This is a genomic window from Microbacterium sp. Yaish 1 (assembly GCF_002245215.1).
Taxonomy (GTDB): Bacteria; Actinomycetota; Actinomycetes; order Actinomycetales; family Microbacteriaceae; genus Microbacterium.
On the sequence record NZ_NPMR01000002.1, the window covers coordinates 401,251 to 456,308 of the forward strand.

General features: G+C 69.6%; 60 protein-coding genes and 2 tRNA genes (2 of these 62 only partly in view). 16 read left to right on the forward strand and 46 right to left on the reverse strand.

Annotated elements, in window-relative coordinates:
- On the reverse strand, nt 1-411 hold the 5' portion of the coding sequence (msrA, locus tag CI089_RS10935; RefSeq protein ID WP_094261608.1) for a peptide-methionine (S)-S-oxide reductase MsrA. The gene continues 117 nt to the left of window position 1, outside the view; 411 of the gene's 528 nt are visible here — the first part of the coding sequence; the start codon lies at nt 409-411; its stop codon lies off the left edge, out of view.
- Nucleotides 412-527: 116 nt separating this feature from the next.
- On the opposite strand from msrA, the gene CI089_RS10940 reads away from it, so the two are divergent.
- A complete protein-coding gene (locus tag CI089_RS10940; protein ID WP_094261609.1) occupies nt 528-788 on the forward strand; it encodes a hypothetical protein in 261 nt (86 codons plus the stop codon).
- A 29-nt stretch (nt 789-817) separates the two neighbouring features.
- Here CI089_RS10940 and yczR read toward each other — a convergent pair whose 3' ends face one another.
- A complete protein-coding gene (gene yczR / locus CI089_RS10945; RefSeq protein WP_094261610.1) occupies nt 818-2,227 on the reverse strand; it encodes a MocR-like transcription factor YczR in 1,410 nt (469 codons plus the stop codon).
- A gap of 61 nt (nt 2,228-2,288) precedes the next feature.
- Between yczR and yczE the strand changes: the two genes are divergently transcribed.
- A complete protein-coding gene (gene yczE / locus CI089_RS10950) occupies nt 2,289-2,951 on the forward strand; it encodes a membrane protein YczE (protein WP_094261611.1) in 663 nt (220 codons plus the stop codon).
- On the opposite strand, the gene CI089_RS10955 is transcribed toward yczE, so the two are convergent.
- Complete coding sequence (locus CI089_RS10955) at nt 2,932-3,144, reverse strand: methyltransferase (protein ID WP_233494886.1); 213 nt, start codon at nt 3,142-3,144, stop codon at nt 2,932-2,934. The genes yczE and CI089_RS10955 overlap by 20 nt on opposite strands.
- A gap of 111 nt (nt 3,145-3,255) precedes the next feature.
- Between CI089_RS10955 and CI089_RS10960 the strand changes: the two genes are divergently transcribed.
- Nucleotides 3,256-3,328, forward strand: a tRNA-Arg gene (locus tag CI089_RS10960).
- On the opposite strand, the gene CI089_RS10965 is transcribed toward CI089_RS10960, so the two are convergent.
- The 7 genes from CI089_RS10965 to CI089_RS10995 form a co-directional block, all read right to left on the reverse strand.
- A complete protein-coding gene (locus tag CI089_RS10965; protein ID WP_094261612.1) occupies nt 3,302-4,045 on the reverse strand; it encodes a hypothetical protein in 744 nt (247 codons plus the stop codon). The genes CI089_RS10960 and CI089_RS10965 overlap by 27 nt on opposite strands.
- A gap of 66 nt (nt 4,046-4,111) precedes the next feature.
- On the reverse strand, nt 4,112-5,776 hold the full coding sequence (locus CI089_RS10970) for an ABC transporter substrate-binding protein (RefSeq protein WP_094261613.1): 1,665 nt from the start codon (nt 5,774-5,776) through the stop codon (nt 4,112-4,114).
- A 44-nt stretch (nt 5,777-5,820) separates the two neighbouring features.
- Nucleotides 5,821-6,747: a carbohydrate ABC transporter permease gene (locus CI089_RS10975; RefSeq protein WP_256977827.1), complete on the reverse strand. Its 927-nt coding sequence runs from the start codon at nt 6,745-6,747 to the stop codon at nt 5,821-5,823.
- The gene (locus CI089_RS10980; protein ID WP_094261614.1) at nt 6,744-7,772 is read right to left on the reverse strand and encodes an ABC transporter permease; all 1,029 of its coding nucleotides are present in this window, start codon (nt 7,770-7,772) and stop codon (nt 6,744-6,746) included. Before CI089_RS10980 ends, CI089_RS10975 begins: the two co-directional genes overlap by 4 nt.
- 42 nt (nt 7,773-7,814) lie before the next feature.
- Nucleotides 7,815-8,903 (reverse strand): Gfo/Idh/MocA family protein, encoded by a 1,089-nt coding sequence (locus CI089_RS10985; protein WP_094261615.1) that lies wholly within the window; start codon nt 8,901-8,903, stop codon nt 7,815-7,817.
- On the reverse strand, nt 8,900-9,628 hold the full coding sequence (locus CI089_RS10990; RefSeq protein ID WP_094261616.1) for a cupin domain-containing protein: 729 nt from the start codon (nt 9,626-9,628) through the stop codon (nt 8,900-8,902). Before CI089_RS10990 ends, CI089_RS10985 begins: the two co-directional genes overlap by 4 nt.
- Complete coding sequence (locus tag CI089_RS10995) at nt 9,625-10,755, reverse strand: Gfo/Idh/MocA family protein (protein ID WP_094261617.1); 1,131 nt, start codon at nt 10,753-10,755, stop codon at nt 9,625-9,627. The genes CI089_RS10990 and CI089_RS10995 overlap by 4 nt, the downstream gene beginning before the upstream one ends.
- Before the next feature lie 121 nt (nt 10,756-10,876).
- Here CI089_RS10995 and orn point away from each other — a divergent pair, with 121 nt between their 5' ends.
- From orn to CI089_RS11020, 5 genes are all read left to right on the forward strand, one after another.
- Nucleotides 10,877-11,500 carry an oligoribonuclease gene (gene orn, locus CI089_RS11000; protein WP_094261618.1) on the forward strand — a complete coding sequence of 208 codons (624 nt, stop codon included), beginning with the start codon at nt 10,877-10,879 and terminating at the stop codon, nt 11,498-11,500.
- Nucleotides 11,501-11,538: 38 nt separating this feature from the next.
- Nucleotides 11,539-11,614: transfer RNA gene (locus tag CI089_RS11005), tRNA-His, on the forward strand.
- Nucleotides 11,615-11,641: 27 nt separating this feature from the next.
- Complete coding sequence (locus CI089_RS11010; protein ID WP_094261619.1) at nt 11,642-11,992, forward strand: metallopeptidase family protein; 351 nt, start codon at nt 11,642-11,644, stop codon at nt 11,990-11,992.
- Nucleotides 11,983-12,282 carry an ATP-dependent Clp protease adapter ClpS gene (clpS, locus tag CI089_RS11015; RefSeq protein ID WP_094261620.1) on the forward strand — a complete coding sequence of 100 codons (300 nt, stop codon included), beginning with the start codon at nt 11,983-11,985 and terminating at the stop codon, nt 12,280-12,282. The genes CI089_RS11010 and clpS overlap by 10 nt, the downstream gene beginning before the upstream one ends.
- Nucleotides 12,279-12,749, forward strand: coding sequence for a DUF2017 domain-containing protein (locus CI089_RS11020; protein ID WP_256977829.1), 471 nt, complete (start codon nt 12,279-12,281; stop codon nt 12,747-12,749). The genes clpS and CI089_RS11020 overlap by 4 nt, the downstream gene beginning before the upstream one ends.
- Here the strand turns inward: CI089_RS11020 and CI089_RS11025 are convergent, their stop codons facing one another.
- The 6 genes from CI089_RS11025 to gatC all read right to left on the reverse strand — a co-directional run bounded on the left by CI089_RS11025 (nt 12,750) and on the right by gatC (nt 18,369).
- Nucleotides 12,750-13,328, reverse strand: coding sequence for a hypothetical protein (locus tag CI089_RS11025; protein WP_094261621.1), 579 nt, complete (start codon nt 13,326-13,328; stop codon nt 12,750-12,752).
- Complete coding sequence (locus tag CI089_RS11030; RefSeq protein WP_094261622.1) at nt 13,303-13,623, reverse strand: hypothetical protein; 321 nt, start codon at nt 13,621-13,623, stop codon at nt 13,303-13,305. The genes CI089_RS11025 and CI089_RS11030 overlap by 26 nt, the downstream gene beginning before the upstream one ends.
- A gap of 40 nt (nt 13,624-13,663) precedes the next feature.
- Nucleotides 13,664-14,923 (reverse strand): DNA polymerase IV, encoded by a 1,260-nt coding sequence (gene dinB / locus CI089_RS11035; protein ID WP_094261623.1) that lies wholly within the window; start codon nt 14,921-14,923, stop codon nt 13,664-13,666.
- Between the two features lie 121 nt (nt 14,924-15,044).
- Nucleotides 15,045-16,562 (reverse strand): Asp-tRNA(Asn)/Glu-tRNA(Gln) amidotransferase subunit GatB, encoded by a 1,518-nt coding sequence (gene gatB, locus CI089_RS11040; RefSeq protein WP_094261624.1) that lies wholly within the window; start codon nt 16,560-16,562, stop codon nt 15,045-15,047.
- Nucleotides 16,562-18,064 carry an Asp-tRNA(Asn)/Glu-tRNA(Gln) amidotransferase subunit GatA gene (gene gatA, locus CI089_RS11045; RefSeq protein WP_373441598.1) on the reverse strand — a complete coding sequence of 501 codons (1,503 nt, stop codon included), beginning with the start codon at nt 18,062-18,064 and terminating at the stop codon, nt 16,562-16,564. The genes gatB and gatA overlap by 1 nt, the downstream gene beginning before the upstream one ends.
- 5 nt (nt 18,065-18,069) lie before the next feature.
- Nucleotides 18,070-18,369, reverse strand: coding sequence for an Asp-tRNA(Asn)/Glu-tRNA(Gln) amidotransferase subunit GatC (gatC, locus tag CI089_RS11050; protein ID WP_064956622.1), 300 nt, complete (start codon nt 18,367-18,369; stop codon nt 18,070-18,072).
- Nucleotides 18,370-18,421: 52 nt separating this feature from the next.
- Between gatC and CI089_RS11055 the strand changes: the two genes are divergently transcribed.
- Complete coding sequence (locus tag CI089_RS11055) at nt 18,422-20,119, forward strand: long-chain-fatty-acid--CoA ligase (RefSeq protein ID WP_094261626.1); 1,698 nt, start codon at nt 18,422-18,424, stop codon at nt 20,117-20,119.
- Nucleotides 20,120-20,133: 14 nt separating this feature from the next.
- Here the strand turns inward: CI089_RS11055 and CI089_RS11060 are convergent, their stop codons facing one another.
- The 3 genes from CI089_RS11060 to CI089_RS11070 form a co-directional block, all read right to left on the reverse strand.
- On the reverse strand, nt 20,134-20,625 hold the full coding sequence (locus CI089_RS11060; protein ID WP_094261627.1) for a DUF4262 domain-containing protein: 492 nt from the start codon (nt 20,623-20,625) through the stop codon (nt 20,134-20,136).
- Nucleotides 20,626-20,692: 67 nt separating this feature from the next.
- On the reverse strand, nt 20,693-23,005 hold the full coding sequence (ligA, locus tag CI089_RS11065; RefSeq protein WP_094261628.1) for an NAD-dependent DNA ligase LigA: 2,313 nt from the start codon (nt 23,003-23,005) through the stop codon (nt 20,693-20,695).
- Between the two features lie 9 nt (nt 23,006-23,014).
- A complete protein-coding gene (locus CI089_RS11070; protein WP_256977830.1) occupies nt 23,015-23,689 on the reverse strand; it encodes a DUF4166 domain-containing protein in 675 nt (224 codons plus the stop codon).
- 25 nt (nt 23,690-23,714) lie between these two features.
- Between CI089_RS11070 and CI089_RS11075 the strand changes: the two genes are divergently transcribed.
- Nucleotides 23,715-24,731, forward strand: coding sequence for an epimerase (locus tag CI089_RS11075; RefSeq protein WP_218823038.1), 1,017 nt, complete (start codon nt 23,715-23,717; stop codon nt 24,729-24,731).
- On the opposite strand, the gene mnmA is transcribed toward CI089_RS11075, so the two are convergent.
- Together mnmA and CI089_RS11085 are read right to left on the reverse strand one after the other, a co-directional pair.
- Complete coding sequence (gene mnmA / locus CI089_RS11080; protein ID WP_094261630.1) at nt 24,688-25,785, reverse strand: tRNA 2-thiouridine(34) synthase MnmA; 1,098 nt, start codon at nt 25,783-25,785, stop codon at nt 24,688-24,690. The genes CI089_RS11075 and mnmA overlap by 44 nt on opposite strands.
- 9 nt (nt 25,786-25,794) lie before the next feature.
- Nucleotides 25,795-26,982: a cysteine desulfurase family protein gene (locus tag CI089_RS11085; RefSeq protein WP_094261631.1), complete on the reverse strand. Its 1,188-nt coding sequence runs from the start codon at nt 26,980-26,982 to the stop codon at nt 25,795-25,797.
- Nucleotides 26,983-27,026: 44 nt separating this feature from the next.
- Between CI089_RS11085 and glgX the strand changes: the two genes are divergently transcribed.
- Genes glgX through glgB form a run of 3 tightly spaced genes read left to right on the forward strand, consistent with a single transcriptional unit; the run spans nt 27,027 to nt 33,384 of the window.
- Complete coding sequence (gene glgX / locus CI089_RS11090; protein WP_094261632.1) at nt 27,027-29,096, forward strand: glycogen debranching protein GlgX; 2,070 nt, start codon at nt 27,027-27,029, stop codon at nt 29,094-29,096.
- Nucleotides 29,097-29,143: 47 nt separating this feature from the next.
- The gene (locus CI089_RS11095; RefSeq protein WP_094261633.1) at nt 29,144-31,228 is read left to right on the forward strand and encodes an alpha-1,4-glucan--maltose-1-phosphate maltosyltransferase; all 2,085 of its coding nucleotides are present in this window, start codon (nt 29,144-29,146) and stop codon (nt 31,226-31,228) included.
- Entirely contained in the window at nt 31,225-33,384 is a 2,160-nt protein-coding gene (gene glgB / locus CI089_RS11100; RefSeq protein ID WP_094261634.1) for a 1,4-alpha-glucan branching protein GlgB, read from the forward strand. The genes CI089_RS11095 and glgB overlap by 4 nt, the downstream gene beginning before the upstream one ends.
- Before the next feature lie 66 nt (nt 33,385-33,450).
- Here the strand turns inward: glgB and CI089_RS11105 are convergent, their stop codons facing one another.
- Both CI089_RS11105 and CI089_RS11110 read right to left on the reverse strand, forming a co-directional pair.
- A complete protein-coding gene (locus tag CI089_RS11105) occupies nt 33,451-34,392 on the reverse strand; it encodes a tetratricopeptide repeat protein (RefSeq protein WP_094261635.1) in 942 nt (313 codons plus the stop codon).
- Nucleotides 34,393-36,177 carry a glycosyl transferase gene (locus CI089_RS11110; RefSeq protein ID WP_179223313.1) on the reverse strand — a complete coding sequence of 595 codons (1,785 nt, stop codon included), beginning with the start codon at nt 36,175-36,177 and terminating at the stop codon, nt 34,393-34,395. It abuts the gene before it with no gap.
- A 155-nt stretch (nt 36,178-36,332) separates the two neighbouring features.
- Here CI089_RS11110 and CI089_RS11115 point away from each other — a divergent pair, with 155 nt between their 5' ends.
- Complete coding sequence (locus tag CI089_RS11115; protein WP_023950933.1) at nt 36,333-37,403, forward strand: AI-2E family transporter; 1,071 nt, start codon at nt 36,333-36,335, stop codon at nt 37,401-37,403.
- Nucleotides 37,404-37,406: 3 nt separating this feature from the next.
- Here CI089_RS11115 and CI089_RS11120 read toward each other — a convergent pair whose 3' ends face one another.
- From CI089_RS11120 to rpsB, 9 genes are all read right to left on the reverse strand, one after another.
- The gene (locus CI089_RS11120) at nt 37,407-38,126 is read right to left on the reverse strand and encodes an alpha/beta hydrolase (protein ID WP_094261637.1); all 720 of its coding nucleotides are present in this window, start codon (nt 38,124-38,126) and stop codon (nt 37,407-37,409) included.
- Complete coding sequence (locus CI089_RS11125; protein ID WP_094261638.1) at nt 38,123-38,404, reverse strand: hypothetical protein; 282 nt, start codon at nt 38,402-38,404, stop codon at nt 38,123-38,125. Before CI089_RS11125 ends, CI089_RS11120 begins: the two co-directional genes overlap by 4 nt.
- Nucleotides 38,405-38,414: 10 nt before the next feature.
- Nucleotides 38,415-39,098 (reverse strand): lytic transglycosylase domain-containing protein, encoded by a 684-nt coding sequence (locus CI089_RS11130; protein WP_256977832.1) that lies wholly within the window; start codon nt 39,096-39,098, stop codon nt 38,415-38,417.
- Between the two features lie 45 nt (nt 39,099-39,143).
- On the reverse strand, nt 39,144-39,713 hold the full coding sequence (locus CI089_RS11135; protein WP_094261639.1) for a DivIVA domain-containing protein: 570 nt from the start codon (nt 39,711-39,713) through the stop codon (nt 39,144-39,146).
- Complete coding sequence (locus tag CI089_RS11140) at nt 39,710-40,720, reverse strand: phosphatidate cytidylyltransferase (protein ID WP_094261640.1); 1,011 nt, start codon at nt 40,718-40,720, stop codon at nt 39,710-39,712. Before CI089_RS11140 ends, CI089_RS11135 begins: the two co-directional genes overlap by 4 nt.
- A gap of 5 nt (nt 40,721-40,725) precedes the next feature.
- A complete protein-coding gene (gene frr / locus CI089_RS11145; RefSeq protein ID WP_064956632.1) occupies nt 40,726-41,280 on the reverse strand; it encodes a ribosome recycling factor in 555 nt (184 codons plus the stop codon).
- A 54-nt stretch (nt 41,281-41,334) separates the two neighbouring features.
- Complete coding sequence (gene pyrH / locus CI089_RS11150; protein ID WP_023950947.1) at nt 41,335-42,054, reverse strand: UMP kinase; 720 nt, start codon at nt 42,052-42,054, stop codon at nt 41,335-41,337.
- Between the two features lie 87 nt (nt 42,055-42,141).
- Nucleotides 42,142-42,969: a translation elongation factor Ts gene (gene tsf, locus CI089_RS11155; protein ID WP_023950948.1), complete on the reverse strand. Its 828-nt coding sequence runs from the start codon at nt 42,967-42,969 to the stop codon at nt 42,142-42,144.
- A gap of 105 nt (nt 42,970-43,074) precedes the next feature.
- The gene (gene rpsB, locus CI089_RS11160) at nt 43,075-43,956 is read right to left on the reverse strand and encodes a 30S ribosomal protein S2 (protein WP_071918149.1); all 882 of its coding nucleotides are present in this window, start codon (nt 43,954-43,956) and stop codon (nt 43,075-43,077) included.
- Nucleotides 43,957-44,232: 276 nt separating this feature from the next.
- Here rpsB and CI089_RS11165 point away from each other — a divergent pair, with 276 nt between their 5' ends.
- Nucleotides 44,233-44,751 (forward strand): murein hydrolase activator EnvC family protein, encoded by a 519-nt coding sequence (locus tag CI089_RS11165; RefSeq protein ID WP_256977836.1) that lies wholly within the window; start codon nt 44,233-44,235, stop codon nt 44,749-44,751.
- Nucleotides 44,752-44,754: 3 nt separating this feature from the next.
- Here the strand turns inward: CI089_RS11165 and CI089_RS11170 are convergent, their stop codons facing one another.
- From CI089_RS11170 to CI089_RS11215, 10 genes are all read right to left on the reverse strand, one after another.
- Nucleotides 44,755-45,333 carry a DUF3060 domain-containing protein gene (locus CI089_RS11170; RefSeq protein ID WP_094261641.1) on the reverse strand — a complete coding sequence of 193 codons (579 nt, stop codon included), beginning with the start codon at nt 45,331-45,333 and terminating at the stop codon, nt 44,755-44,757.
- 62 nt (nt 45,334-45,395) lie between these two features.
- Nucleotides 45,396-46,307, reverse strand: coding sequence for a tyrosine recombinase XerC (locus tag CI089_RS11175; RefSeq protein WP_094261642.1), 912 nt, complete (start codon nt 46,305-46,307; stop codon nt 45,396-45,398).
- A 58-nt stretch (nt 46,308-46,365) separates the two neighbouring features.
- Nucleotides 46,366-47,547, reverse strand: coding sequence for a DNA-processing protein DprA (gene dprA, locus CI089_RS11180; RefSeq protein WP_094261643.1), 1,182 nt, complete (start codon nt 47,545-47,547; stop codon nt 46,366-46,368).
- Nucleotides 47,544-49,088, reverse strand: a complete 1,545-nt coding sequence (locus tag CI089_RS11185) for a YifB family Mg chelatase-like AAA ATPase (RefSeq protein WP_094261644.1) — start codon at nt 49,086-49,088, stop codon at nt 47,544-47,546. Before CI089_RS11185 ends, dprA begins: the two co-directional genes overlap by 4 nt.
- Nucleotides 49,085-49,447, reverse strand: coding sequence for a YraN family protein (locus CI089_RS11190; RefSeq protein WP_094261645.1), 363 nt, complete (start codon nt 49,445-49,447; stop codon nt 49,085-49,087). Before CI089_RS11190 ends, CI089_RS11185 begins: the two co-directional genes overlap by 4 nt.
- A 90-nt stretch (nt 49,448-49,537) precedes the next feature.
- Complete coding sequence (locus tag CI089_RS11195) at nt 49,538-49,861, reverse strand: DUF2469 family protein (RefSeq protein WP_094261646.1); 324 nt, start codon at nt 49,859-49,861, stop codon at nt 49,538-49,540.
- Nucleotides 49,862-49,927: 66 nt separating this feature from the next.
- Nucleotides 49,928-50,587, reverse strand: coding sequence for a ribonuclease HII (locus CI089_RS11200; protein WP_094261647.1), 660 nt, complete (start codon nt 50,585-50,587; stop codon nt 49,928-49,930).
- Nucleotides 50,584-51,327: a signal peptidase I gene (gene lepB, locus CI089_RS11205; protein WP_023950967.1), complete on the reverse strand. Its 744-nt coding sequence runs from the start codon at nt 51,325-51,327 to the stop codon at nt 50,584-50,586. Before lepB ends, CI089_RS11200 begins: the two co-directional genes overlap by 4 nt.
- 141 nt (nt 51,328-51,468) lie before the next feature.
- Complete coding sequence (rplS, locus tag CI089_RS11210; RefSeq protein WP_023950969.1) at nt 51,469-51,816, reverse strand: 50S ribosomal protein L19; 348 nt, start codon at nt 51,814-51,816, stop codon at nt 51,469-51,471.
- A gap of 155 nt (nt 51,817-51,971) precedes the next feature.
- Nucleotides 51,972-52,466 carry an MFS transporter permease gene (locus CI089_RS11215; protein ID WP_094261648.1) on the reverse strand — a complete coding sequence of 165 codons (495 nt, stop codon included), beginning with the start codon at nt 52,464-52,466 and terminating at the stop codon, nt 51,972-51,974.
- A 52-nt stretch (nt 52,467-52,518) separates the two neighbouring features.
- Between CI089_RS11215 and map the strand changes: the two genes are divergently transcribed.
- Nucleotides 52,519-53,301 carry a type I methionyl aminopeptidase gene (map, locus tag CI089_RS11220; protein ID WP_094261649.1) on the forward strand — a complete coding sequence of 261 codons (783 nt, stop codon included), beginning with the start codon at nt 52,519-52,521 and terminating at the stop codon, nt 53,299-53,301.
- A 36-nt stretch (nt 53,302-53,337) separates the two neighbouring features.
- On the opposite strand, the gene trmD is transcribed toward map, so the two are convergent.
- The 4 genes in view from trmD to rpsP are tightly spaced (at most 4 nt apart) and all read right to left on the reverse strand, a layout consistent with a single transcriptional unit that may run on beyond the window.
- Nucleotides 53,338-54,039, reverse strand: coding sequence for a tRNA (guanosine(37)-N1)-methyltransferase TrmD (gene trmD, locus CI089_RS11225; protein ID WP_094261650.1), 702 nt, complete (start codon nt 54,037-54,039; stop codon nt 53,338-53,340).
- Nucleotide 54,040: 1 nt separating this feature from the next.
- On the reverse strand, nt 54,041-54,658 hold the full coding sequence (gene rimM, locus CI089_RS11230) for a ribosome maturation factor RimM (protein ID WP_094261651.1): 618 nt from the start codon (nt 54,656-54,658) through the stop codon (nt 54,041-54,043).
- Nucleotide 54,659: 1 nt separating this feature from the next.
- Nucleotides 54,660-54,890: an RNA-binding protein gene (locus CI089_RS11235; protein WP_023950977.1), complete on the reverse strand. Its 231-nt coding sequence runs from the start codon at nt 54,888-54,890 to the stop codon at nt 54,660-54,662.
- 4 nt (nt 54,891-54,894) lie between these two features.
- Nucleotides 54,895-55,058 carry the 3' end of a 30S ribosomal protein S16 gene (gene rpsP / locus CI089_RS11240; protein ID WP_094261652.1) on the reverse strand. The gene runs 259 nt beyond the window's last position, so the window shows 164 of its 423 coding nt (coding positions 260-423); its start codon lies beyond the right edge, outside the window — the gene reads right to left on this strand; the stop codon is at nt 54,895-54,897.

The window sequence follows — 55,058 nt, forward strand, 5'->3', positions numbered from 1 at the left end:
GGCGGGGTAGAACGTGTCGGCGCGCTCCATGGTCGTCACGACGCCACCACCCCACATCTCGTCGGCGCGGTCGCGCGCCGCGGTGAACAGCTCGAGCTGCGCGTCATCGAGCGGGAACATCGCCGAGCGGTACTGGGTGCCCACGTCCGCGCCCTGGCGGTTCAGCTGGCGCGGGTCGTGCATCGTGAAGAAGGCGTCGAGGATGACATCGGCCGGGATGACGTCGGGGTCGAACGTCACCGACACCGCCTCGGCATGACCGGTCGTCCCCGTGCACACCGCCTCGTAGCTCGGGTTCGGAACGTGCCCGCCGATGTACCCCGACACGACCTCGGACACGCCATCGAGCGCGCGATAGGCGGCATCGAGGCACCAGAAGCAACCGCCGGCGAGGATGAATGTGGTGGTCATGGAAAGCTCCGTTCTCCCGCTTGCGCGAGGTCTCACCCTAGCCAACCACCGCTGCCGCCCGCGTGTTCCCGCGGATGTCGGAACCCCTCCCTAGCCTCGATCGCGAGGAGGAAGTGATGTCGTGGATGCAGGCGCAGATCGATCGGCCCCCGGCCGCCCGGGCGCAGCCGCGAAGCAGGCTCGTCGCGGTCGGCGCCGACCGCTGGCGGGTCGTCGCGGCCGACGGCCACGTGCAGGGTCTCGTCGAGCGCGTCGAGACGCCTGCCGGAGACCGGTTCCGAGCCCTCCGGTTCCACGCGCCCTCACGTGCTTTTCGAGCGATCGGCGAGTTCTGGCGCATGAGCGAGGCGTCTGACACCCTCCGCCTTTCCCGCTGACCGCCGCCGGCGGACCAGCTCGGCCTGCGTCACACCAGGGCGTCCACGGGCGCCGGCCCCGCCGTCCGAGCCCCGCTCGCCACGCGGGCCCAGACCGAGGCCAAGACCTCGACGGCACGCTCGAGATCGGCCGGTGACGCCGTGAACGGTATGCGCAAGCGGTTCTCGTGTCCACCGTCGACAGCGAATCGCTGACCGGCGCTGAGATAGACCCCCGCTGCGCGCGCTCCCAGAACCAACGGACCGCTGAGCGGCGCCGGCAGACCGACCCACAGGGCGACGCCGCCGGATACCTCGGGGACGTCCCAGTCGGGCAGCCTGTCGCGCAGGGCAGCTCGCGCTGCGCGGTAGCCGCGCGAGAGCAGTTCGGCGCGCTGGGGCAGGATCTCCGCCATCCGCGGGATCAGCCTCGCCGCGACCTCCTGCTCGAACTCGGGCGTGCCCAGGTCCCGTGCCGGCCTCGCCGCGTGCAGCCGACGGATGACCTCGGGCCGAGCGCGGACCCACCCGACGCGCAGGCCGCCCCATACGGTCTTGCCCAGCGAACCGATCCGAACCACGTCATCACCGCGCAGCGCTGCGGCCGCCTGCGTGCCGAACGACAGCTCGGCGGTCGTCTCGTCCACGACGAGCGTGCAGCCCCGCTGGGCAGCATCCCGCAGCGCATCCTGCTCGGGGACCGTCATCGAGCGACCAGTCGGGTTCTGCAGAGTCGGCATCAGGTACGCCAGCGCCGGTCGTGTCCGTCGCGCAGCTTCGTCCAGGCGATCGAGATCCCAGCCGCGCTCCGTCGTCACGGGCACGGCCACCAGCCGCGCGCCGGCGGCCCGCAGAGCCTCAGCCGCGTGCGGGTAGGTCGGGGTCTCGACGAGCACACGATCGCCGCGAGCCACCAGCACCTCCGCGATGAGGTGGATGGCGCTCTGCGCGCCCGCGGTGACGAGGATCTCCTCACGCGAGGTCGGGATGCCGCGCACGGTGTAGCGTTCGGCGATCGTGTCGCGCAGGCGACTCGACCCGAGCGTGTCGTACCCGGTCCGCGACACGAGCCGGGCGGCATCCGACGCCGTCTCCGCCATGACGCCGGCCAGCCCGGGCCAGGCACTCGGGCTCGCCTGCTGCAGGTCGATCGACCCGGGGGCCGCGAACACGGTCCCGCCGCCGCGCGACGGCTGGGCTGTGGTCACGCTGCCCGAGCCCCGCAGGCTCTCGATGTGACCGCTCGCACGCAGGCTCGCGTATGCGCTCGCCACCGTCGTGCGACTCAGCCCGAGCGTCTGGGCGAGGGCGCGCTCGGCGGGCAGCAGCGTGCGCGCAGCGATGCGGTTGTCCAGGCAGAGCAGTCGGATGCCGTCTGCGAGCGCCTCGTAGGCCGGTTCGCGGGTGCGCCATCCTCCGAGCGCCGTTTGCAGCGACCTGGCGGAGATCCGGGAGTGCATATGGCCACAGTACGGGAATTGGCCTCTTTCGCTATGGCCAATCTCGGGATGCAATGGACGAGTGACCCTCCGCTTCTCGCAACTCGTCGTCGGCCTCATCCTGTTCGGTATCGGGTGCGCCGTCATGGTCGATGCCGGGATCGGCCTGGACCCGTGGACGGTCTTCGCCGAAGGAGTCAGCACGAACACCGGCATCGGGATCGGCTGGGTCGTGAGCATCACCGGTTTCCTGGTGCTGCTCCTGTGGATCCCCCTGCGTCAGAAGCCGGGCGTCGGCACCGTCGCGAACATCCTCGTCGTGGGCGCCGCCATGCAGTTCGCCCTCCCGCTCATGAGCACGCCCGATGCGTGGCCGGCACAGCTGGTCATGTTCCTCGCCGGTACCGTCCTGGTCGGCGTCGCATCGGGAATCTACATCGGGGCTCGGCTGGGTCCGGGCCCCCGCGACGGGCTGATGACCGGCATCCACCAGCGCTGGGGCTGGCCCATCTGGGCCGGCCGGCTCGGCGTCGAAGCGACCGTGCTCGCCACCGGCTGGCTGCTCGGAGGAACGGTCGGTCTCGGCACGGTGCTGTTCGCCGTGCTCATCGGGCCGATCGTGCATGTGAGCCTGCCGCTGTTCGACCGAGGTGCACGCGTCGGGGTGCGTCCGGCTCCCGGCCCCCGCGAGGGCGACGCCAGTGCGGCGACGGCGGCGACCCGGCTCAGTGCTCCCGGAACGTAGGCCAGTCCGCGCCCGGCGGCATGTGCGCGTGCAATGCGTTCTTGGCGATCTCCATCGTGGGGTAGGTGCCGAGCTCGGCATCCGCACCCGCCATCGTCACGATGTACTCATCTCCGCGGTGGCGGATCATTCCCGCCACTCCCCCGGCGCCGTACGCCACCCACAGTGCGGTCGATCGTGTCTGCGCGTTCATCATCGAACTCCTTCCGACACCCGCAGGCTACGCCCCCGAGCGCCGAGGAACCAGAGACGTGCGGCGACCGGACCGACACAGGCCTCGGCGCGCGATAGCGTAGAAGCATCCGCCTCCGTAGCTCAGTGGATAGAGCAGCGGCCTTCTAATCCGTTGGTCACAGGTTCGAATCCTGTCGGGGGCGCTCGAGCGCTGCGGAGGCCCGCCGCGTGAACCTCCGCGCAGTGTCGGCCATCAGGGGGCGCGCCATCAGGGCGAGCAGGCCGGCGAATGCCCACAGGAAGAGCAGCACGGCGACCTCGCTCACCACGATCGCGAGGAACACCGCCACGATCAGCAGCGATAGGACACCGAGCGTGAAACGCCACTGGGACGCGAGCTGCGCCACGGCGATGCGGGCGGCATCGCGCGCGCGGAATTCGAATCCCGCCGTCAGGACGACCATGTGCCCACCCCAGACGAGGATCAGCAATCCGAGAACGCCGTAGAGCGGGCGAAGCGCCGCGCCGCCGTCGACCCCGTCGAGGTGGATGAGATTGAAGGCGAGCACCGCGAGAGCCACGGTCGCCGGCACCGCCCACCGGAGGGTCGGCACGAAGTCACGGCGGTACGCGCGGACGAAGTGGCGCCCGGGCGACAGGTCGGTGCGCGGCACCATCGCTGCCGCGACTCCCGCCACGAGGGCGGGAGCCACCGGCAGCAGGGCGACCACGAAGAGCGGGATGTTCGACGGATCGCGGTCGAGCAGCATCACTGCGACGATGGCGGGCAGCGAGGCGATCAGCAGTTGCGCCTCCAGCACCATCTGCCGGTAGACGAACGCGGCGCCGCGAGACAGCGGACCGCGTCCCACCTCGTCGGCCGGGTCGCTTCGACGAGTCGTGGTGGTGTCGACATCCATTTTCCTCGGCTCCTTCGCTCGGGAGACGGGGCGGCCGGCCGCGGTGACGTGGCCGGCCGCCTTCGCTCATCCCTGATTCTGCGTGCGCTCGAGCGCCGTGTTGAACGTCTCGATGAGCTGGCGGGATCCCAGGCCCTCGAGCTCGGCGACGTACGCGTCCCAGTCGTCCTCGATGGAGCGTTGACCGGTGATGAACGACGCGGTCGCCGCGTGAACGGCATCCGTCAGCTGCGTCTGCAGCAAGGAGGTCTGCTCGAGCTCGATCTCGTTGAGCAGCGGCGCCGGAGCGGTCGGGAGCTGTTCCTTCTTCGCGAGCTGCTCGGCCGTCCATTCAGCGATCTCGTCGGTCATCATCGAGAGCACCAGCTCCTGGGAGGAGCCGTTCGCGAGGAGGAAGACGCCGTTGCTGTACCCGTAGTCGGCGTTGAGAAGCTGGGGCGCGCCGGCATTGATCGAGCTCCACGCGATGTCGTCCATGAGCTTGCGCGTGCCGTCGGCTTCACGCGTGAAGGTCTCGCCCTCCACGCCCCACTGTGCGAACTCGAGGCCCTCGTCGGAGTAGTAGAGCCAGTCGACGAACTGCAGCAGAGCCTTGAAGTACGGCTTCTCCGCCGCGGCGCTCGAGATCAGGATGCCCGACGTGAAGCGACCGCTCGGCAGTTTGTCGCCCGCCGGTCCGCCGGGGAGCGAGAGCAGGCGGATCGGGACATCGCCCTGGCCCGAGTCGGCGAACTTCTGCCGATACTCCGCGATCGTCTGCGTGTTCCCGGAGATCGCGGCCGACTTGCCGGAGATGAACTTCTGCACCGCCTGGTCGTCGCTCTGGGTGATCTCCGGGTCCAGGACGCCCGCCTCGACCAGGGCGGCGGCATCCGACACGACCTGCTTGTATCCGTCCGACGCACCCGTGAACACGTACTCGCCGGCATCCTGGTCGTACCACGTGTTCGCGTAGCCCCAGCCCGCTGCCGTCGGATAGTTCGGAGCCATGATGCTCAGCAGAGAGCCGAGCGGCGTCGCATCCGTCCATCGGTCCGACATCGCGTAGTCGAGCTCCGGGTTCGCCTCCTTGACCTTCTCGAGCTGCTCGAGGTATTCGTCCCAAGTCGCGGGGTCTTCGGTGATGCCCGCCTTCTGCCACAGGTCCTCGCGGATGGCGACCGAGTACTGAACGTCGGGCACTTCGCGCAGGCCCGGCAGGTGGTAGATCTTCCCGTCCTCCTGCCGGCGGTTCCGGAGGTCGTCCTCGAGGCCCCAGTCGGCGATCTTCTGCTGGAAGTTCGGCATGTAGTCGAAGTAGTCGGAGACCGGCAGGATCGCGCCGCCCGAGACGAACTGCGTCTCGGATCCCGCGTACGTGGAAGAGATGATGTCGGTCGCCTCGCCGCTGCCGATGAGCAGTGATTTCTTCTGATCGAAATCGGCCATCGGGATGTCCGTCCGGGAGAACGTGACGTTGTGGTCGTTCTCGAGATGCTGGAAGAACGACCAGTCGTCCTTCACCGGATAGTTGGGGTGGTCCCGGTACATGAGCGAGAACTGCACGGGTTCGGTCGCCGCGAAGGTCATGCCGGCCTCGAAGTCCTCCATCGCACCGACGGACTGAGCTTCTCCGATCGTGGCGCCGTCGGCGGCGGGATCCTCGGTGCCGGGACCCGAGCAGGCGGACAGCACGATCGCAACGGCTGCCAGCCCCGCGGCACCGGCGAGGGTGTGGCGAGTGATTTTCATTGTGTTTCTCCTCTGTGTGAACGTCGTCGTTCGACGTAGGGGATTCAGCCCTTGACCGACCCGAGCATCACGCCCGAGACGAAGTAGCGCTGGATGAAGGGGTACAGGCAGATGATGGGAAGCACCGTGAGCAGCATCGTGACGGCCTGGATGTTCGAGGCGACCTGTGCGGACTCGCCGCCGATCGCCTCCTGCACGCCGGTCGCGGCCGCGATCAGATTCCGCAGATAGACCGTCACGGGGAACAGCGTCTTGTCGTCCAGGAAGAGGAACGCGTTGAACCACGAGTTCCAGATGCCGACGGCGTAGAACAGCGTCATCGTCGCGAGCACGGCCTTCGACAGCGGCAGCACGATCCGGAAGAAGATGCCGTAGGTCGTGAGCCCGTCGATCGCCGCGGCCTCTTCGAGCTCCTCGGGGAAGTTCTCGAAGAAGGACTTCATGACGAGCAGGTTGAACACGCTCAGCGCGCCCGGCACGACGACCGCCCAGATGCTGTTGCGCCACCCCAGGTAGTTCGCGATGAGGATGTAGTTGGGGATGAGGCCGCCGCCGAAGAACATCGTGAACACCGCGATGCCGACGAAGAAGGTCCGTCCCTTGAGGTAGGGCTTGCTGAGCGCGTAGGCGTACGTCGTGGTGATCGCCATCGCGATGACGGTTCCGACGATCGTGTAGAGGAACGTGTTCCCGTAGTTCGTCCAGAACGTCCCGTCGTTCATGACCACGCGGAAGGTGTCGATGTTGAAGCCGCGCGGGATCAGATTCACCTCGCCGGCGGCGATGTACCCCTCGGACGAGAACGCCTTCGCGACGAGGTTGATGAACGGGTACAGCGTGACGACGCACACGAGGACGAGGGCGACGGCGTTCACCACCCGGAAGGCTCGGTATCCCGGCGACTCCCGGATGATGCCGGTCTCCCGGCGCACGCGTGCGCTGTCGGGCTTCGGGGGCAGGGCTTCGGTCACCACAGCGAGGTACCAACCAATCGACGAGAGAGGGCGTTCGCGCCGAGGACGAGCACGAGGCCGATGACCGCCTCGAACAGGCCGATGGCCGTTCCGTACGAGAACTGGGCCGACTGGATGCCGACGCGATAGAGATAGGTCGAGATGACGTCGGCCGTCGAGTAGATGAGCGGATTCTGCAGGAGCAGCACCTTCTCGAACCCGACGGCCATGAAGGAGCCGATGTTGAGGATGAGGAGCACCATCATGGTCGGGCGGATCCCCGGCAGCGTGATGTGCCAGGTCTGCTGCCAACGATTCGCTCCATCGATCCGAGCGGCTTCGTACAGCTGATCGTCGATGGTCGTCAGTGCGGCGAGGTAGAGGATCGTTCCCCAACCGACGGTCTGCCAGACCTCCGACGAGACGTAGATCGAGCGGAACCACTCGGGCCGTTGCATGAACGGGACGGGGTCGCCGCCGATCGCCTCGACGACCTGGTTGACCGTCCCGTTGAGTGCCGTGAGCTGCAGCACGAGACCGGCGACGATGACCACGGACATGAAGTGAGGGAGGTACGAGATCGTCTGCACGATCCGCTTGAACCGGCGCGAGCGCAGCTCATTGAGCATGAGCGCGAGCACGATCGGAAGAGGGAACGTGATCAGCAGAGTGAGGCCGCCCAGGACCACCGTGTTCCAGAACACCGTCCAGAACTGCTGGTTCGAGATGAACGCCTCGAAGTAGTAGAAGCCCACCCACTCGTCGCCGAAAATGGACCCGCCGGGACGGAATCGCCGAAAGGCGATCACATTCCCGAGCATCGGGATGTACCGGAAGACGAGTAGGAAGACGACGGGCGCGAGCAGGAATGTGTAGAGGCGCCAGTCGCGGGCGAGAGCCCGACGCCAGGTCTGCTTCGCGCGGGGCGTGCGATCGCGCCGGAACGGGCGCCGCTTGGCCGGCGCCGTGGTGATCGCGCGCGTCGCGGTACCGGCGGGTGGGGCATCCCCCAGCCGCAGCGGCGTGTGAACGGATTGCGTCATTCGGAACTCCACATCCTCGTGGTTCTCGCGAGCGGGTCGCCGCTAGGGGGTCAGAAGAGGCACGCGGGCGTCCGAGCCGATCACGGTCGCTCCCGCCTGCGCGTGCAGGCTGAGCTCCGCCGCCGTCAGTGCGTGCGCCTGGCTCATGGCGGTCTCGGTGCCGTCGAGGCAGTCGCGGATCAGCCGCCCGAAATACGGGAACCCGGTCATGCCGTTCGCGTTGAAGCGGCGCTGGGTCTCCTGGTTGACCAGGAGCACCTGACCGCCACCGTTGTCGGTCGTGATGTCGATGTACTTCCGCAGCTCGATGTACCCGTCGGTGCCGAGCAGCAGCGTGCGCCCGTCGCCGAACACGCCGAGGCCGTCGGGCGTGAACCAGTCGACCCGCACGTATCCTGTCGCGCCGTTGTCCAGGACGACGTGCGCGTCGCCGAAGTCCTGCAGGCCGGGCGTCTCGGGATGCGCGTAGTTCGCGACCGTCGAGGTCGAGACGCGACCGTTCGTCGCGCGCGTGTAGTGAAGGATCTGGTCGAAGTTGTGACTGCCGATATCGCACAGGATGCCGCCGTACTGCGCGGGGTCGTAGAACCAGTCGGGTCGGCCGCCGCCGATGCGATGGGGGCCGAAGGACACCACCTGGATGACGCGGCCGATCGCACCGCGCTCGACGAGCTGGTCGGCGAGGATCGCCGCCTCGGAATGCACGCGCTCGCCGTAGTACACGGCGTACCGCAGGCCGGTCCGCGCGGTCGCCTCCCGGACGGCATCCAGCTGGGCGAAGGTCGTGAGCGGGGCTTTGTCGACGAAGGCGTGCTTGCCCGCCTCGATGGCCCGGAGACCGATCGGAGCGCGCTGCGACGGAATCGCGGCCGTTGCGACGAGCCGAACCGCGGGGTCGTCCAGCACCTCCTGCTCGCTCGTGGCGATTCGTGCCGTCGGATACTGCTTCGCGAAGGCTGCGGCGCGTGCGGGGTCCTCGTCGAAGACCCAGGTCACGGTCGCGCCGGCGCCGATCAGGCCGTCGGTCATTCCGAAGATGTGGCCGTGATCGAGACCGACGGCGGCGAAGGCGAACTCGCCGGGCTCGACGACCGGCCTCGGGAGGGGGTCGAAAGTGTAGGAATGGCTCATCGGAGGTTCTCCTGGTCTGTCAGGTCATAGGCGCGGATGCGTCCGCACATGCCGAATGCTCGGTCGGTAGTGGCTGCCGGCGCCTCCTGGGCCAGCGCACCGCGGAGGTGGGCGACATCGCCTCGGGCCGTCGCGTCGGCGAGGGTCAGCGAGTGCTCCGCCTGCGCGAGGGCTCGCTCGCGCACGATCCGTCCCCAGGCGGCGGCGCGGTGCCGGACGAGTGCGCCGGCGCTCTCGTAGAAATCGTCGAGGGGGGTGCGATCGCCCGCGACGACCGCATCGCGGAGGGCCTCGAATCCCGTGACGGCGAGGTCGCGACGCCGGGCGGCGCGTGCAGCCCGGCCCTCCCCCTCCCCCAGTGCCACCGCATCCGCGTACGCGTCCGGGTCGCCGACGACTTCCGGGGGGAAGGTCATCACCGCGTCGCCCGCCTCCGGCAGGCCCGCATTGCTCATCAGCACGAGGACCTTCAGGCCGCCTCGGTTCACCGCCCGGTGGATCGTGCCCGGGGTGAACCAGACGACCGATCCGGCCTCCAGGTTCGTCTCCCGGTATCCGTATCGGTCGATCGTCTGAAGAGCCCCGTGCCCCTCGACGACGAGATAGGCCTCGGTCGAGACGAGGTGGATGTGGGGGCTGCCGCCGCAGACGCCGTCGGGGGCGGCGTCCGCGTAGATGTCGAGGTGCGAGAGAGAGGTGCCGCCGGGGAATGATGAGGCGGTCACGACGCCGCCTCCACGAGCGAGCTCTGCTTCTCGTAGAAGTGCGGTGCGCGCTCGACGAGTTGGCCGGCACGGTAATAGGGGTCGTCCGCCGCGAGCGGAAGCTCCACGAAGGTGCGCTCGATGCCCGCTTTGTAGATCGCCGCGACCACCTCGATCGCGTTGCGGCCGTCTCGCCCACCGGCGATGGGGTCACGGCCGTGCCTGATCGCGCTCATCACATCGGCGATCTGTCCCGTATGCCCGGAGTGCGCGAGGGGCTCCCGCGCGGCGACGACGCCTTCGATGGCGGCCACCACATCGGGATCCCCGCCCTTCGCGGGGAATCCCCCGCCGTCGGCGCGCTCGGCGATCACCCGCCACGGCTGCGACACCCGGGCCTTCGCGCCCTGGATGACGATCTCCTGCTCCTCACCGTGATGGACGACGGAGCTCGTGAGCTGAGCAAGCCCGGGTTCGTAGCGCAGCACCGCGACGGAAAGGTCTTCGACCTCGCTGTTGTCGTGCTGCGCGTTGGCGAGCATCGCGGTGATCTCCGTCGGACGGCCCAGGAGCCACAGGAGCAGGTCGATGTGGTGGATCGCGTGGTTGAGGGTGCAGCCCCCTCCTTCCTTCTCCCAGGTCCCTCGCCACCAGAGGTCGTAGTACGGGAGTCCCCGCCACCACGCCGAATCCACGCGCACGGACGAGATCGACCCGAGAAGCCCCGAGTCGACGACGGCTTTGAGCGTCGCGAGATCGTCGCGGAACCGGTTCTGCGCGACCACGGAGAGCACCTTGCCCGAGCGCTCCTGCGCCGCGAGCATCGCGTCGCATTCCTCGAGCGAGGGTGCCATGGGCTTCTCGACGAGGACGTTCACGCCTGCGTCCAGGGCCGCGATCGAGAGAGTGGCGTGGGTCGACGGAGGAGTCGCGATACTGACGAGGTCCAGCTCGGCCTCCGCGATCATACGCAGGGGGTCGTCGTACCCGACCGCCCCGCCGATGCCGAACTCCGTCGCCTTCTGCGCGGCCTTTCCCGGCATGACGTCGCCGAGGGCGACGATCTCGCACTCCCCGGGGAACGCGAGATACCCGCCGATGTGGGCGCTGGCGATGCTGCCCGTGCCGATGATGCCGATTCTGAACATGCTTCCTCGCACTTCTACTACGTATTACTACGACGTAGTAGTCATGATGGCCACATGTGCTGTGCGCGGTCAACAGTTTTCTAAAACGACCGTGTCGCGGGCGGTCACTAGGATGGGCGACATGGTGGGAACAGCCGAGAACGACCGTCTCGTATGGATCGACTGCGAGATGACGGGGCTGGATCTCAGCGTCGACGAGCTCGTCGAAGTGGCGGTCATCGTCACCGACTACGAACTCCGACCCCTCGACCCGGGCTTCCAGCTCGTCATCCGCCCCAGTGAGGAGGCGCGAGCGAACATGGGCGACTTCGTCACCGCGATGCACGAGTCGTCGGGCCTGCTGTCCGAGCTCGACGCGGGCGTGCCCCTCGCCGACGCCGAGGCGGCGGTACTCGAGTACATCCAGCGCTTCGTGCCGGAAGGCAAGGCCGCCCTCGCGGGCAACACGATCGGTACCGACCGGATGTTCCTCGCGAAGTACATGCCCCGGGTCGACTCATGGCTGCACTACCGGAACGTCGACGTCTCCAGCATCAAGGAGCTGTCGCGACGGTGGTTCCCCCGCGCATACTTCCAGGCACCGGCCAAGGACGGCGGACACCGGGCGCTGGCCGACATCCGGGAGTCGATTCGCGAGCTCGCCTACTACCGATCCGCGGTGTTCGTGCCCGAGCCCGGACCCACGAGCGACGAGGCTCGGGCAGCCGCCGAGGCCGCCGTGTCGTCGTATGCCCCATCCGTGTAATACAATCGTCTGGTTGCCCGGTTTCACCGGGAGACATGGTGGCTATAGCTCAGTTGGTAGAGCACCGCGTTGTGGTCGCGGGGGTCGCGGGTTCAAGTCCCGTTAGCCACCCCACGTAAACACCCCGGTCCGGGAGTGCAGATGATCGAGATGGATGTCGAGGAGTTCGAGCTCCTCGTCACCGACGAGCTCGACCGCCTCCCCGACGACATGGTCGACGGACTCGACAACGTCATCTTCGTCGTCGAAGACCGCCCCGAGGACGGCAGTCTCGACCTGCTCGGCCTCTACGACGGTTACGCTCTCACCGAGCGCGACCGCTACGGACAGGGCGAGCTGCCCGACCGGATCATCGTCTACCGCGAGCCGCACCTGCACGCCTGCGACGACCTCGCGGGCCTGCGCGACGAGATCCACACCACGCTGGTCCACGAGATCGCTCACTTCTACGGCATCGACGACGACCGCCTGCACGAGCTCGGATGGGCCTGATGAGCACCGCCCTTCCCGACCTCGACATCGAGACCGACCTCCGCGCTGCGCCCGACGTACCGTGGCAGACCGTCGTGTGGAACGACCCGGTGAACCTCATGTCGTACGTGGTCCACGTCTTCCGAACCTACTTCGGGTACTCGCGCGACCGCGCGACGCAGCTCATGCTCTCCGTCCATCATGAGGGGCACGCAATCGTCGCCGAAGGCCCGCGAGAAGCGATGGAAGCGCACACGCGCGCGATGCACGAGTTCGGCCTCTGGGCGACGGTCCGGCGGGCGGACGCGTGACCGCGTCCGTCGTGTTCGCGCTGCCCGCAGCCGAGGCGGACTATCTCCGGGAACTGGTCGACCAGTACCTCGAGCTGGTCGCTGCCCCCGAAGATCCTCGCGACCCTGCCGCCAAGCGTCTCTCCCCCGATGCGTACCCCGACGATGCGGATGCCGCGGCGGAGTTCCGAGAACTCACTCGAGACGATGTCGCGGCGACACGCGCCGCCGACGCGCGTCTCGTGCTCGCCACGCTCACGAGAACTGCGGAGGATCGCTCGGCTGACGGGGCATCCGGGGACGAGCTCACGCTCGATCCCCCGGAGCAGACCGCATGGCTCCGTACGCTCGCCGGCCTCCGGCTCGTGCTCGCGGAGCGCATCGGCATCAGCGACGAGAGCATCATGCCGGTGGGCGATCCACGCTTCGACGTCTACGAGTGGCTGGGTTACCGGCAGGAGATGCTGCTGCAAGCACTCGACAGCTGATCAGACGAGCTCGACCACGTGCGTCGCGAGACCCCGGGGATCGTTGCGCGCGATATGCGCCTCCTCCTGTGCCGCCCAGCGATCCCAATGCGGACGGTAGACCTCTCCGTCGCGGGTCAGGGCACGCCGCTTGCGCACCTCGCCGGGGGCGTCCAACCAGATGCGGACTGTCGCGAAGCCGGCTGCCGCGGCCGTCAGCGCTCCGCTGCCTTCGAGGATGATCGACTCGTCGCCCTTGACCGCGCGCTCCGGGCCGTAGCGGTCTGCTGCCCAATCCCACTGCTGCCAGCGCGCGGTCGCGCCCGTGCGTCGAGGGGCGAGCACACGTGCGACGGCGTACTCCGCACCCGCAGCGAGGCCGTCCCATCCGGGATACAACTCGTCGAGCGCGACCAGCTGCGGCTTCTGCGGGCCACCCCACTGTCGCTGCAGCTCGCGCGCGAGCGTGGACTTCCCCGCGCCGCTGCGCCCGTCGACGATCACGACGTCGCCCGCCGAGACCTCGCCGAGCACGATGCGGATGAGCGCCGCGGTGGTCAGACGCGCGGCGACCCTACTTCTTGAGGGCGCGGATGACACGGCTGAGAGCGCGTCCCACGACCCAGACGAAGGGGATGCCGACGGCGACGAGCGACACGAGGTTCGGCTCGAAACGCAGATCGTCTCCCTTGCGCACGTACGCCCCGACGGGGACGGCGTAACCGCCACCACCACCACCGCTGTTGCCCTCGTCGTCCTCGCCGGCTCCGAAGCCGCTCCACGTCACCGCGACGGGGATGAGCGTGATGCCGCCGACGTCCTGCTGTTCGCCGTAGACGCTGGTGACGCCGAGATTCGCGGTCTGCTTGCCGAGTTCGAGTGCGAGGTTGGGCATGGACCCACCGTACCCTTCTCCGGGCGCCGCAGTACAGGTATCAGTGGTCGTGGCCGGGCCGGGGATTGGTCGGCATGGCACCGACATCGCGGCGAGGTCCGAGCACGCTCGCTCGCGTCACGGCGCCCCGGCCGAAACGGGCCCGGGCTCCGTCGAGCGCGTCGTCGACGCGCCGCCATTCCTCGTCGTCGTCCCAGAGCGTCAGGCCGCCCGTGCCGTCTGGACGCAGCTTCTCCGCGCGGACCCCGATGAGTCTCACCGGCTGCGACAGCTCGACCGTCGAGAGCAGCTCGATCGCCGCCGACCCGATGCGTTGCCCGACATTCGTCGCCAGGGGCAAGGCCTGCGAGCGCGAGTACGTCGAGAAGTCGCTCAGGCGGACCTTGATCGATACGGTCCCGGCCTCCCAGCCACCCGCGCGAAGCCGCGCGCCGACGCGGTCGGCCAGACGCCTCAGCTCGGATCGGAGCACCGTGAGGTCGGCGACGTCATGCGAGAACGTCTCCTCGTGCGAGACGCTCTTCTCCGCCCGCTCGGTCTGCACCTGGCGCGCATCGTGTCCGCGCGAGAGGTGCCACACGCGCTCGCCCATGGCCGGCCCGAGCGCTCGATCGAGGACGGGCCTCGGCGTGTCCCAGACGTCGGCGACCGTCCGGATGCCGCGCGCGAGGAGCGCGTCTGCCGCCTTCGGCCCGACACCCCACAGGGCGCCGACCGGCCGGCCGCCGAGGAAGCGGAGCGTCTGATCCTCGGCGACGACAAGCAGACCGTCGGGCTTGGAGATCGTCGACGCCATCTTCGCGACGTGCTTGGTCGCCGCGACTCCGACGCTGCAGGTGAGGCCGGTCTCGCTCAGCACGCGCGCGCGGATGAGCTGTGCGATCTCGCGTGGGCTCCCCCAGAGCCGACGAGCGCCGCTCACGTCGAGGAACGCCTCGTCGATCGACAGCGGCTCGACCAACGGCGTGATCGATCGGAAGACCTCCATCACGCGCTGCGAGAGCTCGGTATAGCGCTCGAACCTCGTCGGGACCACGATTGCCTGCGGGCACAGCTGCAGGGCGCGTGCGACCGGCATCGCCGACCGGACGCCGAAGCGCCGCGCTTCGTACGAGGCGCTCGAGACGACGCCCCGGCGCTCGACACCGCCGACGATGATCGGCTTGCCTGCGAGGGACGGATCATCCAGCACCGCGACGGCCGCGTAGAAGGCATCCATGTCGACATGGAGGATGCGCGTCCCCGTGTCGTCCGCGTCCGGCGGCGACACGATGCGTCCCGTCCCGTCGCCGCGTCCCATGCCTCTATTCTCGCCTGTGCCGCCGACACCGGAGCCGTCGTCCGACGACATGGCGGCGCCGCCGGCCCTCGTCGGACGAGGACGCCGGCGGCGCCGCCTGTGGTGTGCGTAGACGCGTCGTTTACTGCGCAGCGCGCTCGAGGATCAGCTCGCGCACGCGCGCGGCGTCGGCCTGACCCTTCATGGCCTTCATGACCGCGCCGATCACCGCTCCCGCAGCCTGCACCTTGCCGTCCTTGATCTTCGCCAGGACGTCCGGCTGAGCGGCGAGGGCGTCGTCGATCGCGGCGATCAGAGCGCCGTCGTCCGACACCACAGCCAAGCCGCGCGAATCCACGACCTCCTGGGGCGAGCCTTCGCCGTCGATCACGCCCTCGAGCACCTGACGAGCCAGCTTGTCGGTCAGCGTCCCAGCATCCACGAGCTTCTGCAGCGCCGCCACGTCGGCGGGCGAGACGAGCGCCTGCGGCTCGGCTCCACGCGCGTTCGCGACGCGCGTGATCTCGCCGGTCCACCACTTGCGGGCCGAAGCGGGCGATGCCCCCGCGGCGACCGTCGCGTCGACCTCGGCGAGCAGACCGCCGTTGACGACGTCCTGGAACTCGAGGTCGGTGAAGCCCCATTCGCCCTGCAGCCGGCGCCGACGGGCGGCGGGCGGCTCGGGAAGGGCCGCGCGGAGCTCGTCGATCAGCTCGGGCGACGGCGCGACCGGCAGCAGATCCGGCTCCGGGAAGTACCGGTAGTCGTCGGCGTCGGACTTCGGACGCCCCGGCGACGTCGTCCCGGTGTCCTCGTGCCAGTGCCGGGTCTCCTGCGTGATGGTGCCGCCCTCAGCGAGGATGGCGGCCTGACGCTGGATCTCGTACCGCACGGCACGCTCGACGGAGCGCATCGAGTTGACGTTCTTCGTCTCGGTGCGCGTGCCGAGCTTCTCCTGACCCCGAGGACGAAGCGACACGTTCGCGTCGCACCGCAGATTGCCGCGCTCGAGGCGGGCCTCCGAGATACCCAGGCCGATGACGATGTCGCGGATCGTGCGGACGTAGGCTTTCGCGATCTCCGGCGCACGGTGCTCAGCGCCGAAGATCGGCTTGGTCACGATCTCCACGAGCGGCACCCCGGCCCGATTGTAGTCGACCAGCGAGAACTCGGCGCCCTGGATCCGACCGGCGGCGCCGCCCATGTGGGTGAGCTTGCCGGCGTCCTCCTCCATGTGGGCCCGCTCGATGTCGACGGTGACGGTGGTGCCGTCGGACAGCTCCACCTCGACCGCGCCCTCGAACGCGATCGGCTCGTCGTACTGCGAGATCTGGTAGTTCTTGCCGAGGTCCGGGTAGAAGTAGTTCTTCCGCGCGAAGCGGCTCGAGGGCGCGATCGAGCAGCCGAGCGCGAGGCCCAGGCTGATCGACGACCGGATCGCCGTCTCGTTCACGACAGGGAGCGCCCCGGGCAGACCCATGTCGACCGGCGCGACGAGGGTGTTCGGAGCTGCGCCGTGGTTGTCGGGGTGAGCCGGGTTCGCAGCCGGCGAGAACATCTTCGTGCGCGTGTTGAGCTCGACGTGCACCTCGAAGCCGAGCACGGGCTCGAAGAGCTCCAGCGCCTTGTCGAAGTCCATCAGTGCGACCTTGGCAGCCATCAGCGTGCCCCTCCCAGGATCGGTGCGCGGTCGAGCAGCGGGCCGCCCCAGCTGTCGACGAGCAGGGTCTCGAGCGCGGCGCCCACACGGTACAGCTGTGCATCCTGGCGCGCAGGCGCGATGAACTGGATGCCGACCGGAAGGCCGTCGTCATCCGATAGCCCCGACGGAATGGAGATCCCCGGGACCCCGGCGAGGTTGACGGGGATGGTCGTCACGTCGTTCAGGTACATCTGCAGGGGATCGTCGATCTGCTCGCCGAGCCGGAACGCGGTCGTGGGGGCCGACGGGGTCGCGATGACGTCGACCTGCGCGAACGCCTCGTCGAAATCGCGCTGGATGAGCGTCCGCACCTTCTGGGCGCTGCCGTAGTAGGCGTCGTAGTAGCCGGCCGACAGGGCGTAGGTTCCGAGGATGATGCGGCGCTTGACCTCGTCGCCGAAGCCGGCTTCGCGGGTCGCCGACATGACGTCCTCGACGGTGCCGCCGGGCACGTCGACGCGAAGTCCGAACCGCACCGAGTCGAACTTGGCGAGGTTGCTCGACGCCTCGGCCGGCAGGATCAGGTAGTACGCCGCGACTCCGTACTCGAAGTGCGGCGCGCTGATCTCGACGATCTCCGCGCCCTGCGCCTCCATCGCCGCCAACGACGCGCGGAACGACGCACTGACGCCGGGCTGGAAGCCCACGTCGGCGAGCTCGCGGATAACGCCGACCTTGAGCCCGCGCAGCACGTCTCCCCGCGCGCCCTCGCGCGCTGCCGCGGCGAACGAGGGCCACTGGTCCGCGAGCGACGTCGAGTCGTGCGGGTCGTGGCCGCCGATGACGTCGTGCAGGAGAGCCGAGTCGAGAACGGTGCGCGAGACGGGACCGACCTGGTCGAGGCTCGAGGCGAGCGCGATGGAGCCGTAGCGGCTGACGCCGCCGTACGTCGGCTTCACCCCGACCGTGCCCGTGACGTGCGCGGGCTGACGGATCGAGCCGCCGGTGTCGGATCCGAGCGCGAGCGGCGCCTCGAACGCCGCGACAGCGGCGGCGGAACCGCCCCCGGAGCCGCCCGGGATGCGGTCGAGGTCCCACGGGTTGCGGGTCGGCCCGTACGCGGAGTGCTCCGTCGAGGAGCCCATCGCGAACTCGTCCATGTTCGTCTTGCCGAGCGGAACCAGTCCCGCGGCACGGGCGCGCGCGACGACCGTCGCGTCGTACGGCGACATGAAGCCCTCGAGGATCCTCGACCCGCTCGTCGACGGCATGTCCGTGGTGACGAGCACGTCTTTGATCGCGAGGGGGACGCCCGCCAGCTCGCCGAGCTCCTCACCGGCAGCGCGGCGAGCGTCGATCTCGCCCGCCACCTGCAGGGCGCGGTCGGAGACGTGCAGGAACGCGTGGACGTCGCCATCGACCGCAGCGATGCGGTCGAGGTGCGCCTGCGTCACCTCGACACTGCTGACGCTGCCGTCGGCCAGGCGCGCAGCGAGCTCGGCCGCGCTGGAACGGATCATGTCGCTCACTGCTCCTCCCCCAAGATCGCGGTGACGCGGAAACGGTCGTCAGCGCGTTCGGGCGCGTTCCGGAGCACCTGCTCGACCGAGAGCATCTCGCCGGGGACGTCCTCGCGGAAGACGTTCTCCAGAGCGATCGGGTGGCTCGTCGCCGGGACATCCGGGGTCGCCACCTCCGACACCTTCGCGATGTTGTCGACGATCGCGTCGAGCTGACCCGTGAGACGCTCGACCTCCTCGTCGTTCAGCTGGATCCGGGCGAGCACGCCGAGGTGGCGCACGAGATCGGGGGTGATTTCAGACACCCCATGATTCTAGTTGGGGGCCGATCGCCCGCGAGACCCGTAGGGTGTCAGCGTGACGACCTACGACCCGCCACGTCCCTGGATCGCCAGCTACGCCGACGGGGTGCCGGAGGACCTCCCGCCCATGGAGGGCTCGCTCGTCGACATCGTCGCGACGTCCGCACGCGAGCATCCCGACGCCCCTGCCCTGGAGTTCTTCGGCCGCACGGTCTCGTACCAGCAGCTGCAGGACCGGATCGAACGAGCGGCGGCATACCTGCGGGATGCCGGTGTGCGCCGCGGTGACCGGGTGGCGATCGTGCTGCCCAACTGCCCGCAGCACATCGTGGCCTTCTACGCCGTTCTGCGCCTGGGGGCCGTCGTCATCGAGCACAACCCGCTCTACACGCCGCGTGAAATGCGTAAGCAGTTCGAGGACCACGGCGCGAAAGTCGCCATCGTCTGGAGCAAGCTCGTCTCGGTGCTGCTCGACTTCCCCGACGATCTCGCGCTCAACGCCGTGATCGCCGTCGACATCACCACGGCCATGCCGTTCCACATGCGGGCGGCGCTCCGCCTGCCCATCGCCAAGGCGCGGGAGTCGCGCGAGGCGCTCACCTCTCCCGTGGCCCGCAATCGCGTGCACGGATTCTGGTCGGATGCCGAACGGCACGACCCCCTGCCGGCGAGCCACGTGGGTCCGACCACGGGCGATCTCGCGCTCATCCAGTACACCAGCGGCACGACCGGCAACCCCAAGGGAGCGGCGCTCACGCATCGCAACCTCCTGGCGAACGCGGCCCAGGCGCAGGCGTGGACCCCGACGATCGAGCGCGGCGCGGGTTGCGTCGTGTACGCGGTGCTGCCGATGTTCCACGCGTACGGCCTGACCCTCTGCCTCACGTTCGCGATGTCGATGGGTGCGCGGCTCGTCCTCTTCCCGAAGTTCGATCCGGCCCTCGTGCTCGCGGTGCACAAGCGTCATCCGGCCACTCTCCTGCCGCTGGTGCCGCCGATCGCCGAGCGGTTGCTTGCGGCCGCCGATGCCGCGGGCGTATCGCTCGCGGGCACGCGAGTCGCGATCTCCGGGGCGATGGCCCTCCCCCACGAGCTCGTCGTCCCGTTCGAGGCCTCGACGGGCGGATACCTCGTCGAGGGATACGGGCTGTCGGAATGCTCCCCCGTCCTGATGGCCAATCCCGTGGCCGAGAACCGTGTCCCCGGCACCGTCGGCCTGCCGCTTCCCGGCACGGAGTGCCGCGTCGTGGACCCGGACGAACCGACACGCGACGTCGAGCCCGGCGGGCGGGGCGAACTGCTGGTCCGCGGCCCCCAGGTGTTCACCGGTTACTACGGCAAGCCCGAGGAGACCGAGAAGGTCTTCGTCGACGGCTGGTTCCGCACGGGCGACATCGTGACGATCGACGAGGCGGGGTTCGTGCGGATCGTCGACCGGATCAAGGAACTCATCATCACCGGCGGCTTCAACGTCGCACCGACCGAGGTCGAGATCGCGCTGCGTCAGCACCCGCAGATCGCCGACGCCGCCGTCGTCGGGCTCCCCAGCGAGCACTCGGGCGAGGACGTGGTGGCCGCGGTGGTCGCCGCCCCCGGGGCGACGATCGACGAGACCGACGTGAGGGACTTCTGCCGCGGCATCCTGACGCCCTACAAGGTGCCGCGTCGGGTGGTCGTCGTCGACGAGCTGCCGAAGTCGATGATCGGCAAGGTGCTGCGCCGCCAGGTCCGCGATCGGCTCCTCGCGGGCTGATTCCGGTCGTTCGCTCAGGCGCGGAAGGTGCCCGGCTCCGGCTGTAGCCAGCGCGGCCGGCTGTATCCCTCGTCCCAGGGGAAGCGACCCTCGATGTCGTCGTAGATCAGCTGCAAGGCCGGGACCGAGGCGAACGGCGGCCGGTCGTAGTAGGAGTTGGCCGAGAACAGCACCTCGCCGGGGTTCGGGACCTCCGCGACGCTCACGCGATGCGCCCAGCCGGGGAATGACAGGACCTCGCCGACGGTGAGATCCGATCCGGCCCGCACACGGGCCGCAACGTCGTTGATGACAGCACCCGCATTCGCGTCATTCAATCCGAAGACGAGGACCTCGGGATGACCGAGGCCGAACAAGCCGATCGAGTAGGCGAAGCTCGGCTGGCGGCGCGGCGGGTCGCCGATGACATACTCGGCGGCGATACCGTAACGCCGTATGGTCTCGGTGACGCGGCGGTGCTCCTGATCGAGCCAGGCGATCTCCTGCGGCGTGAGCTGATCTGACATGCGGCCTCCTTGTGATCGTCGTCACTGTAGGTCGGGCCGCGGACACCCGCGCTGAGTCATCCCCTGTTCAGGAATCGAGGGCCGCCGGTCCCTGCTCGACGAGGAGGCGGAACTGCGCGGCATCGATGATCCGCACCCCGAGCTGCTCGGCCTTCGCGAGTTTGGATCCGGCGCCCGGCCCCGCCGCGACGAAATCGGTCTTCTTCGAGACGGACGACCCGGCTTTGCCGCCGGCGGCGAGGATGGCCTCCTGTGCCCCTTCGCGGGTGTACCCCTCGAGTGATCCCGTCGCCACGACCGTGATGCCCTCGAGGACTCCGCCCTCGACGACCGCGGCACCGGGTCCGGGGTGCCCCGGCACTTCGAGCCGTGCCCCGGCGGCTTCCCATCGTTCGACGATCTCGCGGTGCCAGTCGACCTCGAACCAATCGATCAGAGAGTCCGCGATGATGCCGCCCACGCCCTCGACGGCCGCGAGCTCGTCCCGCGTGGCAGCGCGGATCGCTGCGATCGAGCCGAACCACTGCGCGAGGGCACGCGCCGCGACGGGACCGACGTGGCGGATGCTGAGTGCGACGAGGAACCGCCACAGCTCCTTGGTCTTGGCCTTCTCGAGTTCGTCGAGGAGCTTGAGCGCCTGCGCGGACGGTTGCGGGCCGGTCAGCCCGTCCCTCTTCTCGGCGGCCGAGGGGTTGCGGCGGAACGGGGCGCGCCGCACCGGGTCGCCCGTCTTCTCGTCGACGCGAGGCTCGCCCGTCTCGGAGTCGCGGACGATGACCTCGATCGGCACGAGCTGGTCGAGGGTCAGCTCGAACAGCGCAGCCTCGGTCACCAGCGGCGGGGTGGCGTCGCCCAGCGGTTGCGTGAGGGCGGCTGCCGTGACCTCGCCGAGCGCCTCGATGTCGAGGGCGCCGCGAGACCCGACGTGCTCGACACGACCACGCACCTGCGCCGGGCAGGAGCGCGCGTTCGGGCAGCGGAGGTCGATGTCGCCCTCCTTGGCGGGGCGCAACGGCGACCCGCACTCGGGGCAGTTCGCGGGCATGACGAAGGGGCGCTCGGTCCCGTCGCGCAGCTCGACCACGGGTCCGAGCACCTCCGGGATGACGTCGCCCGCCTTCCGCAGCACGACGGTGTCGCCGATGAGAACGCCCTTCGCCCGGACGACGTCCTGGTTGTGCAGCGTGGCCTGCCGCACGACGCTGCCCGCGACGCGGGCCGGCGCCATCACGGCGAAGGGCGTGGCCCGGCCGGTACGGCCGACCGACACGACGATGTCGAGCAGCTTGGTGTTGACCTGCTCGGGCGGGTACTTGTAGGCGATCGCCCATCGGGGTGCGCGGCTGGTCGCGCCCAGCTCGTCATGCAGCGCCAGCTCATCGATCTTGACGACGACGCCGTCGAGCTCGTGCTCGACGCTATGGCGGTTCTCGCCGTAGTGGGCGACGTAGCCGAGCACGCCCTCGATGCTCTCGTGGGTCTGCGAGTGCGGGCTGACGGGCAGACCCCACTCGGCCAGCAGCGCGTAGATCTCGCTCTGCGACGACACCGGCGGATTCTGCCACGCGCCGATGCCGTGCACGTAGAGCCGGAGTGAACGGACGCGGGCCTCCGACGCTTCGAGCTCGAGGCCCGTCTTCTTGTCGAGCTGCTGGCGCAGGCCTCCGCTCGCGGCGTTGCGCGGGTTGGCGAAGGCCGGGAACCGGCGTTCGGCGCTGATGCGAGCGCGCTCCTCGTCGAATGCGCGGGAACGGGAGCGTGCCTCCTCGACCGCACGATCGCGCATCTCGGCCTGGAGCGCGTTGAGCTGGGCGAACTCGGCGACGGGGATGAAGATCTCGCCGCGTACCTCGACGATCGCCGGGTGCCCGTCTCCCGCTAGTCGCTCGGGGATGCCGCTCACCCGGAGCGCGTTCACGGTGACGTCCTCGCCGACGCGCCCGTCGCCCCGTGTCGCAGCGGACGTCAGGACGCCGTTCTCGTAGCGCAGGCTGATCGCGAGTCCGTCGATCTTGAGCTCCGACAGCCAGCGCACCGGACGCCCAGCCGCCGCCGCTGCTTTGACGCACCAATCGGTCAGCTCTTCAGGTGAGAAGACGTTGTCGAGGCTCAGCATCCGCTCGGCGTGCGTCACGGGCGCGAACAGTGTCGACTCGGCGGCGCCGACCGTCTGGGTGGGCGAGTCCTGCGACTGCAGTTCCGGATGCAGCCTCTCGAGCTCGTCAAGACGCCGCATCCACGCGTCGTAGGTCGCATCGTCGACGACCTCGGCATCGCGTCCGTAGTAGGCGTCGCGCGCTGCGGTGATCCGCTCGATCAGGTCGCGGGATTCTGCGCGCGCCTCGTCGAGGGTGATCTCGGGGAGTTCTCCGTCTGCCACCTCGTCAGTCTAGGCAGGGGGTACGACGCCGCGGACGGGGTTCCCGTCGCCCGGCTGGATGCGGTACGTGAACGAGCCGCGGTACCGGAAGATCTCGCCCACGAGACACGCCCGCACCCTGACGTCCACCCGTTGCGCCGCGGCATCGTCTGGGTCGGCCGTCTCGACGACCGTGACCGCCGCCACCGGCGGAAGCGGCACGCGCACGGCGCCGCAGCGCACGGCGAGGCCCACGGACCGCAACCGCATCCCGGTGGGACCGGCCTCGGCACGCAGCCGAACCTCCAACCCGCCGCGACGGCCGAGGCGGTCGATGATCTCCCCCGCGCGCGGGCTGGTCATCGCGTCCACCATCCGACGTCGTGCGCCGTCGAAGAAGAAGTCGCGCTCGCCACGGAGCGTGCCGTCGCGCTGGGGCGTGTTCGTGATCGCGAACGGTACGTCGGTGCCCGCCTCGGGGAACATCACGCCGTGCGGCGCCAACAGGCGCATCGCGGGCCGCAGCCAGCGCGGCCCGCGATATCCCGCCTCGTCGTAGACGCCCCGTCCGCGGCCCACGCCCCCGGCGGGTATCGGGCCGAAGTAGGTCCGCAGCACGGGAGGCATCCGCAGAAGATCCGCTCCGAGCGCGCGCTCGTAGATCGAGCGTCGATCCTCCCGCGTCGCTGCGTCGGTACTGAACATGTTCAGAACCTACTACGATGACGTCATGACCGACACCCCACGCCGCGCCGTCGTCGCCGGCGCGTCCGGCTTCATCGGCACCGAGATCGTCGACGCCCTGACAGCGGACGGCTACACCGTCGACACGATCGGGCGTACGGCGGAGACCACGTGGCAGGACACCGGCGCCATCGACCGTCTCGTGGACGGCGCAGACATCCTGGTCAACCTCGCGGGCAGATCGGTGGACTGTCGCTACACGGACCACAACCGCGACGAGATCCTGCGCTCCCGCGTGGCGACGACGCAGACACTCTCCGGCGCCGTCCGTCGCGCCGCGGTCCCCCCGCGGCTGTGGATCAACGCGTCGACGGCGACGATCTACCGTCACGCGGTCGACCGCCCGAACTCCGAATCCGCCGGAGAGCTCGGAACGGGGTTCTCGGTCGACGTCGCGCGGGCCTGGGAGGCCGCGTTCTTCGGCGAGGATCTTCCCGGAACACGCCGCGTCGCCCTCCGAATGGCCATCGTGCTGGGCGCCGGGCCCGCCACCGCCATGCTGCTGACGCTCGCGCGCCTGGGCCTCGGTGGCGCGCAGATCGACGGTCCGATCATCCCGCACCGCCGCTATCGCGGCATCGGCGATCAGCCGACCGGGAGCACCGCACCCTGGTATCGCACGCGTGGGCGACAGCGTTTCAGCTGGGTGCACATCGACGATGTCGTGGGCGCGCTGCGGTGGGTCGACACGCACGAGGACCTCGCGGGGGTCGTCAACGTCGCGAGCCCGCACGCCTCGGACAACCGCACCCTCATGCGAGAGCTCCGCTCGATCGTCGGCATGCCGTTCGGCATCCCCTCGTGGAGGTGGATGCTCGAACCGGCGATGTGGCTCCTGCGCACCGAACCGGAACTCGTGCTGAAGAGCCGCTGGGTCGTTCCCGAGCGCCTCGTCGACACGGGATACCGGTTCCGCTACACCGAGCTGGCTGACGCCCTCCGCGTCGCCGCCGGATCGATCAGGCGTCGACCGGGACGGCCGAGACGGTCCGGTCGATCGTGAACTGTCCGAGCACGCGCGATCCCTCGTAGATCACGGCCGTCTGCCCCGGAGCCACACCGTCGAACGGCGTGTCGGGGATGACCACGATCTCGTTCTCGGTGATCTCGGCTCGCGCCGGGACCGGGTCGGCGTGCGCCCGGATCTGTGCTTCGCAGTCGAAGACGCGCTCGGACGGCGCCCGCCCTGCCCAGGTGAACCGGCCGCCCGCGATCTCGGCGGTCGCCAGCGCCTCCTTCGGACCCACCACGACACGGTTGTCGACCGGTCGCACCTCGAGCACGAAGCGGGGCTTGCCATCCGGCGCCGGAACACCCAGCTGCAGCCCACGGCGCTGACCCACGGTGAACGCGTGAGCGCCCTCGTGACGCCCGACGACCGCTCCGGTGCGATCGACGATCTCGCCGGCCTCCGCCCCGACCTTCTCGGCGAGCCACCCGCGGGTGTCGCCGTCGGGGATGAAGCAGATGTCGTGACTGTCGGGCTTCTGCGCCACCGTCAGACCGCGCTCGGCCGCCTCCGCGCGCACCTCCGCCTTCGAGGGCGTCGACCCGAGGGGGAAGTACGTGTGGGCGAGCTGCTCCGCGGTGAGCACGCCGAGCACATACGACTGGTCCTTCGTGGCATCCGACGCGCGATGAAGCTCGCGCCCCTCGGGACCGTCGACCAGGAGGGCGTAGTGACCGGTGCAGACCGCATCGAAGCCGAGCTCGATCGCGCGTTCGAGGAGCGCCGCGAACTTGATCTTCTCGTTGCAGCGCATGCAGGGGTTCGGCGTCCGGCCGGCGCGGTACTCCGAGACGAAGTCATCGATGACGTCGTCTCGGAATCGCTCGGAGAAGTCCCAGACGTAGAAGGGGATGCCGAGCAGATCGGCGGCCCGGCGAGCATCCATCGCGTCCTCGATCGTGCAGCAGCCGCGGCTGCCGGCGCGCAGGGTGCCGCCGGCGCGCGAGAGCGCGAGGTGCACGCCGACCACGTCGTGTCCGGCGTCGACGGCTCGGGCCGCAGCGACCGCCGAGTCGACGCCGCCGCTCATCGCCGCCAGTACTCGCATCACTCCAGTCTAGGTGCGGCTCGCACGCCCGGCTCGGGCGGCGACCGCACGCCGGTGGACCTCGGGGAGGGCGGCCAGGAAGGCATCGACGTCCGCTTGCGTGCTCGTGCGGCCGAGGGTCAGACGCAGCACGGCGCGCGCGTCGTCCGCCTCCCGTCCCAGCGCGAGCACGACGTGCGACGGCTCGGTGACGCCCGCCTGGCACGCCGAACCGGTCGACACCGCGATCCCGGCGGTGTCGAACAGGAACAGCAGGGTCTCGCCGATCGTGCCCGGGAAGAGCACGTGCACGTTGCCCGGCAGCCGGTCGTGGAGGTCGCCCAGGATCTCGGCCGAGGGGACGAGCGAGCGGATGCCATCGATGAGGCGGTCGCGAAGGCCCTCGAGCCGGACCGCCTCCCGCACGCGCTCGGCTTCGGCGTTCCCGAGCGCCGCGGCGAATGCCGCCGCACCCGCGACGTCCGGGGTGCCCGCGCGCAGCCCCCGCTGCTGACCGCCGCCGTGGGCGAGCGGCGTCAGCTGCGCGTGGCGCGACACGACGAGGGCACCGGTGCCCACGGGAGCGCCGACCTTGTGGCCGGACACCGACATCGTCACCAGGCCGTGCGGCGCGGAGCCTGCGTCCCGCCAGGCGGCGAAGTCGAGGGGGACGCTCCCGAGCGCCGCGACCGCATCCAGGTGCAACGGCACCGCCGCGTCGCGCGCCGCCCGGGCCAGGGCGGCCGCGTCGTTGCGCGTCCCCACCTCGTTGTTGGCGACGAGGGCGGTCGCCAGGGCAGCCCCGGGCAGCGCCTCGGCGAACACCGCGGGATCGATGCGGCCGACGTGATCGAGGCCGACGGGGCGCACCGCGGCGCCCCATCGCGCCGCGAGCCAGGCGACCGCATCGACCGTCGCGTGATGCTCGCCGTCGGGCAGCACGATCGGCCCCGTGGCGGGACCCTCGGCGGCGAGCCAGAGGCCCTTGACGGCCAGATTGATCGCCTCGGTCCCGCCCGATGTGAAGACGACCTCGATCGGCTCGCAGCCGAGCGCCGCGGCGACGGCATCCCGCGCATCCTCCAGGAGGCGACGAGCGGCTTGACCCGCGCCGTGCACGGACGAGGCGTTGCCGAGGGTCTCCTGCGCCGAGAGCCAGGCGTCGCGCGCTTCCGGTCGGAGCGCGGTCGTCGCCGCATGATCGAGATAGACGACCATCCCACCTCCTCGGGCGTTCACCGTCGCTCATTACTGTAGATCGCATGCCCGACAGCACCCGCCCGGCCGGACTGCACGACCCCCGCTTCACCGATCTCGGCGTGACCCTCCGTGATGACGGCGGCACGATCCGCGTCTGGTCCGAGCGGGCGACGTCGATCGACGTCGTGCTGTTCGACGACGACGACCTCGACTGGGCCGTCGACGAGCGGCCGCTCTCCCCCATCGGCGGGGGCGTCTGGGAGGCCGACATCGAGACGCTGCGCGCCGGTGTCCGTTACGCCCTGCGCGTCGACGGTCCCCACGGACCGGGCGACGTCTTCAACCCGCAGACTCTCCTGCTCGACCCCTACGGGCGGGGCATCGTCTCCGGCGCCCCGGGCGACCACCGCTCGGTCGCCGTGGATCCCGCATTCGATTGGGGCGGAATCGGCAAGCCACGCGTGCCACGCGATCGGACGGTCATCTACGAGGCGCACGTGAAGGGGCTGACGAAGCGGCATCCCGACATCCCGCCGGCGCTGCACGGCACGTACGCCGGACTCGGTCACCCCGCCATGATCGACCACTTCCTCTCGCTCGGCGTGACGAGCGTCGAGCTGCTGCCGATCCACGCGTTCGAGAGCGAGCCGCGTCTGCTCGCGCTCGGTTTGGCCAACTACTGGGGCTACAACACCCTCGGGTACTTCGCCCCGCACGCCGCATATGCGACGCAGGACGCCCGTCGCAGCGGCCCCACCGCCGTCCTGAAGGAGATCAAGCGCACGGTGCGGGCCCTCCACGCCGCCGGCATCGAGGTCATCCTGGATGTCGTCTACAACCACACCGCCGAACTGGAGCTGGGCGGGCCGCGGTCGAGCTTCCGCGGAATCGACAATCGTGCCTATTACCGACAGCACGACGACGGCGCGTACATCGACGTGACCGGATGCGGCAACGCCGTCGACACCTCGACGGACGCCGCGGCCCGGCTCGTCCTCGATTCGCTGCGGTACTGGAGTCAGGAGGTGCAGATCGACGGGTTCCGCTTCGATCTCGCCGTCACGCTCGGTCGCGACGCCCAGCACGTCTTCGATCCCGAGCATCCCTTGCTGCGGGCGATCGCCGAGGACCCGGTGCTGCGCGACGACAAGATCATCGCCGAGCCCTGGGATGTCGGACTCGGCGGATGGCACACCGGCGGCTTCGGCGACGGATGGCAGGAGTGGAACGACCGGTACCGCGACGGTGTCCGCAACTTCTGGCTCAGCGACATCGACTATCTGCGACGCGCCGGCACCTCGCCGGCGGGCGTAGGAGGTCTCGCCACCCACCTCGCCGGATCGGCGCCGTTGTTCGGCCCGGAGCGCGGCCCGCTGGCTGGAGTGAACTTCATCACGGCGCACGACGGCTTCACGCTGCGCGACCTCGTGTCGTACGACGTCAAGCACAACGATGCCAACGGCGAGGAGGGCAGGGACGGCGCCGAGACGAACCGGTCGTTCAATCACGGCGCGGAGGGCGAGACCTCGCTCGAGCACATCGTCTCCGCGCGACGCCGCGCCGTCCGCAACCTCGTCGGAACACTGCTGCTGTCCGCCGGCGTGCCGATGCTGACGGCGGGTGACGAGATGGGCCGCACCCAGCTCGGCAACAACAACGCCTACTGCCACGACAGCGCCCTGACCTGGCTCGACTGGCAGCTCGCCGACTGGCAGGTCGACCTGCTCGCGCACGTGCGGACGCTGACGCGGCTGCGCGCCGAGAACCCCGCGCTCCGCCCCGTACGATACGCGGACCCGGACGCCGAGGTCCCCGAGGCGTCGGTCATGCACTGGTTCGACGCTCACGGAGAGCCGATGACGGAGGCGACGTGGACCGATCCGGAGCAGCGCACCCTGCAGTACGTCGCGACCTCGACGCCGGCCCACGAACCCGACAACCGCGTGCTCATCGTCATTCACGGGCGAGAAGATGACGCCGAGGTCGTGCTGCCCGCCGTCGGCTCGGCATCCTCGTTCGTCACGCTGTGGTCGAGCGCAGACGAGCGACCGCTCGAGAACGGCGCACGATTGGCCCCGGGCGACCGTCTGGCCGTGTCGGGACCGACGCTGCTTTTGCTCAGAGCCGAGTAAGGCGCAAGCCCGTTTTTCGAACTGCTGCACCGCGATATGTTCGAGCCGTGGCATCAACGACGCGCACGACCTCACCCGCCCCGTTCCGCAGCACCGCCGAGATTCCCGGCCGGACCGCCGCGCCGCTTCCGTCGGCCGGCGACACCGTCACGGGACGCATCCCGCTCCAGCGGCCCGCCCCCTCGGTCCCGGGCGACCGGTTCCGCCCCTCGGCCTTCGCCGGCGAAGCCGTGCCGTTCCGCGTCACGGCGTTCCGCGAAGGGCACGACTCGATCGGCGTGCATCTGCGGCTGTTCTCGCCCGACGGGCGAGAGTCGTTGCACCGCTTGACCCCTCTCAACGACGGGTTCGATCGGTGGTCCGTCCTCATCGCCCCGCTCGCCGAGGGCGTCTGGCGTTTCCGCTACGAAGCCTTCGGCGACGACTTCGCCACCTGGCAGCACGCCGCGGCCATCAAGATCGCGGCCGGAGTCGACGTCGCCCTCATGCGCGAGGCGGGGGCTCTCCTGCTGGCGCGCGCCGCCGCAGACAAGACCCGCCCCGCAGCCGAGCGCAGACTCCTCGAGAAGGCCGCGGCGCGCCTGAGGGATGCGGCCGCCGACGCGGTGGATGCGCTCGCGGTCGTCCGCGACGCCGATCTCGCGCGCATCTTCGCCGATCGCCCGCTGCAGTCCCTCGTCACGGTCGGTGACGAGCACGAGCTGCTCGTCGAGCGCGAGCGCGCCGGAGTCGGCGCCTGGTACGAGTTCTTCCCGCGGTCGGAGGGTGCCGAGCGGCTCGCCGACGGCACCGTCCGCAGCGGCACCTTCGTGACCGCGCGCGACCGGTTGCCTGCGGTCGCCGCGATGGGATTCGACGTCCTCTACCTCCCTCCGATCCACCCGATCGGGCGCACCCACCGCAAGGGCCCGAACAACACCCTGACCGCCGGTCCGGACGATCCCGGATCGCCCTGGGCCATCGGCGGTCCCGAGGGCGGTCACGACACCGTGCATCCCGACCTGGGGACACTCGACGACTTCCGTGGATTCCTCGCCGCGGCTTCGGACGCCGGTCTGGAGATCGCGCTCGACCTCGCGCTGCAGGCATCCCCCGACCACCCGTGGGTCGCCGAGCACCCCGAGTGGTTCACGACCCTTCCCGACGGCTCGATCGCGTACGCCGAGAACCCGCCGAAGAAGTACCAGGACATCTACCCGGTCAACTTCGACAACGACCCCGCCGGCATCCGTGCCGAGGTCCTGCGCGTCGTCCGGCACTGGATCGCGCAAGGCGTGCGCATCTTCCGCGTCGACAACCCGCACACCAAGCCGCTGCAGTTCTGGGAGTGGCTCATCGCGACGATCGCAGACGAGACTCCCGGGGTCGTCTTCCTCGCAGAGGCGTTCACGCGACCCGCTCCCATGCAGGGCCTCGCGATGGTCGGCTTCCAGCAGAGCTACTCGTACTTCACCTGGCGGAACACCAAGGAGGAACTCGAGGAGTTCCTCACCTCCGTGGCTCACGACACGGCGGACTTCATGCGCCCGAACCTCTTCGTGAACACCCCCGACATCCTCACGGAGTACCTGCAGTACGGCGGACGCCCCGCCTACAAGATCCGCGCCGCCATCGCCGCGACCGCCGGCGCCTCGTACGGGGTGTACGCGGGATACGAACTCGTCGAGAACGTCGCCCGGCCCGGTTCGGAAGAGAACATCGACAATGAGAAGTACGAGTACAAGTTCCGCGACTGGGAGGGTGCCGAGGCGCGCGGGGAGTCGCTCGCCCCGTTCCTCACCCGCCTGAACGAAATCCGCCGGGCCCATCCCGCGCTGCGGCAGCTGCGCAACCTCTCCTTCCACTGGTCCGACGACGACGCCATCGTCGTCTTCTCCAAGCACCTGCCCGCCGCGCTGACCGCCGACGGTGTGGCCGACACGATTCTGGTCGTCGTGAACGTGGATCCGCATTCCGCGCGCGAGACGACCGTGCATCTCGACACATCGGTCTGGGGCGTCGCACCGGGCGATGAGTACGAGGTCGAAGACCTGCTCACCGGATCGGTCTGGACCTGGAACGACCACAACTATGTGCGCCTCGACGCTTTCGTCGAACCTGTGCACATCCTCCACGTGAAGGAACGCCGATGAACGCCCCCGCAGACCACGTCCTCGACTCGGTCGCCACCGGTTCGTACCACGCGCCCCACGATGTCCTCGGCGCCCATCAGACGGCCGACGGGTGGGTCATCCGCGTCCGGCGTCCCCTCGCCCGCGCGGTCACGGCGGTGTTCGCGAATCAGCCGGAAGCGTCGTTCCGTCACCTCCGCGGCGGAGTGTGGGAGGCGGCCCTCGACGCTCGCCCCGAGGCCTACCGCGTGGTCGCGACGTACGACGATGCGCCGGCGTGGGTGGCGGACGACCCGTACCGGCACCTCCCGACGATCGGCGAGCTCGATCTGCACCTCATCCGCGAGGGCCGTCACGAGGAGCTCTGGCGAGTGCTCGGCGCCCATGTGCGTCTGCACAACGGCGTGCCCGGCGTCTCGTTCACCGTCTGGGCGCCGAACGCACGTGCAGTCCGCGTGATCGGAGACTTCAACGGCTGGGACGGACAGGGCCACGCGCTGCGCTCGATGGGAGACTCCGGCGTCTGGGAGCTCTTCGTTCCGGGACTGTCGGCCGGCACGGTCTACAAGTTCCAGATCCTGACCGGCGACGGCGCATGGATCGACAAGGCCGACCCGATGGCACGGCAGTCGGAGGTCCCTCCCGCGACGGCCTCGATCGTCGCCGAGAGCGCATACGAGTGGGAGGATGCCGCGTGGCTCGAGCGCCGCGGCACATCGACGCCCGTCTCGCAGCCGATGTCCGTCTACGAGGTGCACCTCGGCTCCTGGCGCTCCGGGCTCGGGTACCGCGAGGCGGCCGATCAGCTCATCGACTACGTCCGCGCCCAGGCCTTCACCCATGTCGAGTTCCTCCCGCTGGCCGAGCATCCGTTCGGCGGCTCGTGGGGATATCAGGTCTCGGGCTACTACTCCCCGACCAGCCGCTTCGGCTCACCCGATGATCTGCGCTACCTCATCGACCGGCTGCACCAGGCGGACATCGGCGTCATCATGGACTGGGTCCCGGGACACTTCCCGAAGGACGCCTTCGCCCTGGCACGGTTCGACGGGCAGCCGCTCTACGAGCACCCGGATCCGCGCCGCGGCGAGCACCGCGACTGGGGGACGCTGATCTTCGACTACGGCCGCAACGAGGTGCGGAACTTCCTCGTCGCGAACGCGCTCTACTGGTTCGAGGAGTTCCACGTCGACGGCCTCCGGGTCGACGCGGTCGCCTCCATGCTCTACCTCGACTACTCGCGCGAGGAGGGCCAATGGGAGCCGAACGTCCACGGCGGGCGCGAGAACCTCGAGGCGATCTCGTTCCTCCAGGAGGTCAACGCGACAGCGTACAAGCGCTACCCCGGCATCGCGATGATCGCCGAGGAGTCCACGAGCTTCCCGGGTGTGACCGCGCCCACCGAGTGGGGCGGCCTCGGATTCGGGTTCAAGTGGAACATGGGCTGGATGAACGACTCGCTCCAGTACATCAAGCGAGACCCGATGTACCGCGGACACCACGAGGGCGAGCTGTCGTTCTCGTTCGTCTACGCCTTCAGCGAGAACTTCGTCCTGCCCATCAGCCACGACGAGGTCGTGCACGGCAAGGGCAGCCTGTTCACGCGCATGCCCGGCGATCACTGGCAGAAGCTCGCCAACATGCGCGCTTACCTGGCGTACATGTGGGGCCACCCGGGAAAGCAGCTGCTCTTCATGGGGCAGGAGTTCGGGCAGATGTCGGAATGGTCCGAGTCGCGCGAGCTCGACTGGTGGATGCTGGACCAGCCTGCCCATCGCGGCCTGCACGCCTTCGTCGCGGACATGAACCGCACCTACCGGGAGCAGTCTGCTCTGTGGTCGCGGGATTCTGACGGCGAGGCCTTCTCTCGCCTGGGCGCGCCGAACTGGAACCCGAACGTCATGGCGTTCGCGCGCCGGGACCACCACGGCAACACCGTGGCCGTGATCTGCAACTTCTCGGGAGTCCCGCTGCACGACTACACGCTCGAGCTGCCCGCGGACGGGCCGTGGCGCGAGGTCCTCAACAGCGACGCCGAGGTGTACGGCGGCTCGGGTGTCGGAAATTTCGGGACCGTTCACGCATCCGACGGACGCGCGACGATGGTCATCCCGCCTCTCGGCGTGCTGTGGCTGCACCACGCCGCCGACGGGGCGCCGGCAGTCTCGGAGAGCTGAAGCAAACGCGACATGGGCCCGGGGCATGTCACCATCGGTGACGGCCCCGGGCCCATGTCGTCGGATTCAGAACATCAGCGAGGTCAAGCGCCGACGCGCGGCGAGGACGCGCGGATCGCTGTCCCCGACGAGACCGAACAGCTCGAGAAGCCGATCGCGTACGGTCGCCCGAGCCTCACCGTCGACCGCCGCGAAGAGATCGAGCAGTCGCCCGAAGGCATCGTCGACGTGACCGCCGGCGACGTCGAGGTCGGCGACGCGGAGCTGCGCCTCGACGTCCAGCGGAGCGGATGCCGCGGCGGCACGTGCCTCGCCGAGGTCGAGCCCCTGCACGCGATCGAGCAGCTTGACCTGTCCGAGCCCGGCCTGAGCGTCGGCATCGCGGGGGTTCTCCGCGAGCGCGCGCTCGTAGGCGCTGATGGCGCGCGGGTAGTCGCCGGCCTCGATCGCGGCATAGGCCTCGGCGTGCAGCGGGGGCAGCGGCGCCTCGGCAGCCTCTTCGGCCGACTCCGTTCCCTCGTCCGTCGGAACGGTGCCGGTCACACCGTGCTGGGCGGCGAGCTGCAGCAGCTGCGCGAACACTTCGCGCACCTGCTGCTCGGGAACGGCGCCGGTGAACAGCGGCACGGGCTGACCGGCGACGAGCGCGACCACCATCGGGATGGACTGAGCCCGGAACCCCTGCGCCAGCTGCGGGTTCGCGTCGACGTCCACCTTCGCCAGGACCACCCGGCCGGCGAGCTCGGTGACGACCTTCTCGAGGACGGGGCTCAACTGCTTGCACGGCCCGCACCACTCGGCCCAGAGATCGACGACGACCGGGACGGTCCGCGAGAGCTCCAGGACCTCGCCGAACGTCTGGTCGGTCACGTCGAAGATCAGCCGCGAGCCGCCCGCCGGCTGCTCGGCGGAAGCGGGCCCGGCCGGAGCAGGCGCCGCGGGGCGATGACGCAGCGATGACAGATCGAGGGCTCCGCGGAGCACGGCACTGGGAGACGGATCGCTCATTCAGACAACCTTCGCTGAGAGGACATTGGAACGGTAGCCGAGGAACTGGATCGGCTCGGACGAGCCCGCACCGGGCACGAAGAAGAACAGCTGGTCGGCGTACGTCGTGGTGAAGCCCGTCGAGGACTGCGACACGCCTGTCAGCGCGCTGGCCACCGGGTTGGTGTCGGGGACGTTGATGACGGCGTCGGGATTGCTCGGCGTGAACGTGTGGTCCTCGGTGATCGTCACCGCGACGACCGCGCCGCTCTCGAGCGTCTGCAACGCGATGGGCGCCTGCGTGCCCGCCTGCGTCGTGAAGGACACCGTTCCGGTCTCGGCACCGGTCTGGTTGAAGTCGTTGACGATCTGCTCGCGGTTGGACGCGACGCCGGAGCGGAAGGCATCCCCCTCCGCCTCGAAGAGGCGCGCGTACGGGCTCGCATCGCCGTTAGTGAGCAGGTCGGCGTATGCCGCGGCGAGATCCTTCGGGGGCAGCACGAGGAACGGCGAGTCCGGGGCGACCTGCGCAGCGCCGAGGTAGGCGGGAGCGAGTTCCGGGAACGAGTCGGTCGCAAGCTCCGCGATGTATCCGAGCTTGTAGTTGGACCAGGGGTCCTGCTGGCTGACCGTCATGATCGTGTCCGACGCGCCTTCGCCGCCGTCGACGACCGCGAGGAAGGTCCGCGGCCACTTGTCGAAGGTCTCCGGCAGCAGGATCTCGAGCGGCTCGGCGGGAATGGGAGGCAACGGCGCGCGATCGGCGATCTTCGACCGCAGCGTGTAGTTGGTCTCGCGCTCCGCCAGAGCGGTTCCGGCGAGGCGCGTCGCCGCCAGCGCGGCGTCGGCGCTCGCGTCCGCTGTCGAGACGTCCTCGGCGATGCGGGTCAGGATGCGCTCCGCCTGCTGCTGGGTCACGGCGGGGGGCGCCTGGTCGGGATCCGCGACCACCGTCGCGGTGGGAGAAGGCGTCGGGCTCGGCGCGAGCTGCGGCCAGGCGTCAGCGGAACACCCGGACAGCGCGACGATCGAAACGAGCGGGAGAGCGAGCAGCGCCTGGCGACCACGGGTCAGCCGGCGGCGCGGCGGCGTGGACGAGATGACGCCCTTGGCCTCGTCGTCGACGGTGAGGTCGATGGGCTGCGTGGCGGTCATGGGGAGGCCCTTCCGACGCGGACCGCGCGACCGGCGCAGGTGACGCCAGCCGAGCGCGTACATGACGATGCCGAACGCGAGGAGGATCCCTCCGCCCACGATGAGAGGGCCCGCCCACGGCGTGTTCGACTCGATGGGCCACGTCACCTGGATGTCGGCGGGTGCGGCGGCCGTGCCGTCCGACGCGATGAGGACACTCATGTCCTGCGGCAGCTGCAACGAGGTCGTCAGCGCGCCGTCGCGCTGGAACTCCTCGAGCCAGAGGTCCGAGCCGACGGGGGACGGCATCGCAGGAACGGTTCCGTCCGCGCTCGGCGCGGGCGCCGACGCAGCGGCGACCTCGGTCGTCGTGATGGCGCCGTCCTCGTCGACGTCGAGCCGCGTGTAGTCCGTGCGCGCGAGCCACGCGGTCACGTCCGAGGACCGGCCGTACGCGGCGAAGACGGTACCGGACCCCTGCACGCTCAGCGACTGGGCTCCCGGCCGCGATGTCAGGACCGACCCGTCGATGAGTGTGAACGGCGCGTCTGCGGCCACCGTCACCGACTCGGTCACGCTCTCGGGTCCGCGCAGGATCGTACGCTGCGCGATGCCCGCACCGATCATGACGGTCGCCAGGACGAACGCGACAACAGCCCACACGAAACGCACGAAGAAACACCTCTCCACATCCGGAACGGGACCACCGAACGCTTGATCGACGTTCCAGAGTATCCAAAACGACCTGAAAAGGTCGTGAAAGGGGCGCCTCCCGCCGAAACCCCGCTCGGATCGTAAAGTGAGGTGATTCGACCCCGGAGGCGCTCGTGAAGATCCAGAACCCGTTTCGCACCGCGCTGATCGCCACCCTCGGCGTCGGCGTCGGCATCGTGATCATCGGGGGGATCCAGACCCTCTCGACGATCCTCCTCTACGTCGGTACCGCCCTCTTCCTCGCGCTGGGTCTCGATCCGGTCGTCTCCTGGCTCGAGCGGAGACGGCTGCCGCGCTGGGCGGCCCTCCTCATCACGTTCGCCGCGCTCCTCGCCGCCTTCGCGGGCATCATCCTGATGGTCGTGCCGATCATCGTGTCGCAGATCAGCCAGCTCGTCGCGGCCATCCAGGATCTCGTCACCAACGGCAACTGGGACCCGGTCAACGCGGTCAAGGACTGGCTGACCGTCACGTTCCCGCAGCTGAACGTCGACGAGCTCTTCCAGTACCTCTCCGACTGGTACAACTCGCTCGACATCGGGGCGATCGGCGGATCCATCACCGGCTCGATCATCCTCATCGGCGGCGGCATCATCAGCGGCTTCACCGGCGCCGTCATCGTGCTGATCCTGACGATCTACTTCACCGCTTCGACCCCCAACCTGAAGGCCGCGGTCTACCAGCTCGTACCGGCTTCGCGCCGTCCGCGCTTCATCGACCTGGCAGAGCAGATCACCGCATCCGTCGGGTTCTACGTCATGGGCCAGGTGTCCCTCGGCGTCATCAACGGTGTGCTCAGCGCGATCTTCCTGAGCGTCATCGGGGCGCCGTTCCCGGCGGTGCTCGCCGTCATCGCCTTCTTCTTCTCGCTCATCCCGCTCGTCGGAACCCTCACCGGCTCGGCGATCATCGTGCTGACCTGCCTCATCCCCGGTCTGTCCGAGCCCCAGACCGCACTGTGGGCGGCGATCTGGTACCTCGTCTACATGCAGGTCGAGGCGTACTTCATCTCGCCGCGCATCATGAACCGGGCGGTGTCGATCCCCGGTGCCGTCGTGGTCATCGCGGCTCTGGCGGGAGCCGCTCTGGGCCAGCTCCTCGGAGCACTCGTGGCGATCCCGGTGGCAGCCAGCATCCTGATCATCTACCGACAGGTCGTCATCCCGCGGCAGAACGAACGCTGACGGTCAGTCGTCGTCCCACTCCTCGGCGAGCGGCAGCGCGTCGGGATTGACGGCGGCGACGATCTCGGTGAGGACGCGACGAGTCTGGTTCTCCCCCACCCACAGATGCTTCCCGCCCTCGACCGCGATGAGGGTCGCGTGCGGGATCGCCGCGAATCGCTCCCGCGCTTCGGCTGGTCTGAGATAGTCGTCGAACTCGGGCACGACGATCACGACGCGTCGCTCGTCGTCGGCCCAGGCGGCCACCTCGTCGGGTGTGGCGCGGTGCAGCGGCGGCGAGAGCAGGATCACGCCCTCGATATCGTGGTCGCGCCCGTACTTGAGGGCGAGCTCCGTGCCGAAGGACCAGCCGACGAGCCAGGGCCGGGGCAGGCCCCGCTCCCGCACGAACGCCATCGCCGCGGCGACGTCGAACACCTCGCCGACACCGCCCTCGAAGGCGCCGTCGCTCGTGCCACGCGGCGACGTGGTCCCGCGTGTGTTGAAACGCAGCACGGCCAGATCGGCGAGGGCCGGGAGCCGGCCCGCAGCCTTGCGCAGGATGTGCGAGTCCATGAAGCCGCCCGCCGTCGGCAGCGGATGTAGCGTGACGAGCGTCGCGACCGGGTCACGGTCCTGCGGCAGCGCGAGCTCACCCACCAGCGTCAGGTCGTCGAGCGTGTGCAGCTCGATGTCTTCACGCCGCGCCGGGAGCTGAACGGGTCCGCGGATCTCGAAGCTCATGCGATCCTCCAACATGCCGAATGCCAATGCCGACGCGCGGCCAGATCCGCGGCGTCGCCCAGGACGCCGTCCGCGCGCCATGCGACCACGTGCGGGGTCGCCGGAGTGATGTCACGCCCGCAGCCGGGGCAGGTGTAGGTCTTCTGCGCCTGCGCCGCCGACACGGGCTGGACGGTCCATTCGACGCCGCGTCGCGTCTCGGAGCGCTTCCAGCCGCTCAGCAGCCGATCGAGCGAATCGTCACGCGGCTCCGGCCGGCGCCGGTTGGAACGGGGCATGAGGGCGCCGTCACCACCAGTGGTTGCTGGACCAGAACGCGTACGCTTCGCTCCAGCTTCCGTAGCGCCCCACGGCGTAGCCATTGGCCCACCTCAGGTTGTCGACGGGGTCGTAGCCGCTGCCCGGGACCTTGCTGCAGGGATACGCCTGTACCAGCCCGCACGCACCCGAGGAGGCGTTCGTCGCGTTCGGATTCCAGCTGCTCTCGCGCGAGACGATGTAGTCGACGTATCCCCAGTCGCTCTCGGGGATGCCGGCGGCGCTCAGCCAGTCGGTCGACGATCCGCCACCGCTGTACATGACGGGCGCGGATCGCGTCGTCCCCGCGCTCTCACCCTCGACCGGGGTCGGCGTCGGCGTCGGAGTGGGCGTGGGCTTGGGCGCGACGTAGACGGTGAACCCGCTCCGGTCGAGATGCGCCGGGGCAGGAGCCGCGGCGTCTGTGGCGAGCGCCTGGGCGTCACCGCGGGAGTCGGCCCACAGCGACACGACCTCGACCGGCTTCTCCTGCGCGGCCGCGAGCGCCGTCCCGAGCGGGGCGAGGGCTCCCCCGGCCATGCCGAGGGCTGCGACGGCTGCGAAGACGGCGGACACCCCGCGCCGGCGCGACCAGCGCGCGGGTGCCGGCGACGACGGGACGCGCGCGACCGGGGTGCGCGTCGTGCGGCGGGTCACAGTCGAGCGAGAAGTCACAATGCCCTCGAGTTTAGCGAGGCGAGGGTCATCTCTCCATCAGACTCACCCGATGGCGAGAATGACGGACACGACTCCGTCGAGCACGGCGTCGACCTGCGCTTCACGGTAACCGCCGCGCTGCATCCGGAAGGCCACGGAGCGCACCTGCTCCACGGTGAGGGGTTCACCGGATTCGAGGTACCGCGCGATGCGGTCCGCGACGAGATCGACCTCGTCGATCCGGTAGCCGTAGGACAGCACGCTCACGCGGTCGAAGCGGCGGCGCTGAGGGCGCGACAGCCGGTCGAGGATCTCCTGAGCGAGATTCCGCGAGCGACCGACCCACGCACGCGCACCGGCGCGCGACAGGGCGCGTTCCCGCTCACGCGCGGCGAAGGCATCCTCGATCCGTCCGATCGCCGCATCGACGGGCGCGACGGCGTATCCCCCGCGCACGAGCGGGAATGCGGTCGCGCGGATGGCGGCAGAGTCGAGATCGTCCTCCTCGGACGATTCGAACGCCTCGCGAGCGCGACGCAGGAAAGCGTCGACGGCTGCGCGGTCGTATCCCTTCGCGCGCCCGTGGACCTCGGGGAACGGGCTCGTGGACAGGGAACTCTCGGTCGAAGTCATGACATCACCAGGGGGGACAGAGCGTGGAACAGGACGAGCGCGACGACGGTGGACGGCAGGATCGAATCGAGACGGTCGAGCACTCCCCCGTGGCCCGGCAGCCACGAGCTCATGTCCTTGATCCCGAGATCCCGTTTGATCATCGACTCGGCCAGGTCGCCCACCGTCGCGGAACCCAGGATCACCAGACCGATGATCACGCCCGTCCAGGCAGGCAGTCCCAGAAGCAGCCAGGCGAACCCGACCGCGACGAGCACAGCCACGACGCCCGCTCCTGCGAAGCCCTCCCAGGTCTTCTTCGGGCTGATCCGCGGGGCCATCGCGTGCTTACCGAATGCGAGGCCGGCAGCATAAGCGCCGGTGTCGGCGCCGACCACCACCGCGATCATCGCGAGCACCCAGAACTCGCCGCCGTCCTCACGCAGGAGGATCAGCAGCAGACTGCCGAGGAACGGCACATACAGCTGCACGAAGCCGCTGATGAGCACGTCGCTGAGCACCTGCCCGTAGCGGCGGCTCTCGACGCTCACCATCTGCGCCATCAGACGCCAGACGATCACCGACACGACGGCGGCGAACACGACCACCCAGTGGGTGCCGGCGTCGAGGAAGAAGCCGGCCGCGAGGACCGCGGCGCCGGCCACGAGCTGCGGCACGACGTCGACCCGACGGCCCGCGGCCTGCAGGGCCCGGACCAGCTCGAACACGCCGAGGAGAGCGACGGGGATCGCGAAGAGGACGAAGACCCACTTCACGAAGATGAGCGAACCGATGACGACGACGCCGATCGCGATGCCGATCAGGATCGCTACGAACAGATTGCGCCCCGTGCGCGCGTTGATGCGCTCGTTGGCCTGCTCGAAATCGGCGCGAGCTTTGCCGATCTGGTGTTCGAACTCCGTCCGAGCGGCGCGCACCTGATTCTGGAACGTCGAATCACCGTGCTCGCGCGAACGGGAGCGCTCCCGCTCTGATCGAGACGGGGCGTCGTCGCCGGGTGCGCTCATCGGTCTCAGACCTCGAGGAGCTCGGCCTCTTTGCGCTTGAGCGCGTCGTCGATGAGGTCGACGTGAGCGCGCGTGAGCCCGTCGAGCTCCTTCTCCGCGCGCACGAGCTCGTCCTCGCCGACCTCGCTCTTGAGACCGTCGAGCTCGTCCTTCGACTTGCGCCGGATGCCGCGCAGGTGGACCTTGTGGTCCTCGCCCTTCGAGCGGACGAGCTTGACGTACTCCTTGCGGCGCTCCTCCGTGAGCTCGGGCATGGTGACGCGCACGATGTTGCCGTCGTTCGTCGGGTTGACGCCCAGGTTCGGAGTGTCGCGGATGGCCTGCTCGATCGCCTTCAGCGCCGACTTGTCGTACGGCGTGACGATGATCGTCCGGGCCTCGGGCGTGTTCAGCGAGGCGAGCTGAGCGAGCGGAGTCGGCGACCCGTAGTAGTCGACGAGGATCTTCTGGAACAGCGCCGTGTTGGCACGCCCCGTTCGCACGGTGGAGAAGTCCTCCTTCGCCGCCTCGACGGCGCGTTCCATGCGGGCTTTCGTGTCAGCGAGGATCTCGGGGATCACGTCACTCCATTCGTCGGTACGTCCGGTCAAGTCTAGTCTGCGGGCGGATGCCGCTCACACGGTGACGAGCGTGCCGATGCGCTCGCCCAGCAGGGCGCGGGTGACGTTGCCGGCCGGCTCCATGCCGAACACGCGCATGTCGATGCGGTTGTCCATGCAGAGGCTGAAAGCAGTCGAATCCACGACCTTGAGCCCGCGCTGCAGCGCCTCGCCGTATGTGATGCTCTCGATCTTCTGCGCCGTCGGGTCCTTCTTCGGGTCGGCGGTGTAGACCGCGTCGACGCCGTTCTTGGCGACGAGCACCTCGTCGGCCTTGATCTCGAGCGCACGCTGGGCGGCGACGGTGTCGGTCGAGAAATAGGGCAGGCCGGCGCCGGCTCCGAAGATCACGACGCGCCCCTTCTCCATGTGGCGCTCCGCACGACGCGGGATGTACGGCTCGGCGACCTGCGTCATCGAGATGGCCGACTGCACACGCGTCGCAGCCCCCGCCTGCTCGAGGAAGTCCTGCAGCGCGAGGGCGTTCATCACGGTTCCGAGCATGCCCATGTAGTCGGCACGGCCGCGGTCCATGCCGCGCTGGCTCAGCTCGGCTCCGCGGAAGAAGTTCCCGCCGCCGACGACGATGGCGACCTCGACCCGGTCGACCGCCTCCGCGATCTCGCGGGCGATCTGACCGACGACGTCGGGGTTGACGCCCAGCTGGCCGCCCCCGAACGCCTCGCCCGAAAGCTTCAGCAGGACGCGACGGCGCCCGGTCTTCTCATCGTTCATCGTGTCCCTCTCGTCGCTGTGTTGCAGAGTATCGCCCGGATGGGCATGGAAAAGGCCCGCATCCGAGGATGCGGGCCTTTCGGGCAATTACGCGCCGACCTTGAACCGAGCGAAGTCGGTGATGGTGATGCCGGCGTCCTTCGCGACCTGCGCGACGGACAGCTTGTTGTCCTTCGCGTAGTCCTGGTCGAGGAGGGCGACCTGCTTGAAGAACGCGCCCACGCGGCCCTCGACGATCTTCGGGAGAGCCGCCTCGGGCTTGCCCTCGTTGCGGGAGATCTCGGTGACGATCTCGCGCTCCTTCTCGACGTCGGCCTCGGGAACGTCCTCGCGCGACAGGTAGCTCGGGTTCGCGAACGAGATGTGCTGCGCGATCGAGCGAGCCGTCTCGGCGTCCGAACCGGAGTACGCCACGACGACGCCGATCTGCGGGGGCAGGTCCTTGCTCGTCTTGTGCAGGTAGATCTCGAAGGCGTCGCCGGTCAGCGTGCGCACGCGGCGGAGCTCGACCTTCTCGCCGATGATGGCGGCCTCATCGTTGATGAGCTGCTCGATCGTCTGACCCGATGCGTCGGCGGCGAGGGCAGCCTCGACCGAGTCGGCGGACGCGGCGGCAGCGGCGTCGGCGACCTTGTCGGCCAGCGCGATGAACCGGTCGTTCTTCGCGACGAAGTCGGTCTCGCAGGCCAGCTCGACGAGGGTGACCTTGCCGTCCTGCTCGCGAGCGACGACGAGGCCCTCGCTCGTGGAGCGGTCGGCACGCTTCGCGTTGCCCTTCGCGCCCTTGAGGCGGAGGATCTCGACGGCCTTCTCGACGTCGCCGTCGGCCTCTTCGAGGGCCTTCTTGGTGTCGACCATTCCGGTGCCGAGCTGCTCGCGAAGAGCCTTGATGTCGGCGATGGTGAAGTTTGCCATGAGTGGCGGCTCCTTCTGTATGTGGGAAATCTCGTGGATGCCGATCGGCGCGGCCGGGCTCAGCCGCGGCCGCGCCGATCGTAGCGGGTCAGGAAGACGCGCTGATTACTTCTCGGTGGCCTCGGCGGCGACGGTCTCGGCCTGCGCTTCGGCGCCGGCCTCGTCGGCGGGCGTCTCGGTCGCGGCGACCTCGGCGGCAGCGCCCTCGACCACAGCGGTCTCAGCAGGAGCGCTCTCGAGCAGCTCGCGCTCCCAGTCGGCGAGGGGCTCGGCCTCGGCCGACTCGTCGGACGGCTGGTGACGCTGGATGAGTCCCTCGGCCGCAGCGTCGGCGATGATGCGCGTGAGCAGGCTCACCGAGCGGATCGCGTCGTCGTTGCCGGGGATCGGGTACTGGAACTCGTCGGGGTCGGCGTTCGTGTCGAGGATGCCGATCACGGGGATGCCGAGCTTCTTGGCCTCGTCGATGGCGAGGTGCTCGCGCTTGGCATCGACGACCCAGATGGCCGACGGGGTCTTCTGCAGGTTGCGGATACCGCCGAGCGACTTGTGGAGCTTGTCGAGCTCGCGCTTCTTGAGCAGCAGTTCCTTCTTGGTGAAGCCGCTGGCAGCCGGGTTCTCGAAGTCGAGCTCCTCGAGCTCCTTCATGCGGGCGAGGCGCTTCGAGACGGTCTGGAAGTTGGTCAGCAGACCACCGAGCCAGCGCTGGTTGACGTAGGGCTGGCCCACGCGGGTCGCCTGCTCGGCGATGACTTCCTGCGCCTGCTTCTTGGTGCCGACGAAGAGGATGGTGCCACCGTGGGCGACCGTCTCCTTGACGTACTCGTAGGCGCGGTCGATGTACGACAGCGACTGCTGCAGGTCGATGATGTGGATGCCCGAGCGCTCGGTCAGGATGAAGCGCTTGACTTTCGGGTTCCAGCGGCGGGTCTGGTGCCCGAAGTGGACGCCGCTGTCGAGCAGCTGGCGAATGGTGACGACGGCCATGGCCGTTCTCCTTCTGTTTCGGTTGATTCCCCGGGCCGACGGCCCGGTACTCCTGGCGCCCGACACACTTCCGCTCGCCGCCGAAACGGGAGACCTGGGGAAGATGCGCCACGATCGGAAACCGATCGCTCAGGGCACGCGTAGTCACCTCGACGAGCGAGGTGCGGTGATCAGTGTAGCAGTCAGCCGCTCCTCCCCGAGGCTCGTGGCGGCCGGCTTCTCCACGTGTCGGCTCTGCGGCCTCCGCATGCGCGGCGCAGGTTCGAGACTCGGCACATGATCCACCGTACGGTCGGACGCCTCGCCGCAGCCCTCGTCGTGATGAGCCCGCTCCTCCTCGGCGGTCCCGGGCCCGGCCCGGGTGCCGATGCGGATGCCGTTCCCGCGCCCCCATCGGGGTGGACGATGCCGCTGCGGCAGGCCACGGTGGTCCGGGGATTCGAAGCCCCCGCGCACGAGTACGCCCCCGGTCACCGCGGGGTCGACCTGTCAGCCCCGGACGCCGAGGTCCTCGCCCCGGCCGGCGGGACGATCGCCTTCGCCGGCCCGGTGGCGGGCCGGCCCGTCGTGACGATCGATCACGATGACGGGCTGGTGACCAGTCTCGAGCCGGTCGAGACGACGCTGGCACCGGGAACGGTGGTGGCCCGCGGAGAGCCGGTGGGCACCGTGACCACCGGCGGTCATGTCGGCGACGGCGGCATCCATTTCGGTGTCCGCCGCCACGGGGAGTACATCAACCCGCTCACCATGGTCGCGGGCCTTGCTCGTCCCGTCCTCTTGCCGTGCTGCTGAGCGTCAGCCGGTCCCGATCGCGTTGCGGTCGCCGCTCTGCGTGACCGCCCCGAGGCGGTCTGCAGAGACGCGGTTGTCATTGCCCGACACCGACACGGTGCCGATCTCGTCGGCCTCCACGGCGTTCCGGTCCCCCGCGACGGCGAGAGCGCCGACGACGACGGCGTCGACGTCGGCGGACTGCCCCGTGACCTCGAGCGAGTCGACGGAGCCGAGGTCGATCTCGAGGCCATCGCCGCTCGCGACCACACGGCCGATACGCGCTCGTTCCAGGTCGACGTCGAGCGAGGCACCTTCGATCCGGACGAGATCGCATTCGCCGGCGAAGGAGACGTCGAGGTCGTTTCCGCGGATCGCGACGACGCCGTCGACACAGACGGCCTCACCTGTACCGGGTGAAGCGGGCGATGTCGCGTCCGGCGACGCGTCCGACGTCGTCGCGGACGGAGCGGAGGCAGCAGGCGACGTCCGGGGCGCGGTGGGGCGGACGATTCGGTCAGGCTGGTCCGAGGATGCCGGTGTGCACGATGCCAGCATCGCGACGAGCGCGATCGCACCCACGACGGCGGCGGACGTTCTCATACGCGTCTCCTCACGGTGTCCCCGGCACACTCCACGCTACGACGGGCCGGCGCAGCGCACCATCAGGCCCGTGGATGAGCCTGGCGGTAGGCGGCGGCGAGCCGCTCCCCCGACACGTGCGTGTAGATCTGCGTCGTGCCGAGGCTCGCATGCCCGAGGATCTCCTGGACGGCACGCAGGTCGGCGCCGCCATCCAGCAGATGCGTCGCGGCGGAATGTCGCAGGGTGTGCGGCCCCACGGCATCCACCCCGAGTGCGGGGCCGAGCTTCTCTGACACCGTCGCGTACACGCCGCGCGGGGTCAGCCGGCCGCCGCGTGAGCCGAGGAACACCGCGCGCGCTGCGCTCGCGTGGCCTGCGGCGCGTGCCGCGAGCGCCGGGCGCCCGCGTACCAGGTAGGCCTGAACGGCATCGAACGCCGGACCGCCCACCGGAACGACCCGGTCTTTGTCGCCCTTGCCGGTGACGCGCACCGTGCGGCGATGGCTGTCGACGTTGTCCAGGTCGAGCCCGCACAGTTCGGACACGCGGATGCCCGTCGCGTACAGCAGCTCGAGGATCGCGTGGTCGCGGAGGAGGACCGGGTCTCCGTCTGCCGCCCGCGCCCGCAGATCATCCAGGACCGTCGCCATCGTCTGGGCGGTCGCGACCTTGGGCAGGGTTCGCGCCCGCTTCGGCGACGCGAGGCGCAGCGCAGGATCGCTGGCAATCAAGCCGCGCTCGGTCGCCCACGCGAAGAAGCCGCGCGCGGTCGCGGTGCGGCGGGCCAGCGTCGATCGCGCATCGCCCCGTTCACTCGCGCGCCAGACCCAGTCACGCAGCACTTCGATGTCCACTTCCGCGAGCTCGATGTCGCCGGACGCGGCAACCAGATCGACGAGGTCGTTGCGGTAGGCCCGAACGGTGTTCTCCGAGAGCCTGCGGACGCGCAGCAGATGCTTCGCATACGCCTCCGCCGCCTCCGAGATGAGCATGCAGCCAGCATGACCGATCCGTGGTCGCTGCCGGGCCAGGCTCGCGGAGCGCCAGCCGTCAGCTCGCCGTTCGACGCCACCCGCGCTCGTCGGACACGACGCGGCCATCGAGCTCCAGGAGCCCCAGCCAGCCGCTCACGTCCTCGCCGGCCACACCGGAGCGCCGAGCGATCTCCGCCACATCCCGCGGCGCTCGGGTGCTCAGCGCGTCGAGCACCCTGGTCGCATCGTCCGTCCGACCGTCACCGTCGAGAGCCGCGGCATGGCCAGGCTCCACCGACCATCCGAGCAGCTCCCGCACGTCGTCCGCGCTCGTGATGCACCGCCCGTCGTACTCGCGGAGGATCCGATGGCATCCCGCCGACGCCGCAGACGTGACCGGCCCCGGCACTGCGCCGAGTGCCCGCCCGAGCGCCGCCGCGTGACCCGCGGTGTTCAACGAACCCGACCGCCACCCCGCCTCGACTACCACGGTGGCATCGGAGAGCGCGGCGATGAGCCGATTGCGCTGCAGGAAACGCCACTTCGTCGGCGCCGTGCCGCAGGGAACCTCACTCACCACCACGCCGCGACGCGACACGTCCGTCAGCAGGCCGGCGTGCCCCGACGGGTACGCCTTGTCGACGCCGCCGGCCAGCACGGCGATCGTGACGCCGTCGACGGCGAGGCACGCCCGGTGCGCCGCCGCGTCGATGCCGACCGCAGCACCCGAGACGATCGTCGCGCCACCGACGCCCAGGTCCCCCGCGATCTCCCCCGCGACCTGCACCCCGTACGGCGTCGCGGCACGGGCGCCCACGAGCGCGACAGCCGTCACCGGCGCTGCGAGCACATCCGTCTGCCCGCGTGCCCACAGCGCGACCGGAGCATGGATGCCGAGCTCGTCGACGCGCACCGGCCACGCTGCATCCCCCGGGATGACGAGTCTGACGCCCACCCGCCGAGCCCGCTCGATCGGATAGCGGTGGTCGTCCTGTCGCGGACGCCACCGGGCACAGGCGCGGCGCCAGTCCCGTACGTCGAGGTCGAGCTCCGCCGGGGGTGTGTCGTCTCGCAGGGCGCACTGGAGAGCGCGGGACGGTCCCAGCCGCTGGATCGCGAGGCCGGCGATACCGTCGCCGGGCTCGGCCAGCACCGACCATCGTGCGCGTGCCCAACGCTCGCGACCGCTTTCGGGAGCCGCGAGGTCGCCCGCGGGCACGAGCCCCGCCAACGCTCTGCGCACCTCGTCGTCGCTCACTGCTGCAGCCCCTTCTTGAGGAACAGCGCGCGCCCGACGTCACTCGCGGTCAGGCGCTCGCGACCGGCGAGGTCGGCGACCGACCATGCCACCCGCAACACCCGGTCGTAGCCGCGTAGGGTGAGCGAGCCGCGCTGGAGCGCCGTGTCGAGCGGAGCGCGGACGCGCGGCTCGGGAGCGAGCGGTCCATCGCGCAGCCAGGCTCCGGAGACAGCGGCGTTCGTCCGCCAGGGCGTCGCCGCCAGCCGCGCGGCAGCCCGCGCTCGCGCGGCCGCGACCTGCTCCCGCGCGTTCGCAGTGGTCATCTGCGCAGGACCGCGCGACGCCAGGTCGGCGAGCGACACCCGCGAAAGCGAGAGCTCGATGTCGATGCGGTCCAGCAAGGGGCCGGAGAGCCGGCCGAGATAGCGACGGATCGCGAGAGATGGACAGGAGCATGTGCCGCCACGGACTCCGTACTGTCCGCACGGGCAGGGGTTCGTCGCCAGCACCAGCTGGAACCTCGCCGGCAGCGTCGCTCGGAACCCCGCCCGGTGTATGTCGATCGACCCCGCCTCGAGCGGCTGACGCAGAGAATCCAACGCGTGGGCGCTGTACTCACCAGCCTCGTCGAGGAACAGCACGCCCCCGCTCGCGCGAGCGATCGCCCCCGGGCGCAACGACCTGCTGCCGCCGCCGACCAGCGCCGCGACGCTCACGCTGTGATGCGGCGCCTCGAACGGAGGAACCCTGCTCAGGCTGTCGACGACCGTGCCGGACAGCGAGCGTATGGATGCCACCTGAAGCGCGGTCTCGTCGTCGAGCGCGGGCAGGATCCCCGGCAGGCGTCGTGCGAGCATGGTCTTGCCCGCGCCGGGCGGACCGCTCATGAGCAGATGATGGCCGCCGGCGGCCGCCACGACGAGCGCGTCGATCGCCTCCTCCTGTCCGCGGATGTCCGAGAGATCGTCGACAGGCAGCCCGTCCCCGCTCTCCCCGCCCGCGGCCGGTCCCGGCACCTCGGGCACCGCTTCGTCGTCACCATCGATGTCGAGCCCGTGCCAGCGCGCGACGCCTGCGAGGGTGCGGCATCCGACGACCCGGATGCCGTCGACGAGAGCGGCTTCGGCTCGGCAGGCCTCGGGAACGATGACCGTCCGCCGTCCTGCCCGCGCCGCGGCGATCACCGCGGGGAGCACTCCGGGAACCGGCCGGAGGCGTCCGTCGAGGCCCAGCTCACCGATGTGGACCGTGTCGGCAAGCGACACCGGATCCATCGGCAGCTCTGTCGCGAGCGCGGCCGCAGCGATGGCGACATCGAAACCCGATCCCTGCTTCGGGAGGCTGGCCGGGGAGAGATTGACCGTCACACGACGTCGCGACAGCGGCAGCCCGCTGTTCTGGCAGGCGTTGTGCACGCGCTGCTGCGCCTCGGCGAGGGCCCGGTCCGCGAGACCGACGATGCGGAACGCGGGCGTCTGGTTCGACAGGTCGGCCTCGACCTCGACGAGATCGCCGGCCAGCCCCGTGAGCGAGACCGCCCAGGTGCGGCCGAGGCTCATCGGAGATCCTCGACGTGCTCGAGCACCGCCGCCTCGACGTCGTCGCCGGTGATGCCGATGACGTCGAGACGAATACGGCGTCCGCGCACCTCCCCCGGATGTGCGGCGATCCACGCGCACGCGAGGCGCCACAGCCGGTCCTTCTTGCGCTCGTCGACCGCCTCGAACGGGTGCCCGTACGCCGCGGTCCGCCGGGTCTTGACCTCGACGATGACGAGCTCGTCGCGCGACACCGCGACGATGTCGATCTCCCCCTGGCGGTCACGCCAGTTGCGGTCGAGTATCTCGTAGCCGAGGCGGGTCAGGTGCCGCGCGGCCCGCTCTTCACCGGCGCGGCCCCGGTCGTCTTTCGCTGCCATACGAGCACTCTCGCGCGGCGGCGGACGACCCGGGTGCCACGGCCGTGAGCCCGTGCAGAACCGGCAAGGAGACGGCCCTGGGGAGGAAGCTCAGCTGTCGAGCGAAAGCTCGTCGGGCAGCTCGAAGTCGCGACGCTGGAGCTCTTCGACGTTGACGTCTTTGAAGGTCAGCACCCGCACGGACTTCACGAAACGATCGGCGCGGTAGATGTCCCAGACCCATACGTCGGTCATCGTCAGCTCGAAGTAGAAGTCGTGCTCGGTGTCGCGCCGGACGACGTTGACGTCGTTCGCGAGGTAGAAGCGACGCTCGGTCTCGATCACATACTGGAACTGCGACACGACGTCGCGGTACTCCTTGTAGAGCGCCAGCTCCAGCTCGCGGTCATAGTCTTCGAAGACTTCGTCATCCATGGTGCTTCCATCCTAGGCGGCGGCAGCAGGACGTCATCCTCCCCGGCGGCCGCCCCGGCAGCGACGTCAGAACAGCGTCGGCGCGTCGGCGATCGCCCACGACGCCCGGTGATGACGCGACAGCCCGTGCTCGCGGATCGCGGCACGGTGGAGCGCGCTGGCGTACCCCTTGTTCCGCGCCCACTCGTACATCGGCGTCTCATCGTGCAGTTCGGTCATGTGGGTATCGCGCGACACCTTCGCGATGACCGACGCCGCCGCGGCGCTCGCGCAGTCGCGGTCGGCCTTGATGATCGTGCGGACCGTCAGGCCCGGTCCGGCCATCGGGCTCACGTAGTCGTGATTGCCGTCCAGGATCACGACGGTCTCCGCCGCGAAGGGGTCGACGCCGCCCAGACCCTGGATCGCGCGGACCGCAGCCAGGCCGAGTGCCCGCATGATGCCCATCTCATCGATCTCGCCCGGCGTGGCCGATCCCACCGCCGAGGCCACGACCCAGTCCGCTGCTCGCAGCGCCAGCTCGGGCCGGCGCAGCTCGGTCACGAGCTTCGAATCGCGAAGCCCCTCGGGGATCCGGCGGCGCGCGCAGCGCGCGTCGAGCACGGCGGCGCCGACCGAGACCGGGCCCGCCAACGCGCCGCGCCCGACCTCGTCGAGCGCGATGACGAACTCGTACTCGCGCAGCAGCCGCCGTTCGACGGTCAGCCGGGGCGCGACGACGGTCATCGTCCTTCGGGCGCGGGCACACCCGCGAAGACGTCGTGGTGGAAGTCGATGAGGCCGAAACGGTCGAGCGGCCAGGTGATGAGAAAGGCGCGTCCGACGACGTTGTCGAGCGGGACGAAGCCCTGCGAAGGCTGGTCGCGGTTGTAGCGCGAGTCCCGCGAATGATCGCGGTTGTCGCCGAGCACCCACAGCGAGTTCTCGGGCACCGTCACGTCGAACGGCACCTCCTGCGGGGCCGATTGTCCGTCCGCGAGCGAGACGTACGAGGACTCGTCGATGGGAACGTCGTTCACCGTGATCTGGCCGACGGCGTTGCAGCAGACGACGTGGTCGCCCGGCATCCCGATGATCCGCTTGATGAGGTGGTCTTTGCTGTCGGGAGCCGACAGCCCCACGACGGAGAGCACCCAGTCCATGCCCTCCACGAGCGGCGGCCGGGCGGGCTCGACCGTGGCCGGGAGCCATCCACCGGGATCGCGGAAGACGACGACGTCGCCGCGGGCGTACCCGCCGAACCGCGGCGTGAGCTGGTCCACCAGGATCCGGTCGTCTTTCAGGAGCGTCCGCTCCATCGACCCGGACGGGATGTAGAACGAACGGACGAGGAACGTCTTGACCAGGAACGACACCGCGAGAGCGATGGCGACGATCACGAGGATGTCGCGAAGCAGCAGGCCGAGGCGACGAGATCGTGATCGCGCGGGCTTCGGCGCCTGCGCGGCAAGGTCATCGGTGGTCATTCATCGCCTCTCATCCGACTCGCCCGCCGGGGAGCCTTACCCAGGGTCGCACATTCCGCGACCATCGCCGGTCACCGCGCAGCGGAGACGACGGATGCCCCGAGCCAGAGCCCGGGGCATCCAGAGAATGCGTCGCTGCGATCAGCGGTCGCGCTTCTCCTTGATCTTCGCCTTCTTGCCACGCAGGTTGCGCAGGTAGTACAGCTTCGCGCGGCGAACGTCACCGCGCGTGACGACCTCGATGTGGTCGATGACGGGGCTGTGGACGGGGAACGTACGCTCGACGCCGACCTGGAAGCTGATCTTCCGGACGGTGAAGGTCTCGCGCACACCGTCGCCGGAGCGGCCGATGACGACGCCCTGGAAGACCTGGATACGCGAGCGGTTGCCCTCCGTGATGTTGACGTGCACCTTGACGGTGTCGCCGGGGGCGAATGCGGGAATGTCGCTGCGCAGCGATGCTGCGTCGACGGAGTCGAGGATCTGCATGATCTGTTCTTCCTGCGACCGCCTCAGGTCGACCACGAGAGAGTTGAATAAGGATGCGGTGCCCCGGGCACCCGCCGGGCGCCGCTCCCCTGAGGCAGAGATCTGTCAGGGCACAAGCGTTCATTCTGCCACGCCGGGCGCGACTGACCAAAACGTCAGCTGTCGCTGCGCCGGACCTCTTCGATGATCACGACCTTGTCGTCGGCACGACGTTCGGCCGTCGGTCGCATCGCCTCGCGCAGGTAGGCCGGATCCGTGGCGACGGAGAACAGCGAGACGGGTCGCGCTTCGCGGAAGAGCTGCCAGAGCGACACCCAAAAGACGGCGAGGAAGGCGGCGACTGCGGCGAGAAGCAGCGGCCAGAAGGCACCCTCGGGGTAGAACCCGATGGCGATGATGAGCGCGTGCCACACGGTGAAGACGAGCACGTCCCACCACGACAGCATCCGCGAGTGCCGGACGGTGCCCCGGGCCCGCACCAGGAACGTCGTCACGAGCTCACCGACGAGCACGGCCGGCACCGCGATGAACAGGACCCACAGGAAGACCCAGCCGCTCGCACCCGAGATGGCCCAGCCCACCACGAGCCACAGCGGCAGCACCAGAGCCGCCGGAAGGAGCCAATGGAAGAGCGCGCGTCGCAGCCACATACTCCCGATGCTACGCCGGTCCGGCAGGATAGAAGCTGAAGAGAGGATCACGATGATCGAACTGCGCACCCCTGCCGAGATCGAAGCGATGCGTCCCGCGGGACGTTTCGTCGCCGAGACGCTGGCGACCCTCCGCGACGAGACGAAGGTCGGCACGAACCTCCTGGCGATCGACCGGCGCGCGCACGACCTGATCCGCCGCGCCGGGGCCGAATCCTGCTACATCGACTACCACCCGTCGTTCGGCGCCAGCCCGTTCGGCAAGGTCATCTGCACGTCGATCAACGACGCCGTGCTGCACGGCCTCCCCCACGACTACGCCCTCCGCGACGGCGATCTCGTCACACTCGACTTCGCCGTCTCCGTCGACGGCTGGGTTGCCGACTCCGCGGTGTCGTTCGTCGTGGGAACCCCGCGCGACGAAGACCTCGCGCTGATCGACACGACCGAGCGCGCTCTCGACGCGGCGATCGGCGCCGCCGTGGTCGGCAACAAGATCGGCGACATCTCCCACGCGGTGGCGACGGTCGCCCGCGCCGATGGCCTGTCGATCAACACCGATTTCGGCGGCCATGGCGTCGGGCGCGAGATGCACGGCGACCCTCACGTGCCCAACGACGGCAAGCCGGGCCGCGGCTACCCGCTGCGTGCGGGTCTCGTCGTCGCACTCGAGCCGTGGTTCCTCCAGAGCACCGACAAGCTGGTCACGGATGCCGACGGATGGACGCTCCGCAGCGCCGACGGATCGCGGGGGGCGCACTCCGAGCACACCGTAGCCATCACCGCGGACGGTCCGGTCATCCTCACCGACCGCTCGTTCCTCGGCGTCGACTGACCCGCCCTCTGTCCCGGTCCGCCTCCGGCGGCCCGCTCAGGCCTCGGGGTCGGCGGGAAGCAGGTCGGGACGGCGCTCGCGCGTCCGCTCGACCCGCTGGGCGTGCCGCCACTCCGCGACGCGGCCGTGGTGCCCGCTGAGCAGGACGTCCGGCACTTCGTGGCCGCGCCACGACGCGGGCTTGGTGTACGAGGGGTACTCGAGCAGCCCGTCTTCGTGCGACTCCTCGACGAGGCTCTCAGGGTTGCCGACCACGCCGGGAATGAGGCGGCCGATCGCTTCGATCATCGCCATCGAGGCGACCTCTCCCCCGTTGAGGACGTAGTCGCCGAGGCTCATGAGCCGGACGTCGCCGAGCGTCGCCGCGTATGCGAAGACGCGCTCGTCGATCCCCTCGTAGCGGCCGCAGCCGAAGACGAGGTGCGACGCTTCGCTCAGCTCGCGAGCGGTGCTCTGCGAGAATCGCTCGCCGGCAGGCGCGGGAAAGATGAACGTCGGCCGGTCACCCGCGTCCGCGACGATCGCATCCAGCGCGAGACCCCACGGCTCGGGCTTCATCACCATGCCGGCGCCGCCGCCGTAGGGGGTGTCGTCGACGGTGCGGTGCCGATCGGTGGTGTAGTCCCGCAGGTCGTGGACGCGGACATCGAGGAGGCCGGCGCCGCGGGCCTTGCCGAGGAGCGAGACCTCGAGGACGTCGAAGAATGCGGGGAAGATCGTGACGACGTCGACGCGCACGTCAGTCCTCGGAGGGGGCGCTGTCGCCGTCCCGGTCGGATGCCGCGCCGGAGGCGTCGTCGGCATCCTCGGCCGGCAGATCTTCGAACAGCCCCGCCGGCGGGGTGACGATGACTCGGCCCGCAGCGACATCCACCTCGGGCACGATCGCCTTGACGAACGGCACGAGGATCTCGGTGTCGTCACCGTCGCGCTGGACGATGAGCAGGTCCTGCGCGGGGAGATGATCGACGCGTGCGATGCGTCCGACCCGCTCACCGTCACGCACGACGTCGAGGCCGACGAGCTGGTGATCGAACCAGGCGTCATCCTCGGCCGTGGCGTCGCCGTCCTGGTCGACCCAGAGGATGGCCTTGACGAGGCTCTCGGCAGCATCGCGGTCGTTGACGTCCTCGAGGAAGAGGACGGGGTGCGAGTTCATCCACCGGAACTCGCGGACGGTCACGGACTTGCCGTGCCAGGGAGACGCCTCGGGGACCTGCAACGTGAACGTCGCGCCCGGCACGAAGCGGCCGTCGGGATCATCGGTGTAGAGCTCGAGCTTGAGTGCGCCCTTGAGGCCGTGCGCCTTGACAAGGCGCCCGACGCGCAGCTGGGTGCGAGCGGGGTCGGCGGCCATCTCAGTCGTCCGCGACGTCGACGCGAACGCGCGTGCCGTCGGCAAGCGCGGAGATCAGCGCGCGCAGCGCCTTGGCGGTGCGTCCGCCGCGCCCGATCACCCGTCCCCGGTCGTCGGGGTGCACGCGCACCTCGAGGACCTCGCCGCGGGGCGACGAGGAGGAACGGATGACGACGTCGTCGGGGTGATCGACGATCCCCTTGACGACGTGCTCGAGCGCGGCGGACAGCAACGGATTACTCCGCGTCGGTCGCGTCGGCGGCGGGAGCCTCGTCGGCGGGAGCCTCAGCGGGCTCCTCGGCCTTCTTGGCGGCCTGCGGCTTGATGACCGACTTCTTCGACGCGTCTGCGACGAACTCGCCCTTGGCCTCGGCCGTGCGAACGGTCGAGACGGCGTTCT

Excerpts from the sequence above, each read along its gene's own strand:
- gatB (WP_094261624.1), bottom strand. The coding sequence starts at position 16,562 with ATGGCTGCCAAGGTCGCACTGATGGACTTCGACAAGGCGCTGGAGCTC.
- rplS (WP_023950969.1), bottom strand. The coding sequence starts at position 51,816 with ATGCAGATCCTCGACTCCGTCGACGCAGCATCGCTGCGCAGCGACATT.
- CI089_RS11135 (WP_094261639.1), bottom strand. The coding sequence starts at position 39,713 with ATGACTTCGACCGAGAGTTCCCTGTCCACGAGCCCGTTCCCCGAGGTC.
- CI089_RS11075 (WP_218823038.1), top strand. The coding sequence starts at position 23,715 with ATGACCGACACCCCACGCCGCGCCGTCGTCGCCGGCGCGTCCGGCTTC.
- CI089_RS11105 (WP_094261635.1), bottom strand. The coding sequence starts at position 34,392 with ATGAGCGATCCGTCTCCCAGTGCCGTGCTCCGCGGAGCCCTCGATCTG.
- glgX (WP_094261632.1), top strand. The coding sequence starts at position 27,027 with ATGCCCGACAGCACCCGCCCGGCCGGACTGCACGACCCCCGCTTCACC.
- yczR (WP_094261610.1), bottom strand. The coding sequence starts at position 2,227 with ATGCACTCCCGGATCTCCGCCAGGTCGCTGCAAACGGCGCTCGGAGGA.
- CI089_RS10940 (WP_094261609.1), top strand. The coding sequence starts at position 528 with ATGTCGTGGATGCAGGCGCAGATCGATCGGCCCCCGGCCGCCCGGGCG.
- glgB (WP_094261634.1), top strand. The coding sequence starts at position 31,225 with ATGAACGCCCCCGCAGACCACGTCCTCGACTCGGTCGCCACCGGTTCG.
- gatA (WP_373441598.1), bottom strand. The coding sequence starts at position 18,064 with ATGATCCGTTCCAGCGCGGCCGAGCTCGCTGCGCGCCTGGCCGACGGC.
- rpsB (WP_071918149.1), bottom strand. The coding sequence starts at position 43,956 with ATGGCCGTCGTCACCATTCGCCAGCTGCTCGACAGCGGCGTCCACTTC.
- CI089_RS11010 (WP_094261619.1), top strand. The coding sequence starts at position 11,642 with ATGATCGAGATGGATGTCGAGGAGTTCGAGCTCCTCGTCACCGACGAG.
- CI089_RS11125 (WP_094261638.1), bottom strand. The coding sequence starts at position 38,404 with ATGCCCCGTTCCAACCGGCGCCGGCCGGAGCCGCGTGACGATTCGCTC.
- mnmA (WP_094261630.1), bottom strand. The coding sequence starts at position 25,785 with ATGCGAGTACTGGCGGCGATGAGCGGCGGCGTCGACTCGGCGGTCGCT.
- CI089_RS11215 (WP_094261648.1), bottom strand. The coding sequence starts at position 52,466 with ATGTGGCTGCGACGCGCGCTCTTCCATTGGCTCCTTCCGGCGGCTCTG.
- CI089_RS10965 (WP_094261612.1), bottom strand. The coding sequence starts at position 4,045 with ATGGATGTCGACACCACCACGACTCGTCGAAGCGACCCGGCCGACGAG.
- orn (WP_094261618.1), top strand. The coding sequence starts at position 10,877 with ATGGTGGGAACAGCCGAGAACGACCGTCTCGTATGGATCGACTGCGAG.
- CI089_RS11120 (WP_094261637.1), bottom strand. The coding sequence starts at position 38,126 with ATGAGCTTCGAGATCCGCGGACCCGTTCAGCTCCCGGCGCGGCGTGAA.
- CI089_RS11190 (WP_094261645.1), bottom strand. The coding sequence starts at position 49,447 with ATGGCAGCGAAAGACGACCGGGGCCGCGCCGGTGAAGAGCGGGCCGCG.
- rimM (WP_094261651.1), bottom strand. The coding sequence starts at position 54,658 with ATGGCCGCCGACCCCGCTCGCACCCAGCTGCGCGTCGGGCGCCTTGTC.
- CI089_RS11195 (WP_094261646.1), bottom strand. The coding sequence starts at position 49,861 with ATGGATGACGAAGTCTTCGAAGACTATGACCGCGAGCTGGAGCTGGCG.
- CI089_RS11060 (WP_094261627.1), bottom strand. The coding sequence starts at position 20,625 with ATGTCAGATCAGCTCACGCCGCAGGAGATCGCCTGGCTCGATCAGGAG.
- CI089_RS11175 (WP_094261642.1), bottom strand. The coding sequence starts at position 46,307 with ATGCTCATCTCGGAGGCGGCGGAGGCGTATGCGAAGCATCTGCTGCGC.
- CI089_RS11070 (WP_256977830.1), bottom strand. The coding sequence starts at position 23,689 with ATGTTCAGTACCGACGCAGCGACGCGGGAGGATCGACGCTCGATCTAC.
- CI089_RS11185 (WP_094261644.1), bottom strand. The coding sequence starts at position 49,088 with ATGAGCCTCGGCCGCACCTGGGCGGTCTCGCTCACGGGGCTGGCCGGC.
- CI089_RS11085 (WP_094261631.1), bottom strand. The coding sequence starts at position 26,982 with ATGGTCGTCTATCTCGATCATGCGGCGACGACCGCGCTCCGACCGGAA.
- CI089_RS11170 (WP_094261641.1), bottom strand. The coding sequence starts at position 45,333 with ATGAGAACGTCCGCCGCCGTCGTGGGTGCGATCGCGCTCGTCGCGATG.
- CI089_RS10980 (WP_094261614.1), bottom strand. The coding sequence starts at position 7,772 with ATGACGCAATCCGTTCACACGCCGCTGCGGCTGGGGGATGCCCCACCC.
- dinB (WP_094261623.1), bottom strand. The coding sequence starts at position 14,923 with ATGGGACGCGGCGACGGGACGGGACGCATCGTGTCGCCGCCGGACGCG.
- CI089_RS11030 (WP_094261622.1), bottom strand. The coding sequence starts at position 13,623 with ATGCCCAACCTCGCACTCGAACTCGGCAAGCAGACCGCGAATCTCGGC.
- pyrH (WP_023950947.1), bottom strand. The coding sequence starts at position 42,054 with ATGAACGATGAGAAGACCGGGCGCCGTCGCGTCCTGCTGAAGCTTTCG.
- CI089_RS11165 (WP_256977836.1), top strand. The coding sequence starts at position 44,233 with ATGATCCACCGTACGGTCGGACGCCTCGCCGCAGCCCTCGTCGTGATG.
- CI089_RS10985 (WP_094261615.1), bottom strand. The coding sequence starts at position 8,903 with ATGAGCCATTCCTACACTTTCGACCCCCTCCCGAGGCCGGTCGTCGAG.
- lepB (WP_023950967.1), bottom strand. The coding sequence starts at position 51,327 with ATGACCACCGATGACCTTGCCGCGCAGGCGCCGAAGCCCGCGCGATCA.
- CI089_RS11200 (WP_094261647.1), bottom strand. The coding sequence starts at position 50,587 with ATGACCGTCGTCGCGCCCCGGCTGACCGTCGAACGGCGGCTGCTGCGC.
- CI089_RS10970 (WP_094261613.1), bottom strand. The coding sequence starts at position 5,776 with ATGAAAATCACTCGCCACACCCTCGCCGGTGCCGCGGGGCTGGCAGCC.
- tsf (WP_023950948.1), bottom strand. The coding sequence starts at position 42,969 with ATGGCAAACTTCACCATCGCCGACATCAAGGCTCTTCGCGAGCAGCTC.
- CI089_RS10995 (WP_094261617.1), bottom strand. The coding sequence starts at position 10,755 with ATGTTCAGAATCGGCATCATCGGCACGGGCAGCATCGCCAGCGCCCAC.
- clpS (WP_094261620.1), top strand. The coding sequence starts at position 11,983 with ATGGGCCTGATGAGCACCGCCCTTCCCGACCTCGACATCGAGACCGAC.
- CI089_RS11140 (WP_094261640.1), bottom strand. The coding sequence starts at position 40,720 with ATGAGCGCACCCGGCGACGACGCCCCGTCTCGATCAGAGCGGGAGCGC.
- CI089_RS10955 (WP_233494886.1), bottom strand. The coding sequence starts at position 3,144 with ATGAACGCGCAGACACGATCGACCGCACTGTGGGTGGCGTACGGCGCC.
- map (WP_094261649.1), top strand. The coding sequence starts at position 52,519 with ATGATCGAACTGCGCACCCCTGCCGAGATCGAAGCGATGCGTCCCGCG.